This is a genomic window from Frigidibacter sp. MR17.14 (assembly GCF_037095735.1).
Taxonomy (GTDB): Bacteria; Pseudomonadota; Alphaproteobacteria; order Rhodobacterales; family Rhodobacteraceae; genus Frigidibacter.
The window spans coordinates 1,004,562-1,059,602 of record NZ_JBAWKD010000001.1 but is presented as its reverse complement, the minus strand read 5'-3'; the positions used below and the strand labels follow the sequence as shown (position 1 = coordinate 1,059,602).

At 69.5% G+C, this 55,041-nt stretch carries 56 protein-coding genes (1 of these 56 cut by a window edge); 28 read left to right on the top strand and 28 right to left on the bottom strand.

Annotated features, from left to right (window positions below; all coding sequences use genetic code 11):
• Positions 1–1,894 carry the 5' portion of an AMP-binding protein gene (locus tag V8J36_RS05005; RefSeq protein ID WP_336466194.1) on the bottom strand. 80 nt of this gene lie to the left of the window's left edge, so the window shows 1,894 of its 1,974 coding nt (coding positions 1–1,894); its start codon is at positions 1,892–1,894; the stop codon falls past the left edge of the window.
• A 386-nt stretch (positions 1,895–2,280) separates the two neighbouring features.
• Here V8J36_RS05005 and V8J36_RS05000 point away from each other — a divergent pair, with 386 nt between their 5' ends.
• The 6 genes from V8J36_RS05000 to V8J36_RS04975 all read left to right on the top strand — a co-directional run bounded on the left by V8J36_RS05000 (position 2,281) and on the right by V8J36_RS04975 (position 8,840).
• The gene (locus V8J36_RS05000; RefSeq protein ID WP_336466139.1) at positions 2,281–4,221 is read left to right on the top strand and encodes a PAS-domain containing protein; all 1,941 of its coding nucleotides are present in this window, start codon (positions 2,281–2,283) and stop codon (positions 4,219–4,221) included.
• The gene (locus tag V8J36_RS04995; RefSeq protein ID WP_336466138.1) at positions 4,218–4,928 is read left to right on the top strand and encodes a response regulator transcription factor; all 711 of its coding nucleotides are present in this window, start codon (positions 4,218–4,220) and stop codon (positions 4,926–4,928) included. Before V8J36_RS05000 ends, V8J36_RS04995 begins: the two co-directional genes overlap by 4 nt.
• A gap of 60 nt (positions 4,929–4,988) precedes the next feature.
• Entirely contained in the window at positions 4,989–5,699 is a 711-nt protein-coding gene (locus tag V8J36_RS04990) for a helix-turn-helix domain-containing protein (protein WP_336466137.1), read from the top strand.
• A 284-nt stretch (positions 5,700–5,983) separates the two neighbouring features.
• Positions 5,984–6,703, top strand: a complete 720-nt coding sequence (locus tag V8J36_RS04985; RefSeq protein WP_336466136.1) for a hypothetical protein — start codon at positions 5,984–5,986, stop codon at positions 6,701–6,703.
• 150 nt (positions 6,704–6,853) lie between these two features.
• Positions 6,854–8,152 carry a flagellar hook-length control protein FliK gene (locus V8J36_RS04980; protein WP_336466135.1) on the top strand — a complete coding sequence of 433 codons (1,299 nt, stop codon included), beginning with the start codon at positions 6,854–6,856 and terminating at the stop codon, positions 8,150–8,152.
• Positions 8,153–8,162: 10 nt separating this feature from the next.
• Positions 8,163–8,840, top strand: a complete 678-nt coding sequence (locus V8J36_RS04975; RefSeq protein ID WP_336466134.1) for a flagellar hook assembly protein FlgD — start codon at positions 8,163–8,165, stop codon at positions 8,838–8,840.
• A 28-nt stretch (positions 8,841–8,868) separates the two neighbouring features.
• Here the strand turns inward: V8J36_RS04975 and V8J36_RS04970 are convergent, their stop codons facing one another.
• Genes V8J36_RS04970 through V8J36_RS04950 form a run of 5 tightly spaced genes read right to left on the bottom strand, consistent with a single transcriptional unit; the run spans position 8,869 to position 12,338 of the window.
• Positions 8,869–9,393 (bottom strand): hypothetical protein, encoded by a 525-nt coding sequence (locus tag V8J36_RS04970; protein ID WP_336466133.1) that lies wholly within the window; start codon positions 9,391–9,393, stop codon positions 8,869–8,871.
• Positions 9,394–9,400: 7 nt separating this feature from the next.
• Positions 9,401–10,132 carry a flagellar basal body L-ring protein FlgH gene (gene flgH, locus V8J36_RS04965; RefSeq protein WP_442902463.1) on the bottom strand — a complete coding sequence of 244 codons (732 nt, stop codon included), beginning with the start codon at positions 10,130–10,132 and terminating at the stop codon, positions 9,401–9,403.
• Positions 10,123–10,788: a flagellar basal body P-ring formation chaperone FlgA gene (gene flgA / locus V8J36_RS04960; protein WP_336466131.1), complete on the bottom strand. Its 666-nt coding sequence runs from the start codon at positions 10,786–10,788 to the stop codon at positions 10,123–10,125. The genes flgH and flgA overlap by 10 nt, the downstream gene beginning before the upstream one ends.
• A 5-nt stretch (positions 10,789–10,793) precedes the next feature.
• Complete coding sequence (gene flgG, locus V8J36_RS04955) at positions 10,794–11,579, bottom strand: flagellar basal-body rod protein FlgG (RefSeq protein ID WP_336466130.1); 786 nt, start codon at positions 11,577–11,579, stop codon at positions 10,794–10,796.
• Positions 11,580–11,594: 15 nt separating this feature from the next.
• Complete coding sequence (locus tag V8J36_RS04950) at positions 11,595–12,338, bottom strand: flagellar hook basal-body protein (RefSeq protein WP_336466129.1); 744 nt, start codon at positions 12,336–12,338, stop codon at positions 11,595–11,597.
• 220 nt (positions 12,339–12,558) lie between these two features.
• Between V8J36_RS04950 and V8J36_RS04945 the strand changes: the two genes are divergently transcribed.
• The 4 genes from V8J36_RS04945 (at position 12,559) to V8J36_RS04930 (ending at position 18,787) form a co-directional block, all read left to right on the top strand.
• Positions 12,559–14,808, top strand: a complete 2,250-nt coding sequence (locus tag V8J36_RS04945; RefSeq protein ID WP_336466128.1) for a hypothetical protein — start codon at positions 12,559–12,561, stop codon at positions 14,806–14,808.
• Between the two features lie 185 nt (positions 14,809–14,993).
• Positions 14,994–16,292, top strand: a complete 1,299-nt coding sequence (locus tag V8J36_RS04940) for a flagellar hook protein FlgE (RefSeq protein WP_336466127.1) — start codon at positions 14,994–14,996, stop codon at positions 16,290–16,292.
• Positions 16,293–16,314: 22 nt separating this feature from the next.
• Positions 16,315–17,706 (top strand): flagellar hook-associated protein FlgK, encoded by a 1,392-nt coding sequence (gene flgK, locus V8J36_RS04935; protein ID WP_336466126.1) that lies wholly within the window; start codon positions 16,315–16,317, stop codon positions 17,704–17,706.
• 10 nt (positions 17,707–17,716) lie between these two features.
• On the top strand, positions 17,717–18,787 hold the full coding sequence (locus tag V8J36_RS04930) for a flagellin (protein ID WP_336466125.1): 1,071 nt from the start codon (positions 17,717–17,719) through the stop codon (positions 18,785–18,787).
• A 17-nt stretch (positions 18,788–18,804) separates the two neighbouring features.
• On the opposite strand, the gene V8J36_RS04925 is transcribed toward V8J36_RS04930, so the two are convergent.
• Entirely contained in the window at positions 18,805–19,524 is a 720-nt protein-coding gene (locus V8J36_RS04925; protein WP_336466124.1) for a response regulator transcription factor, read from the bottom strand.
• A 166-nt stretch (positions 19,525–19,690) separates the two neighbouring features.
• Between V8J36_RS04925 and V8J36_RS04920 the strand changes: the two genes are divergently transcribed.
• The 7 genes from V8J36_RS04920 to V8J36_RS04890 all read left to right on the top strand — a co-directional run bounded on the left by V8J36_RS04920 (position 19,691) and on the right by V8J36_RS04890 (position 24,532).
• Positions 19,691–20,809 carry a flagellar basal body P-ring protein FlgI gene (locus V8J36_RS04920; protein ID WP_336466123.1) on the top strand — a complete coding sequence of 373 codons (1,119 nt, stop codon included), beginning with the start codon at positions 19,691–19,693 and terminating at the stop codon, positions 20,807–20,809.
• On the top strand, positions 20,809–21,093 hold the full coding sequence (locus V8J36_RS04915; protein ID WP_336466122.1) for a rod-binding protein: 285 nt from the start codon (positions 20,809–20,811) through the stop codon (positions 21,091–21,093). Before V8J36_RS04920 ends, V8J36_RS04915 begins: the two co-directional genes overlap by 1 nt.
• Positions 21,090–21,587, top strand: coding sequence for a hypothetical protein (locus V8J36_RS04910; protein ID WP_336466121.1), 498 nt, complete (start codon positions 21,090–21,092; stop codon positions 21,585–21,587). Before V8J36_RS04915 ends, V8J36_RS04910 begins: the two co-directional genes overlap by 4 nt.
• 224 nt (positions 21,588–21,811) lie before the next feature.
• Positions 21,812–22,723: a flagellin gene (locus V8J36_RS04905; RefSeq protein ID WP_442902457.1), complete on the top strand. Its 912-nt coding sequence runs from the start codon at positions 21,812–21,814 to the stop codon at positions 22,721–22,723.
• 133 nt (positions 22,724–22,856) lie between these two features.
• Entirely contained in the window at positions 22,857–23,273 is a 417-nt protein-coding gene (flaF, locus tag V8J36_RS04900; protein ID WP_336466119.1) for a flagellar biosynthesis regulator FlaF, read from the top strand.
• A gap of 10 nt (positions 23,274–23,283) precedes the next feature.
• Complete coding sequence (locus tag V8J36_RS04895) at positions 23,284–23,715, top strand: flagellar biosynthesis repressor FlbT (RefSeq protein WP_336466118.1); 432 nt, start codon at positions 23,284–23,286, stop codon at positions 23,713–23,715.
• Between the two features lies 1 nt (position 23,716).
• A complete protein-coding gene (locus V8J36_RS04890) occupies positions 23,717–24,532 on the top strand; it encodes a DUF1217 domain-containing protein (protein WP_336466117.1) in 816 nt (271 codons plus the stop codon).
• Here the strand turns inward: V8J36_RS04890 and V8J36_RS04885 are convergent.
• From V8J36_RS04885 to fliF, 5 genes are read right to left on the bottom strand one after another with little or no spacing between them, the layout of a single operon-like run.
• Positions 24,529–25,545 (bottom strand): flagellar motor switch protein FliG, encoded by a 1,017-nt coding sequence (locus V8J36_RS04885; RefSeq protein ID WP_336466116.1) that lies wholly within the window; start codon positions 25,543–25,545, stop codon positions 24,529–24,531. The two genes, V8J36_RS04890 and V8J36_RS04885, sit on opposite strands and share 4 nt — an antisense overlap.
• Positions 25,546–25,575: 30 nt before the next feature.
• Positions 25,576–26,406: a flagellar type III secretion system pore protein FliP gene (fliP, locus tag V8J36_RS04880; RefSeq protein WP_336466115.1), complete on the bottom strand. Its 831-nt coding sequence runs from the start codon at positions 26,404–26,406 to the stop codon at positions 25,576–25,578.
• Positions 26,406–26,783 (bottom strand): flagellar motor switch protein FliN, encoded by a 378-nt coding sequence (gene fliN / locus V8J36_RS04875; RefSeq protein WP_442902456.1) that lies wholly within the window; start codon positions 26,781–26,783, stop codon positions 26,406–26,408. Before fliN ends, fliP begins: the two co-directional genes overlap by 1 nt.
• On the bottom strand, positions 26,776–27,450 hold the full coding sequence (locus V8J36_RS04870; RefSeq protein ID WP_336466114.1) for a FliH/SctL family protein: 675 nt from the start codon (positions 27,448–27,450) through the stop codon (positions 26,776–26,778). The genes fliN and V8J36_RS04870 overlap by 8 nt, the downstream gene beginning before the upstream one ends.
• A 14-nt stretch (positions 27,451–27,464) precedes the next feature.
• On the bottom strand, positions 27,465–29,177 hold the full coding sequence (fliF, locus tag V8J36_RS04865; protein WP_336466113.1) for a flagellar basal-body MS-ring/collar protein FliF: 1,713 nt from the start codon (positions 29,175–29,177) through the stop codon (positions 27,465–27,467).
• A 132-nt stretch (positions 29,178–29,309) separates the two neighbouring features.
• On the opposite strand from fliF, the gene V8J36_RS04860 reads away from it, so the two are divergent.
• Genes V8J36_RS04860 through V8J36_RS04845 form a run of 4 tightly spaced genes read left to right on the top strand, consistent with a single transcriptional unit; the run spans position 29,310 to position 31,945 of the window.
• Positions 29,310–29,990 carry a flagellar basal body-associated FliL family protein gene (locus V8J36_RS04860; RefSeq protein ID WP_336466112.1) on the top strand — a complete coding sequence of 227 codons (681 nt, stop codon included), beginning with the start codon at positions 29,310–29,312 and terminating at the stop codon, positions 29,988–29,990.
• Positions 29,991–30,001: 11 nt separating this feature from the next.
• On the top strand, positions 30,002–30,931 hold the full coding sequence (locus tag V8J36_RS04855; RefSeq protein WP_336466111.1) for a flagellar motor switch protein FliM: 930 nt from the start codon (positions 30,002–30,004) through the stop codon (positions 30,929–30,931).
• On the top strand, positions 30,912–31,331 hold the full coding sequence (locus V8J36_RS04850) for a hypothetical protein (RefSeq protein ID WP_336466110.1): 420 nt from the start codon (positions 30,912–30,914) through the stop codon (positions 31,329–31,331). The genes V8J36_RS04855 and V8J36_RS04850 overlap by 20 nt, the downstream gene beginning before the upstream one ends.
• Positions 31,331–31,945 (top strand): MotE family protein, encoded by a 615-nt coding sequence (locus V8J36_RS04845; RefSeq protein WP_336466109.1) that lies wholly within the window; start codon positions 31,331–31,333, stop codon positions 31,943–31,945. Before V8J36_RS04850 ends, V8J36_RS04845 begins: the two co-directional genes overlap by 1 nt.
• A 4-nt stretch (positions 31,946–31,949) precedes the next feature.
• On the opposite strand, the gene V8J36_RS04840 is transcribed toward V8J36_RS04845, so the two are convergent.
• The 8 genes from V8J36_RS04840 to V8J36_RS04805 are packed head-to-tail and all read right to left on the bottom strand — an operon-like array spanning position 31,950 to position 38,578.
• Positions 31,950–33,077, bottom strand: coding sequence for an EscU/YscU/HrcU family type III secretion system export apparatus switch protein (locus tag V8J36_RS04840; RefSeq protein WP_336466108.1), 1,128 nt, complete (start codon positions 33,075–33,077; stop codon positions 31,950–31,952).
• Between the two features lie 15 nt (positions 33,078–33,092).
• Positions 33,093–33,848 (bottom strand): flagellar biosynthetic protein FliR, encoded by a 756-nt coding sequence (locus tag V8J36_RS04835; protein ID WP_336466107.1) that lies wholly within the window; start codon positions 33,846–33,848, stop codon positions 33,093–33,095.
• Between the two features lies 1 nt (position 33,849).
• Positions 33,850–35,973: a flagellar biosynthesis protein FlhA gene (flhA, locus tag V8J36_RS04830; RefSeq protein ID WP_336466106.1), complete on the bottom strand. Its 2,124-nt coding sequence runs from the start codon at positions 35,971–35,973 to the stop codon at positions 33,850–33,852.
• A gap of 13 nt (positions 35,974–35,986) precedes the next feature.
• Entirely contained in the window at positions 35,987–37,129 is a 1,143-nt protein-coding gene (locus V8J36_RS04825; protein ID WP_336466105.1) for a transglycosylase SLT domain-containing protein, read from the bottom strand.
• Positions 37,126–37,395 (bottom strand): flagellar biosynthetic protein FliQ, encoded by a 270-nt coding sequence (locus V8J36_RS04820; protein ID WP_336466104.1) that lies wholly within the window; start codon positions 37,393–37,395, stop codon positions 37,126–37,128. Before V8J36_RS04820 ends, V8J36_RS04825 begins: the two co-directional genes overlap by 4 nt.
• A 10-nt stretch (positions 37,396–37,405) precedes the next feature.
• Entirely contained in the window at positions 37,406–37,744 is a 339-nt protein-coding gene (locus V8J36_RS04815; RefSeq protein ID WP_336466103.1) for a flagellar hook-basal body complex protein FliE, read from the bottom strand.
• A 7-nt stretch (positions 37,745–37,751) separates the two neighbouring features.
• Positions 37,752–38,162, bottom strand: a complete 411-nt coding sequence (gene flgC / locus V8J36_RS04810; protein WP_336466102.1) for a flagellar basal body rod protein FlgC — start codon at positions 38,160–38,162, stop codon at positions 37,752–37,754.
• A 17-nt stretch (positions 38,163–38,179) separates the two neighbouring features.
• Positions 38,180–38,578: a flagellar basal body rod protein FlgB gene (locus V8J36_RS04805; RefSeq protein ID WP_336466101.1), complete on the bottom strand. Its 399-nt coding sequence runs from the start codon at positions 38,576–38,578 to the stop codon at positions 38,180–38,182.
• A 65-nt stretch (positions 38,579–38,643) separates the two neighbouring features.
• Between V8J36_RS04805 and V8J36_RS04800 the strand changes: the two genes are divergently transcribed.
• Positions 38,644–40,005 carry a FliI/YscN family ATPase gene (locus V8J36_RS04800; protein ID WP_336466100.1) on the top strand — a complete coding sequence of 454 codons (1,362 nt, stop codon included), beginning with the start codon at positions 38,644–38,646 and terminating at the stop codon, positions 40,003–40,005.
• A 16-nt stretch (positions 40,006–40,021) separates the two neighbouring features.
• On the opposite strand, the gene V8J36_RS04795 is transcribed toward V8J36_RS04800, so the two are convergent.
• From V8J36_RS04795 to V8J36_RS04760, 8 genes are all read right to left on the bottom strand, one after another.
• Positions 40,022–41,476, bottom strand: coding sequence for an ArnT family glycosyltransferase (locus tag V8J36_RS04795; RefSeq protein WP_336466099.1), 1,455 nt, complete (start codon positions 41,474–41,476; stop codon positions 40,022–40,024).
• On the bottom strand, positions 41,466–41,762 hold the full coding sequence (locus V8J36_RS04790) for a lipid-A-disaccharide synthase N-terminal domain-containing protein (RefSeq protein ID WP_442902462.1): 297 nt from the start codon (positions 41,760–41,762) through the stop codon (positions 41,466–41,468). The genes V8J36_RS04795 and V8J36_RS04790 overlap by 11 nt, the downstream gene beginning before the upstream one ends.
• 12 nt (positions 41,763–41,774) lie before the next feature.
• Positions 41,775–42,527 (bottom strand): glycosyltransferase family 2 protein, encoded by a 753-nt coding sequence (locus V8J36_RS04785; protein WP_336466097.1) that lies wholly within the window; start codon positions 42,525–42,527, stop codon positions 41,775–41,777.
• A gap of 92 nt (positions 42,528–42,619) precedes the next feature.
• Positions 42,620–43,657, bottom strand: a complete 1,038-nt coding sequence (locus V8J36_RS04780; protein WP_336466096.1) for a LacI family DNA-binding transcriptional regulator — start codon at positions 43,655–43,657, stop codon at positions 42,620–42,622.
• 228 nt (positions 43,658–43,885) lie between these two features.
• On the bottom strand, positions 43,886–45,802 hold the full coding sequence (gene uvrC / locus V8J36_RS04775) for an excinuclease ABC subunit UvrC (protein ID WP_336466095.1): 1,917 nt from the start codon (positions 45,800–45,802) through the stop codon (positions 43,886–43,888).
• A gap of 322 nt (positions 45,803–46,124) precedes the next feature.
• Positions 46,125–46,907, bottom strand: coding sequence for an SDR family oxidoreductase (locus V8J36_RS04770; RefSeq protein WP_336466094.1), 783 nt, complete (start codon positions 46,905–46,907; stop codon positions 46,125–46,127).
• Entirely contained in the window at positions 46,904–47,056 is a 153-nt protein-coding gene (locus V8J36_RS04765; RefSeq protein ID WP_336466093.1) for a hypothetical protein, read from the bottom strand. The genes V8J36_RS04770 and V8J36_RS04765 overlap by 4 nt, the downstream gene beginning before the upstream one ends.
• Before the next feature lie 18 nt (positions 47,057–47,074).
• The gene (locus tag V8J36_RS04760) at positions 47,075–47,878 is read right to left on the bottom strand and encodes a S49 family peptidase (RefSeq protein WP_336466092.1); all 804 of its coding nucleotides are present in this window, start codon (positions 47,876–47,878) and stop codon (positions 47,075–47,077) included.
• A gap of 136 nt (positions 47,879–48,014) precedes the next feature.
• Between V8J36_RS04760 and V8J36_RS04755 the strand changes: the two genes are divergently transcribed.
• The 6 genes from V8J36_RS04755 (at position 48,015) to V8J36_RS04730 (ending at position 54,997) form a co-directional block, all read left to right on the top strand.
• On the top strand, positions 48,015–48,899 hold the full coding sequence (locus V8J36_RS04755; protein WP_336466091.1) for a LysR family transcriptional regulator: 885 nt from the start codon (positions 48,015–48,017) through the stop codon (positions 48,897–48,899).
• Positions 48,900–48,994: 95 nt separating this feature from the next.
• A complete protein-coding gene (locus V8J36_RS04750; protein WP_336466090.1) occupies positions 48,995–49,468 on the top strand; it encodes a formate dehydrogenase subunit gamma in 474 nt (157 codons plus the stop codon).
• Between the two features lie 2 nt (positions 49,469–49,470).
• A complete protein-coding gene (locus tag V8J36_RS04745; RefSeq protein ID WP_336466192.1) occupies positions 49,471–51,000 on the top strand; it encodes a formate dehydrogenase beta subunit in 1,530 nt (509 codons plus the stop codon).
• 97 nt (positions 51,001–51,097) lie between these two features.
• Positions 51,098–53,992: a formate dehydrogenase subunit alpha gene (gene fdhF / locus V8J36_RS04740; RefSeq protein WP_336466089.1), complete on the top strand. Its 2,895-nt coding sequence runs from the start codon at positions 51,098–51,100 to the stop codon at positions 53,990–53,992.
• Positions 53,989–54,786, top strand: a complete 798-nt coding sequence (gene fdhD / locus V8J36_RS04735) for a formate dehydrogenase accessory sulfurtransferase FdhD (protein WP_336466088.1) — start codon at positions 53,989–53,991, stop codon at positions 54,784–54,786. The genes fdhF and fdhD overlap by 4 nt, the downstream gene beginning before the upstream one ends.
• The gene (locus V8J36_RS04730) at positions 54,779–54,997 is read left to right on the top strand and encodes a formate dehydrogenase subunit delta (protein ID WP_336466087.1); all 219 of its coding nucleotides are present in this window, start codon (positions 54,779–54,781) and stop codon (positions 54,995–54,997) included. Before fdhD ends, V8J36_RS04730 begins: the two co-directional genes overlap by 8 nt.
• The last annotated feature ends 44 nt before the right edge of the window (positions 54,998–55,041 follow it).

Here is a 55,041-nt window from a genome sequence, read left to right as displayed (position 1 = left end):
TCACCCCCTTGCGCCCGTCCTCGTAGGTCACCTCGGTCGCGGTCGCGACGCTGTCCGACCCGTCGTAAAGCGCCGCGATCAGGTCGGCGTATTTCTCGGCGATCACGCCGCGGCGCACCTTGCGCGTCCGCGTCAGCTCCCCGTCGTCGGCATCCAGCTCCTTGTGCAGCACGAGGAAGCGGTGGATCTGGCAGCCCGACAGCATCGGGTCGGCCGCGACCGAGGCGTTCACCTCTTCGACATGGCCGCGCAGCATCTCGTAGACCCGCGGATGGCCGGCCAGTTCCTGATAGCTGGCATAGGCGATGCCGTGCCGCTCGGCCCAGTTGCCGACCGCGGTCAGGTCGATGTTCAGGAAGGCGGTGCAGAAACCGCGCCCGCCGCCGAAGACCACCGCCTCGAGGATGTTGGGATAGAACTTCAGCTTGTTCTCGACGTATTTCGGCGCGAACAGGCTGCCGTCGGCCATCTTTCCCACGTCCTTCGCGCGGTCGATGATCCGCAGGTGCCCGGTCTCGGGCTCGATGAAGCCCGCGTCGCCGGTCGCCACCCAGCCCTCGGGATCCTTGGTCGAGGCGGTGCTGTCGGGGTTGTTGTAATATTCCACGAAAGTGCCGGGCGAGCGGTAGAAGACCTCGCCCGTCTCGGCGATGCGCAGCTCGACGCCGGGCGAGGCCACGCCCACGGTGTCGGACCGCACCTGCCCGTCCGGCTGCTGGGTGATGAAGACCGAGGCCTCGGTCTGCCCGTAAAGCTGCTTCAGGTTGATGCCCAGCGCCCGGTAGAAATCGAAGATCTCGGGCCCGATCGCCTCGCCCGCGGTATAGCCGACGCGGATTCGGGAATAGCCCAGCGTATTCTTCAGCGGCCCGTAGACCAGCAGGTTTCCCAGCGCATAGTGCAGCCGGTCCCGGGTCCCCACCGGCGCGCCATCAAGGATCGCGGGCCCCACCCGCCGCGCCAAGTCCATGAAATGCCGGAACATCCGCCGCTTCAGGGCCGAGGCATCCTCCATCCGGATCATCACCTGCGTCAGCTGTCCCTCGAACACCCGCGGGGGCGCGAAGAAATACGACGGCCCGATCTCGCGCAGGTCGGTCATCATCGTCTCGGGGCTCTCGGGGCACGAGATGCAGAACCCCGTCCACATCGCCTGCCCGACCGAAAAGATGAAATCCCCCACCCACGCGATCGGCAGATAGGCCAGGATCTCGTCGCCGGCCTGCAGGTGATCGAACTCCGAGGTGTTGCGCGCCGTCTCGATGATGTTGCGCATCGACAGCACCACGCCCTTCGGCCGCCCCGTGGTCCCCGAGGTGTAGAGCATCACGCAGGTCGTGTCGGGCCCCAGCGCCGCGATCCGGCGATCAAGCTCGCCCTCCAGCCGGTGATGCGCCGCGCGCCCCTCGGCCATCACGTCCTCCAGCGCGTTCATCCGCGCATGGTCGTATTTCCGCATGCCGCGCTTGTCGGTGTAGATCACATGCGCAAGCTCGCCACCCGCCGGCGCGCCGACCTCGATGACCTTGTCGACCTGCTCCTGGTCGCCGCACAGCACGAAGCGCGCCCCGCAATGGCCCAGCACATAGGCCATCTCCTCGGCCACCGCGTCCTGATACAGCGGCACCGGCACCGCCCCGCACATCTGCGCGGCGATCATCGCCCAGTAATGCTGCGGCCGGTTGCGCCCGATGATCGCGATATGGTCGCCCGGCGCCAGCCCCAGCGCGAGGAAGCCCAGCGCCATCGCCCGCACCTCGGCCGCGGCCTCGGCCCAGGTCCATTGCTGCCAGATGCCGAATTCCTTCTCGCGATACGCGGGCCGTGCCCCGTAGCGTTCGGCGTTGCGCGCCAGCAATGCAGGAATGCTTCCGGGCACGCCCGAAGCCGCGATCTCACTCACCAGCCGTCTCCTCCCTGCCCCCTCTCCGGGGGGATCGGCGGCGCGCGGCTCCTCTTCCGCACGCTGCCTCTGGCCTCAGCCTTGAGGCGAATGATTACCCGAGTTTTTCCCAATCCCAACGAATTGTTGCACCCCGCCCCCGCTTTCGGCTTCGCCGAAAACTCCCGGGGGAGCCCCGCAGGGGCGGGGGCAGCGCCCCCCTCTTCGCGCTTTCGCACTGGTCCAAATATCCCGGGGGAGTCGCGGCCCCCGGGCCGCGGCGGGGGCAGCGCCCCCCTGCCCCTGTGTCGGCCGCCGCCCCACCGCCCCCTTGGCGACGCAGCGGCCCGCTTGACCCCCTGCGGCCCCGCCCGCCAGATGCGGCAGGGAGGACGGCGATGACGGGCGAGCGTGACAAGCTGGTGCAGGCGGGGCTGAACCTGATCGGCCAGGCGCTGTCGATCTTCGACCGCGACCTGCGGCTCGCGGTGTCGAACCGCCAGTACCAGCTGATGTTCGACCTGCCCGACACGCTGACCCGCACCGGCACCCCCTTCGACGAGACGATCCGCTTCCTCGTCCGGCGCGGCGAATACGGCCCCGTCGAAGACATCGAAGAGGCGGTGCGCGCCCGCGTCGAGCAGGCCCGCGCCTTCGTGCCCCATTACATGGAGCGCCGCCGCGCCGACGGTCGCTGGGTCGCGGTCGAGGGCAGCCCGCTGCCGCAGGGCGGCTGGGTCACGGTCTACACCGACATCACCGCGATCAAGCGCCAGGAAGAGCTGCTGCGCGCCCGCTCGGAAGAACTGTCGGGGCAGCTGCTGACCCATGCCGAACAGCTCGCCGCCACCAACCGCGAACTGGCCGCAACCAATGCCGCCCTCACCGAAGCCCGCCACGAAAGCGCCGAGGCCGAGGCGCGGATCCGGCTGGTGACCGAAATGACGCCGGCCCATATCGCCCATGTGAACCGCGACCGGGTCTACACCTTCTCGAACCGCAGGCTCTCGGCGGTGATGCCCGGCAGCCTCTCCGACATCGTCGGGCGGCCGATGGAAGTCTGCCTCGGGGCGGAAGCGGCGGCCCGGATCCTTCCGGGCATCGACCGCGCCCTGGCGGGCGAGGCGCATGTCTTCGAGATCACCCATGCCCCCTCGGGCCGGCGGATCCGCATCGCCCTGACCCCGGACCGCGACGCGACCGGCCGCGTCGGCGGGGTCTACATCCTTTCGACCGACGTCACCGCCGAGGCGCAGGCCCGCGCCGCGCTGACCCATGGCGCCAAGCGCGAGCTGGCGGCCCAGCTGACCTCGGGCCTTGCCCATGATTTCGCGAACCTGCTGACGATCATCCTCGGGCTGCAGGGGCGGCTTGAACGGATGGCTGCGTTGCCAGAGGGCGCGGGCGAGCTTGTGGCCGCGACGCTGGCCGCCGCCCGCCGCGGCGGCACGCTGCTCGACCGGATCGCGGCGATCAGCGGCCCGCGTGAGCTGCGCCCGCATCCGGTGACCCTCGGGCCGTTCCTCGCGGACCTGGTGACGCTGGCGGGGCCCGCGCTCGGCCCGCGCCTGACCCTGACCGCCGAGATCGCGGGCCTTGCGGCGCCGGTGCTGCTCGATGCGGGCTCGCTGCAGGACGCGCTTCTGAACCTGATCCTGAACGCCCGCGACGCGATGGCGGGCGGGCCCGGGCGGATCACGGTCCGCGCCGCCGCACTGCGCGACACCTGGATCGAGATCACCGTCGAGGACGAGGGTCCGGGCTTCTCTCCCGCGGCGCTCGACCACGGGCTCGACCCGTTCTTCACCACCAAGGGCGGCGAGGGATCGGGCCTTGGCCTGTCGATGGTCTTCGACCACACCCGGCTTGCCGGGGGCACGGTGCGGCTGTCGAACCGGGCCGAGGGGGGCGCCCGGGTCGTGTTGCGCCTGCCGCTGCGCCCGGCCCCCGCGCCGGGCCAGCCGCGGCTGGTGCTGCTGGTCGAGGACAACGAGACGATCCGCGCCGAGATGCGCCGCCTGATCAACGACTTCGGCCATGCGGTGATCGAGGCCGAGACCGCGGACGAGGCGCTGGAACTCGCCAGGCTCGACGAACTCGGGTTCGTGCTGTCGGACATCGGCCTGCCCGGCGGGCTGACCGGCGTCGCGCTTGCCGAAAGCCTCGCGACCGCCCGCCCGGGCCTGCCGGTCTGCCTGATGACCTCGCTGCCGCCCGGCGACCGGCTGCGCGCCGCCGCCCGTTGCCCGGTGCTGTCGAAGCCGGTCGGTGCCCCGGCGCTGGCCGCCTGGCTGCCGCCGGTCCTGCCCCTGACCGCACAGGAGGCCGGCGCCGCATGACCCTGCCGCTGCCCCATGTCGCGATCCTCGACGACGAGCCCGAGATCCGCCGGATGCTGGCCGATGCGCTGGAAGAGGCGGGCTTCCGCACCACCCAATACGGCCGCGCGACCGAGTTCGAGGCCGCGCTGCGCCGTGCCTCGCCCGATGTCTGCCTGGTGGACCTCGGGCTGCCCGACCGCGACGGGCTGGCGCTGGTCCACCGGCTGGCGCTCGAATCCGGGGCGGCGATCATCATCATCTCGGGCCGGGCGCAGGTGCAGGACCGGGTGACCGGGCTCGAACTGGGCGCGGACGACTACATCATCAAGCCCTTCGACCCGGCCGAGGTCGTGGCCCGGATCCGCGCCCGCCTGCGCCGTCCCCGCGCCGAGGCCGGGCGCGAGGCCGAGATCGCGCATTTCCCCGGCTGGACCGCCGATTTCGCCCGGTTCGCGCTGATCGACGCAACGGGGCAGGAGACCGCCTTCAGCCAGGCCGAGGGCGAGGTGCTGCGCCTGTTCCTCGACAGCCCGCGCCGGCTGCTGACCCGCGCGCACATGCAGGAGGCGCTGGGGGGCACGGCATCCGAAGGCTTCGACCGGGCGATGGACGTGCGCATCTCGCGGCTGCGCACCAAGCTGGGCGAGGATCCGAAGAACCCGCGGCTGATCAAGACCATCTACGGCGCGGGCTACATCTTCCTCGGCGACGTGCGCTGGGGCTGAGCCGGGCTTGACCTGCGCCCCCCGCGCGGCCATTCCGGGATCATGGCGCGAGGAAGGATCATGCACGCGGACCCGCCCGACCGACGAGAGCCCCCGGGGGGCGAGGTGCCGCGCATCTCGTCCGCCGTCGTGCTGACCGGCGACGACGGCGCGGCGCGACTTCTCGAGACGCTGTTCACCGGCAGCTTCGGCTGGTGGACCCGCCGCTGCGCCCGCATCGACGAGGCCCGCGCCGCCTGCGACGGGGCGACCTTGCTGGCGGCAGAGGTCGGCGGCAGTGCCGCCGCGGCGGCGCTGGCGGTGATCCCGGCCGGGCTGCGGCTGGCGGTCGACCCCGGTCTTGACGGCGCGGGGCTGGCGGCGGCGCTGGCCGCGGGCTTCGACGAGGCGGTGCGCACCCCCCTGCTGCGCGCCGAGATCGAGGCCCGCCTGCGCCGCATCCCGGTGATCGCCGGGCGCGGGGACCCGCTTCTGTACCGGCTGGCGGCGACCCCTGCCGGCGAGCCGGTCGAGATCGCCGGGACCGAGGACGGCAGCCTGCTGAAACTGACCCCGATCGAGGCCGACATCCTGCGCGTGCTGGCGCGCGAGGCCGGCCGCACCGTCACCCGCGACGACCTTTCGCGCCTGATCGACCGCTGCGACTGGGACTATGGCGACCGCAAGTTCGACGTCCATGTCACCCGCATCCGCCGCAAGCTGACCGCGGGTTTCGGCGACCGCTATCAGGTCGCGGCGGTGCGCAGCGTGGGCTACCGGCTGGAGGCCTGACCGCCGGGGGTCAAGCGCGAGAATTGTTAAGGGATCCTTAATCCCGGGCGTGAAAGTCCCCACCTCTGGCTGTGGGAAACCATATCCAAGAATACCATATATAGTGCGAAAGCCGGCATATCGCGAGATATGGCCCGACATCCCGTCATCAACAGATACAACCTGTGGATAAGTCCACAGCCGCGACCTGAGTCGCCCGCCGCGAACCTTAACACTCGCACCCTTCGGCCTGCGGGAACTTGCCGGTATATGTGGTGTCACACTGACGTGAGGCCACTACCGGTATGCAACCTGCAGCACTTCTCGAGGAGATCTGGACCGGCCGCATCCGGCCCGCCCGCGCCTCGGGCGTCGCGGATCTCGAGACGCTGCTCGAGGCGATGCTGCCCGTCCGGCTGATCTCGCTGACCCGCGCCGGGGGCGCGGACCGGCCGCTGCTGATGCCCGATTCGACCGAGATGATGCCCGACCTGCCGCTGGGCGACGTGCTGGCCGAAGAGCTGGACCTGATCGTTGCGCCGGGCACGCTGGTGCTGATCGCCGACACCCGGGCCGCGGCGTCGATGTCGGAGGTTTCGGCCCGCGCCGGCGCGGCGATGGGCGACCTGCTGCACCGGCTGGTGGCCCGCGCCGACTTGCCGCTGAGCCAGGAGACCGAGGCGCTGGTCCGGCTGGTGCGCGCCTGCCAGGCCCGGGCGGCGCGGCTGGGAACCCGCGTCGCGGGCTTCGATGCCGCCGCCTTCGGCGATGGCCTCGCCGTCGCGCTGGGGCTGTTCTGGGCCGGCGATGCCGCCGCCCCGATCCGCGGCGCCGACTTCCTCGACCGCGACGAGGTGCTGAGCTACCTGCGCGCGCTCGACCCCGCCTTCTCGGGCAAGGCGAGCCCTTCGGTGCCCGACCTGCTGGCCGGCCCGAGCGGCCTGTCGCGGCGGTTCGAGGACTGGGCCTCGCCCGTGCTTTCGGCCCTGCGCGCCCATCTTGGCCCGGCGCAGACCGTCGCCTGACGCGGCCGGGACATTTCCGCACCATCGCCGCGGAAAGCCGCCGGTTTAACCCTTCTTTAACGACGTTTTCCTTTAGGCGGCGCGGTGGCTCCGGCATACTGCGCCCAACCGGGCCGATGCTTGATGCGGGCCCAGGCGGGGAGCTTTCCGGTGATTGGTATCGCGGTCGGGTCAGTGCTGGGGACGGGTCAGGCGAGCGTGGGGGCGACGCTGGCGGGCCTCGGGCGCGGGGGCGCCGCGGCCGCGGAGGGCAAGAGCCGCAGCTTCGCCGACCTGCTGTCGGGCAGGCCCGCAGGCGATGATGCCGACAGCACCGCGGATCAAGGCCTTGTCGAAGACCCCGGGACACCTGCCGAGGCGCTGGACGCTGCCACCGCGCGCCTGCAGGCCATCGCCAAGGGCGAAGGCGGCGACGACAGTGTCGGGGCGGTGCTTTCGGACCTGAAGCTGGCCCTGGACGAGGCCGCGCCGGGCGATCCGGCGCAGGATGCCGCGGCCGGGCAGAGTTTCCTCGACACCTTGTCCGACGTCACCGGGGACACGGACGACACCGGGGACGACAGCGCCCTGATGGACGAGATCGCGGCGCTGATCGGGGGCATGGTTCAGGGCCAGCCGCTGGCGCAGGTCGCGCAGGCGCTGCTGGGGCTGTCGCAGGCGCCCGGCCTCACCGCCGCCGACGACGCCACCGCGGACCCGACGACCGGCGACGCCACCGGCGCGACAGCGACGACGACGGCGACGGCGACGACAGGGTCTGCCGGCACCGCGTCCGGCGCTTCCGCGATGCCTGCGCCGCACGGCACGCAACCGGCCGGCGGTCCCGCGGACCGTGCCGGGTTCGAGGTGCTGATCGCGCAGGGCGATGCGGCGCAGGCGGCCGATCCCGCCGATGCCGGCCAGCCGCACGAGGGGATCGACGCCGCGGCGGCCGATCTTCCGGCGCCACAGGCCAGCCTGCCCGCCGGCGCGACACCGGCCCAGACCCAACCCGCCGCCGCCAGCACGACGGCGGCCACGGCCCAGCCCGAACCGACGCGCGCCCAGCAGCGGCTGGCCTCGACCGTGGCCGAGCAGATCCGCAGCGTCGAGCTGGACCCGGGCCAGACCCGGATCGAGCTGAAGCCGCACGGGCTGGGGCAGATCGAGATCGACATCGCGCAGGGCAGCGACGGCAGCCTGAAGGTGACCGTACGGGCCGAGAACCCGATGGTGCTGGACGCGCTGCGCGCCGACCGGGTGGCGATGTCCCAAATGATGCAGGACCGCGGCTTCTCGATGCAGGGCGGCGGGCCGGACTTCGAACAGTTCGGCGGCAATCGCCAGGGCCGCGACCGCAGCGCTGCGGCCGGCGCCGGCACCGATGCGATCGGCGACATTTCCGAGACCGAAGCCGAGGCCGCGCCGCGCCGCGTGACCGGCGACGGGCTTCTCGACCTTCTGACCTGAGGAGCCAGCCTTGGCCGTCGACACCACCACCGCCACCAGCAGCACCGCCAGCACGAGCAGCACGAGCAACGCGGCCTCAAGCCTGACCGCGCTGGGCGAGGACTATACCGCGTTCCTGCAGCTGCTGACCGCGCAGATCTCGAACCAGGACCCGCTGGAACCGATGGATTCGACCGAGTTCGTCAGCCAGCTGGCGCAGCTGAGCCAGGTCGAGCAGACCGTGCAGACCAACAGCCAGCTCGAAACGATCTCGGCCAGCCTCTCGGCCGCGGCGGCGATGAGCGGGGTGAACCTGATCGGGCACAACGTCACCGTTGAGACGGCGCAGCTGGGCCTGCTCGATGGCACCTCGTCGTTCAGCTATTCGCTGGACAGTTCCGCGGCCAGCGCCAAGGCGGTGATCACCGACGGCACCGGCAAGGTGGTGCGCACGATCTCTGGCCTGTCCACCACCGGCAGCACCTTGACCGACGTGACCTGGGACGGGCTCGACGACAGCGGGCAGGCGGTCGCGGACGGGGCCTACAATGTGTCGATCGTCGCGGCGGATTCCAGCGGGACCGCGATCGGGGCCAGCACCTATGCCGGCACCTCGGTGCAGAGCGTGGTGATGAACGACGGCAGCCCGCTGCTGCAGCTGGGCAATGGCGAGGCGGTGGCGCTGTCTTCGGTGCTGGCGATCAACTGAGCGCGCCGCGCCACCTGCGCCCGGCCGGTCAGCTGTCGGGCGCGATCCCCGCAAGCTGGACCGCCACGCCCTCGGCATCGACGACCTTCAGCGCGCTGACCCGGACCCCGGCCACGTCGACCCGGCGCTGGCGCAGCGCCTGGGCGAGGAATTCGGTCAGCCGGGTGCTGTCATCGAGATGCGCGCGGATGCCGGGCACCTGCATCGCGTCGGCCAGCGCAAGGATCATCGCGTCCTTGATCGAGGTCCGGTTCGCGCCGCGGCGGGTGAAATAAGCGGTGTCGTCGCTGGCCATCGCCACGTCGACCGTCGCGGTCAGCGTCATCCCCAGCAGCCCCGCGTCCAGCGGCAGGGCCAGCCGGCCCAGCGGCACGATCCGCGGCTGGGCGAAGATGTCGCCCTCGGCGGCACTGCCCGCAGGCGGGCGCGGCGGCTCGCGCAGCTGTTCCCCGGCGATGTAGCCGACCAGGGCGCAGAGAACCGGCGGCAGCAGCAGGAACAGCCTGAGCCACTTGCGTTGGTCCTCGTCCTTGCCCTTTGCCGGCCCCGCCATCGGCGCCTCAGTAGGGCAGGATGACGTCGAGCGCGTCGCTGCCGTAACGCGGCTGCTGCACTTTCGAAAGCTGGCCGCGGCCACCGTAGGTGATCCGCGCCTCGGCGATCTTGTCGTAGGGGACGGTGTTGTCCATCTCGATGTCGACGGGGCGGATGATCCCGGCCACGCGCAGTTCGCGCAGCTCGTGGTTCACCTTCACCTCCTGACGGCCGGCGATGACGAAGTTGCCGTTCGGCAGCTTCTGCGTCACCAGCGCGGCGATCTTCAGGCTGATCGTCTCGTTGCGCTGGATCGAACCCTTGCCGTTGTCGGAGCTGTCCGAATTCAGGTCGACCAGCTTGCCGTCGGTGACAAGCCCGCCCACGTTCAGCCCCAATACGGAAGGCGTGTCGACGCTGGTCGAAGAACTGCGCGAACGGTCGCTTTCGTTTTCGAGCTGCGCCTCGTCCTTGATCTCGATGGTGACGGTCAGCAGGTCGCCGACGCGGCTGGCGCGCTGGTCGCCGAAGAACCCGCGCGAGCCGCGCTGCCACAGCGAGGCCGCCTCGGCCCGGGTGGGGGCGCGGTAGGGCTCGGGGTCGGGCATCGGCACCTGAACGCGGCCGGCCTCGGCCATGGTCATGTCGTTCAGGGTCAGGTCGGACACCTGCGGGTCACGCTGGAAGGCGTTCTTGTCGCAGCTCGTCAGCGCGATCAGCGCGAACGAGACGACGGCGGCGGTGCGCTTCACGGGGATACCTCCACGACACCGTCGCCGCGGGCGATGCCGACGACGGTCTTGTTGCTGGCCAGATTGACGACGCGGATCTGCTCGCCCTCGAGCCCGTCGGTCAGGGCCTTGCCGGGGGCGGTCAGATCGAGCCCGCCATGGGTATAGGTGATGGTCACGCGCTCGCCCTTCGGCACCACGATCGGGTCGCCGACCGATTGCACCATGACCGGGCGGCCGGCGGTCAGGACGCGGCGGACCTGCTTGCCCTCGAGCGCCTCGGCGCGGGTGATCGCATAGGTGCCGACGGCGGCGACCGGCACCGGGACCTCTTCGATGTCGGCGGCGGTCAGCATCTCGCCCGGCATCAGGCGGCGCACCGGCACCGGCACCGGCACGGTCAGCGTCGCCAGCCCCCAGATCCGGTCGTTGCCGCCGACCGAGGTCACGACATTGGCCACGAACTGCCCCGTCGCCTGGTCCAGATACCAGTCCGAGATCAGCACCGGCTCGCCCCCCGGCGCGGGCGACTGCAGCGAGATGTCGAAGCGGCCGTTCTCTGGCAGCTGGTATCCCCAGGTCTCGGACGCCTTTTCCTCGACCAGCTGCTCGACGGGCACGGCCCATGCCACGCCGCCCCCAAGGGCGATCGCGAGGCCGAGAAGGATCGGGGCAAGACGCATGAGGCTCACCGCACCTGGTTGGCAGACGACAGCATCTCGTCCGCGGTCTGGATCGCCTTCGAGTTCATCTCGTAGGCGCGCTGGGCGGTGATGAGGTCGGTGATCTGCTGGATGATGTTGACGTTCGAGTTTTCGAGATAGCCCTGGCGCAGCACGCCCACGCCCTCGTCGCCGGGGTTCGCCGCCACCGCCTCGCCCGAGGCCGTGGTCTCGCGCAGAAGGTTGTCGCCCTCGGCCTTCATCCCGGCCTCGTTGATGAAGGTGGCCATGCTCAGCTGGCCCAGTTCGACCGGCGTCGCGCTGCTGCCGACATAGGCCGAGACGATGCCCTGCTCCGAGATCGCGACCGAGGTCGAGTTGTCGGGGATGGTGATGCCGGGGTCGATCTCGTAGCCCTGCTTGGTGACCAGCGTGCCTTCGGCCGACATCTGGAAGTTGCCGTCGCGGGTATAGGCGGTGCTGCCGTCGGGCATGTTCACGACGAAGAAGCCCTTGCCGTCGATGGCGACGTCCAGCTGGTTCTCGGTCGCGGTCAGGCCGCCCTGGGTGTTCAGGCGGATCACGCCCGCGGTCTGCACGCCCATGCCGATGTCGACGCCGACGGGGCGGGCGGTGCCGGCCTCGTTGGTCAGCGCACCCTCGCGGACCTGGCTCTGGTAGACCAGATCCTGGAAGGCGGCGCGCATCGACTTGAAGCCCGTGGTGTTGGCGTTCGCGATGTTGTTCGCGATCACGTCGACGTTGGTCTGCTGCGCCATCATGCCGGTGGCGGCGGTGGCCATCGCTCTCATCGCGGTCTCTCCTTATCAGCCGGTCGGGCCAAGGCGCTGCAGAGTGTCGCGCCTGAGGGAATTCTCGTCGTCGAGAAGGGTCATCGCCCGCTCGTAGGCGCGCTGGATGCCCATCATCCGGGTCATCTCGATCACCGGCTCGACGTTGCTCTGTTCGAGGTGGCCCTGCGCCAGACGCGGGGCCTGCACCGGCTGCAGCGGCGGGGCGCTGCCGTCGGCGGGGGTGAACATGCCGCCCGGCAGGCGGGCATAGCTCTGGATGTCGGGGGCCTCGAACACGCCGATCGTCGCCACCGCCTCGCCCGCGGCGTTGGAAATCGTGCCGTCCGAGCCGATCGTGACCGCGCCCTGATCCTCGGGGACCTGGATCGGGGCGCCGCCGGCGTCGAGAACCTGCGCCCCGCCGGCGGTGACCAGCATGCCGTCCGCGTCCAGCACGAACTGGCCGTTGCGACCGAGCCCGGTGCGCCCGTCGGGGGTCTGGTAGCCGAACCAGCCCTCGCCCAGAACGGCCGCGTCCAGCGGGTTGCCGGTGGCCAGCAGCGCGCCCTGCGCCGGGTCCATGTAGCTGCCGGAATCGAGCGAGAAGAACACGTCGTCCTTGCCGATCTCGGAGGGGCGCAGAAGATAGCTTTCGAACAGGGTCTTCTCGCCCTTGAACCCGGCGGTGTTCACGTTGGCGAGGTTGTTGGCGGTGATGTCGAGGCTGCGCTCGAGCGACGAGGCGAGCGTCAGCGAGATATAGCTGGAATTGTCCATTCCGGTGCCCGCCTCCCGGCTGCCAAGCGACGACGACCCGGAACGCGCCGGGCCTTTATCCATGTATAGTGTGACCAAGCATGAAAAGAAAGCATTTACCGGAAGCACTGTTCATAATAATCCTTAGGAAAGCGGGGGACCGCGCAGAAGAAGTGCCATGAAGCGAGATGGATTGAGCCCGGGCCTCCGCGGCGCGCGACTTCCGGTTCGCGCGGCGCTGATGCTTGCGCTTCTCGCCGGAACGGCGCTGCCGGGGCTGGCGCAGGTGATCGCGGTGGATCCGCCGCGGCCCAGCGACCGGCCAGAGGACCTTCGGCTGATCTTCCCCGATGCGACCCCGCGCGCGGTGGCCCGCACCCCGCGCCCGCGCACCCGCCCCGAGAACCCGCTGGAACTGCAGCTGCCGGTCGCCGAGGTGAACGGCCCGGCCGGCGGCACCGGCCTCGACGCGCTGCCCGAGGCCGGCGGTTTCGCCCTGCCCCCGCCCTGGAGCTTCAGCGGCGCCGACGGCGCCCCCGCGCAACCCGCCGCGCCGGGAGAGCGCAGCGAGCCGCCCCCGCCCACCCGAAGGCAGGCCGGCGCGGACCATGACGGCCCGACGACCCGCCCGGCCCCCGGGCTTCCGGCCGTGACCGCCGAAAGCGCGCCCGCCGCGGACATGCCCGCGCCGCATGTCGCGCCGCCCCCGCCCAAGGTGCCGCCGCCGCATCTCGACCTCGCGCAGTTCGGCCGCGACGATTTCCTGAAGGACCGCGCCCGGCTCGCCTCGGCCTATGTCGAGGCGGCCGCCAGCGGCGAGCCCGCGCGCCGCGCCGGGGCGGCGATGGATTTCGCGACCTTCTACCTCGCGCACCAGCTGCTGCCCGAAGGCCGCTCGATCATCGCCGCGGTCGACCCCGCCGGACTGTCGGAGGACGACGCCGCGCGCCGTGACGCGCTCGACCTCGCGCTGCGGCTGGCGGCGGGCGAGACGGTGCCGCTGGACGCGGCGCCGCTGGTCGCCTTCGGCCCTGGCGTCTGGCAGGACCGTCCGCTCTGGGCGGCGCTGGCGGGCTATCGGGCCGGGAACGCCGACATGATCACGGCGACGCTTCCCGACGCGCTCGAGATGCTGGACCACACCCCGCCGCAGTTCTCCGAGCCGTTGCTGCTGCCGCTGCTCGATGCCGCGATCATCGCCGGGCAGTGGAACCTGTCGGGGGCGATCGCAGAACGGATCGCCGCACGACCGGCGCTGAAGGACTCGCCCGGCTACGACTTCCTGCTGGGCAAGGCCTCGGCCGCCAGCGGCCAGCCCGAGGCCGCTTTCGACGCCTATGCCCGCGCCGCGGCGGGAGAGGGCGAGGCCGCACAGCGCGCCCGGTTGGCGCTGGCCGATCTGGGGATCGCGGCGGGCGGCGCGAGCCTGCGCCAGACCGCCGACATGCTGACCTCGGTGCGCTACGACTGGCGCGGCGGGCCGCTGGAGTTGGGCCTGCTGGACCGGCTGGCGCGGACCGAAGAGCGCATCGGCAACGCCCCCTCGGCGCTGCGCTGGTACGGGCAGATCCTCAGCCTCTTCGCCGGCACGTCCGAAGCGCAGCATGCCGAAGAGCGCAGCCACGATTTGCTACGCGCGGTCTATGACGACGGCGCCGCCGGCCGGATCGAGATCGGCACCTTCCTGCGCCTGCACCGCAACATTGCCCCCGACTTCCGCCGGATCGACGGTTTCGACCGCGAGGCAGAGAAGCTGGGCGACCGGCTGCTGGCTCTGGGCGCGAGCGCCGCCGCGTCCGAGGAATATGCCGGCATCCGCAAGGCGCTGGAGGATGCGCGCGACGCGGGACTGTGGGAGGTGACGACCGACCGGATGACGGCGATCAAGCTGAAGGAGGCCGATGCGCTGCTGCGCGGTGGGCAGGTGCCCGAGGCGCTGGCGCTGCTGAGCCCGGTCGGCCCCGGCCTGCTGGCACCCGAGACCGAGCGGCGGCTGGCCGAGTTGCGGGCCGAGACGCTCTGGGCCGCGGGGCAGATCGCCGAACTGGCCGCGCAGCCGCTGGGCAGCAGCCCTGCCGCCGGTGCGCTGCGCCGGATCGCCGACGCGCGGTTCCAGACCAGCGACTGGCACGACGCGGTCGAGGCCTATCGCGCACTGTGGCACGACCATCCGCGCGATTTCGCCTTTGCCGATGCGGCGCGGCTGTTCCTGTCGGCGCATCGCGCCGGCGAGACCGAGGTCGCCACCGCCGTCGCCGCCGCCTTCCCCGACCTTGAGGCCGGTGACGACTGGCGGGTGGTCGCGGAATCGATCCTGGCCGAACCGGCGCCGCTTTCACCGCTGCGGGATGCCGCGATCGACCGGCGCATGCAGCGCAGCGAAGAGACCGTCACCCGGCTGAAGGCCCTGCAGGACGTCTCAGCTCAGGCCGATCCGGGCAGCGCCGCCGGCGCCCCCGCAGGCGGCCCGGCGACCTCGCCCGGAGGTTGATCTGTTGCAGGACCGACACGCGGTCCGGCGAACCCGCTGTTTGATTAGTGAAAATTTAACGCTCCTTAAATCGGGAGCTGGTATGATCTTGTTTGGGTCACCATGTCCGACGGATCCGGGACCCCAATCACTCGAGGCAGGCGCCCCCCAAACGGGCCGGCGGCAGGACACGAAGGACAGGCGGAATGGGCATCTCCAATGCGATGCAGACGGGCGTCAGCGGCCTTTACGCGAATTCGCTCGCGATCGAGCAGGTGTCCAGCAACATCGCCAACTCTGCCACCACCGGCTACAAGCGCAGCTTCGCGCAGATGGTGACGACGACGGCCGGCACCGCGGTCAGCAGCCGCGGCGTAAGCGCCGTGACCACCGCCACCGTCAGCCAGGCCGGCGCCATCACCTCGACCAGCTCGGTCACCGACCTTGCGATTTCGGGCAACGGCTTCTTCGTCGTCTCGCGCAACCCCAACGAGACGGTGCTGTCGAACTACATGCTGACCCGCGCCGGCTCGTTCAGCGTCGATGACGAGGGCTATCTGGTGAACGCCGGCGGCTACTACCTGTCGGGCTACGCCTACAACGACGACGGCACCCTGCCCGCCTTCGACGCCAACGGCTTCGGGTCGATGGAGACCATCAACCTGACGAACAGCACGCTGGACGCCAAGGCCACCACCGCGATCTCGATCGCCGGCAACCTGCCCTCGCAGGAAACCGGGGCGACCAGCACCGGCACCTCGTTCATCTCCTCGACGAATTTCTACACCGAGCTTGGCGCGACCGACGGGCTGAGCCTGGAATGGACGCCCAGCACCACGGCGAACACCTGGGACATCGTGTTCTCGCTGGCCGACGGCACCCAGATGGGCAGCGTCACCGTGACCTTCGCGGATTCGGGCACCACCGCCGGCACGCCGCTGAGCTACAGCAATGTCACCAACCTTGCGACGGCGCCGGCGTCGTTCGGCTTCGACACCGCCACGGGCACCGCGACGCTGACCATCGACAACGGCACCACGCCGCAGGTCGTGGACTTCACGCTGGGCGCGCCGGGCAGCACGACCGGCGTCACCCAGTTCGCCGGCGATTTCGCCGCGCAGGACTTCGACGTGGACGGCTGGCCGGTTTCGCAGCTGTCGCGCACCGAGATCACCGAGGACGGCACCGTCTGGGGCGTCTATGAAAGCGGCGTGCGCAAGGCGCTGTTCATGATCCCGGTCGCCACCGTCACCAATCCCGACGCGCTGGTCGAAGTCAGCGCCAACGCCTACCGGCTGTCGCGCGACGCGGGCACGCTCACCATCCAGCAGGCCGGCACCGCCGGGGCCGGGACGATCACCTCGGGCGCGCTCGAAAGCTCGAACGTCGAGATCGCGCAGGAACTGACCGACCTGATCCGCATCCAGCGCGCCTATTCGTCGAATGCCAAGGTCATCACCACGGCCGATGACATGCTGGCCGAGACCACGCAGATCAAGCGCTGATCCATAAGGCAGGAGACAGGCCATGGGGCTTGGCACCGGACTGACCATCGCGGCGACAGGCCTGCGCGCGACCCAGACCTGGGCCGACACCATCGCGCGCAACATCGCCAACGCCACCACCGAAGGCTACACCCGCAAGGATGTCGAGCTGTCGACGCTTTCGGGCGGCGTGACCGTCAGCGCCTTCAACCGCGACGTCTCGAGCTCGCTCGACCGGATGACCCGCGCCTCGACCGCGAAGATCGCCACGCAGGACACCATCGCCTCGACGCTCGAGGGCTACACCTCGCTGCTGGGTCAGCCCGATGACGAGACCTCGCCCGTCGCCTACCTGACCGCCTTCCAGACCGGGCTCGAGACGCTGGCCGCCGACCCGTCCAGCGCCGTCGCCCAGCGCAGCGCGATCGAGACCGCCGGCCAGCTGGTCAGCGCGATCAACGCCGCCAGCTCGGCCCTGTCGAGCGTCAGCACCGACACCGAAAAGCAGATCCAGTCGCAGGTCACCGAGGTGAACGACCTGCTGACGAAGATCGGCGAGATGAACACCAAGCTGACCCACACCACCGAGGGATCGCTCGACAACGGCGACCTGCAGGACGAGATGGGCAAGCTTCTGGACAAGCTGTCGGGCTATGTCGATTTCTCGGTCAGCCAGACCACGGCCGGGCTGACCACCGTCTATGCGCCGAATGGCCTCGTGCTGGTCGACAGCCAGACGACGCTGCAGCTTGGCTATGACGGTTCGCGGCTGACGGCCGGCGGCACCGACATCACCCCCGCCGACAGCACCGTGCGCGGCTTCAACGAGGGCAGCCTCAGCGGCCTGTTCGAACTGAAGCGCGACATCCTGCCGGAATTCGCCGCGCAGCTGAATTCGCTGGCCGCCGGGCTGATCACCGGCTTTTCGTCGGCCGATGCCTCGCTGACCAGCGGGCAGGCCGGGCTCTTCACCGACAACGGCGCCGCATGGGACGGTGTCAGCCTTGACGGGCTGGCCGCACGGCTGACGCTGAACCCGGATGCCAGCAGCAACGTCACGCTGATCCGCGACGGCTTCGGCGCGACGGTCGAGGGCGAGGCCAGCGACACCACGCAGATCAACGCCTTCCTCGCGGTCTTCGACAGCGACCTGAGCTTCGATGCCTCGGCCGGGCTCGGCAGCTCGATGACGCTGTCGGAATTCACCGCGCAGATGGTCGCGACCCAGCAGAGCACCCGGTCGGACGCCGAAAGCTCGAGCGCGACCCTCGCCGTTACGGCCGAGACGATCTCGGCCTCGCGCGAGAACCTGCGCGGGGTGAACATCGACGACGAAATGCAGAAGCTGCTGATGGTGCAGCAGGGCTATGCCGCAAACTCGAAGGTGCTGACCTCTCTGATCGAGATGATGGACACCCTTCTGGAAGCCGTGTGAGGACTGAACCATGGTCAACGTGACGACGGTGTCGAGCTTCCAGATGACGCTCAACAACCGCCTGAAGCTCGCCAGCCTGAACGGCCAGCTTCTGCAGGCCAACGACGAGGTGGCGAGCGGGCTGAAGAGCGATGTCTATTCCTCGCTGGGCAGCGGGGCGGCGCAGACGCTGATCCTGCGCCAGCAGATGGACGTGGCCGACAGCTTCCTGGTGACCAACGAACTCGTCGCCGGCCGGATGAGCGCGATGGACGAGGCGCTTGGCGCTGCCCGCGACGCGGCGCAAAGCTTCCTGAGCCTCGCGCTGCCCAACGCATCGGGCGCCACCCAGACCGCCAGCCAGCTGCAGTCGAGCGCGCTGTCCGCGATCAGTTCGATCGTCAGCGCCCTGAACACCACCTACGGCGGCAGCGCCCTGTTCGCGGGCACCCGCACCGACGGCTCTGCGCTGCAGGAATGGTCGAAGGCCAGCGCCACCACCGGGACCAGCCCCGAGGATGCGGTCGCGGCCCTTGTCGGCGGCACGATCACCGACAGCAACGATGCCGCGGCGAAGATCGCGGCGCTCGAGGCCGCCTTCGCCTCGACCAGCGGGACCACCTCGGATTTCGAGGGGACCTTCTACAACGGCACCCCGGCGCAGACCGGCGGCACCGACAACGCCCGGCTGACCGCGCGCATCGCGCAGGGCGTGACGCTGGATTACGGCATTCAGGCCAATGACAGCGCGATCCTCGACACGCTGCGCGGCCTCGCGATGTTCGCGACGATGGACGTGACCACGATCACCGACAGCGATGCCTATGCCGCCTGGGTCGGCGACGCGATCAACACGCTGTCCTCGGGGATCTCGGGGGTCGACCAGTCGCGCGCGACGCTGGGCAACCAGCAGAACCTGGTGGAGACGCAGACCGCGCGCCACCAGCAGCTGTCGGACCTCTACAACAACCGGATCCTCGATCTGGAAGGCGTCGACCCCTACGAGGCGGCGACCCGCGTCTCGGCGCTGCAGACGCAGATCGAGGCGACCTATGCGGTCACCGCCCAGCTGCAGCAGCTGAGCATCCTGAACTACCTGTAAGGGTCAGACCGCCGCGCTCAGGCCGAAACCGCGGCCGGCCCGGCATCGAGCCCGAACTTGTAGCCGCGGCCATAGACCGTCTCGATATACTGCTGGCCGCTTGCGGCGGCATCGCCGATCTTCTTGCGCAGCTTGCAGATATAGACGTCGATGACCTTGTCGAACGGCTGGTCGGTGCTCATCCCGTAGACGGCGTCGTAGATCGCGCCCTTCGAGATCACCCGGTTCGAATTCAGGATCAGGTGCTGGAAGATCGCATGCTCGCGCCGCGACAGCTTCAGCCGCTCGCCCGAGACCTCGGGATCGCGACCGTCGAAATAGGCGGTGATCTCGCCCACCGTCACGCTTTCAGAGGCGAAGCCATGGGCGCGGCGCAGGATCGAATGCACGCGGCTGATCAGCTCGACCCCCTTCAGCGGCGCCACCACCACGTCGTCGGCGCCGGCGTCCAGCACCTCGGCCGCCTCGCGCGCGTTGCGGGTGTCGCGCAGCACGATCACCGGGTTCTGCACCCCGCGCGACCGGATCCGGCGGATCAGCTCGCTTGGCGGGGCCGGCATCACCGGACTGACCGCGATCAGGATCGGCCGGGTGTCCCCGCCCTTGCGCGTCAGCGATCCGAGATCGCCGGCGAAGAAGCCCGCCTCGACCAGCACGGGGTCCAGCCCCACGCCCGCGAGTTCGGCCGTGAGGGGCGCGTGGCGCTCCTGGCGCAGCTCGTAGACGTAGATGTGCATCGGACCTCCCGCAAAAGCGGAAAAGCAAGTATTGACAAGAATTACCATCAGTAAATTCGCCGAACCTGTCAAGCAATTCATGGTGAGATCCTACCGCACCCGAGCAGTTTATCCTTTGAGCCGTCGCCAATTCATGGTTAGACTTCCGCAGGCTTCTGAGGTGACCATGGGCAGGTTTCGGATCGATCGCGTGATGCGCGGGCTGGCGGGCGCTGCCTGCTCGGCCCTGCTGCTGCTCTCGCCGGCCCAGGCCGATGTGCGGATCAAGGACATCGTCCAGTTCGAGGGCGTGCGCGAGAACCAGCTGGTCGGCTACGGGCTTGTCGTCGGCCTCGACGGCACCGGGGACTCGCTGAAGAACTCGCCCTTCACCCGCAAGTCGATCGAGGGGATGCTGGCCCGGCTGGGCGTCGGCAACCTGTCGAACGACACGATCAAGACCAAGAACACCGCCGCGGTCATGGTCACCGCCCGCCTGCCGCCCTTCGCGCGGCGCGGTGCCGACATCGACGTCATGGTCTCGTCCCTTGGGGACGCCAGCTCGTTGCGTGGCGGCACGCTGATCGTCACCCCGCTCGCCGGGGCGGACGGCGAGATCTACGCCGTGGCCGAAGGGCCGATCTCGTCCTCGGGCTATTCGGCCGAGGGCGCTGCCTCGAGCGTGGTGAACGGCGTGCCCACCGTGGCGCGGATCCCGAACGGCGCCATCGTCGAGCGCGAAATCGCCTTCGAGATGAACGACCTGAACTCTGTCCGCCTTGCGCTGCGGGTGCCCGATTTCACCACCGCCCAGCGCATCGCGCAGGCGATCAACGACGAAAGCATGGGCCGGGCCCGCGCGCTCGACAACGGCACGGTCGAGGTGGCGATCCGCGACAAGACCGACATCCCGGGCCTGATGGCGGATATCGAGAACCTGCGCGTGCAGCCCGACAGCCCGGCCAAGGTGGTGATCGACGCCAAGACCGGCACGATCGTCATCGGGTCGAACGTGCGCATCGACGAGGTGGCGGTGTCGCAGGGCGGGCTGACGGTGATGGTGCGCGAGACCGCGAGCGTGAGCCAGCCGAACCCGATCACCATCGGCGAGACCGTGGTGATCCCGGAAACCGAGATCAACGTGCAGCAGAAGAACTCGGGCTTCGCGGTGCTGCAGGGCGACGTGAGCCTGCAGGACCTGGTGGACGGGCTGAACGCCATCGGCATCGGCGCGCAAGAGACGATCTCGATCCTGCAGGCGATCAAGGCCGCAGGCGCGCTGCACGCCGATCTGGAGATCATCTGATGATCGACCCCACCGACCCGCGCGCCGCGCTGGCGATGACCAAGACCGACACCAAGGCGCGCGCCGCCGAGGCCGGCAAGCAGTTCGAGACGGTGTTCCTGACCCAGACCATGCAGGAGATGCTGAAGAACGCCGGCAAGGGCGCGATCGGGTCCAGCAATGCCGAGCAGACCTGGAACAGCTTCCTGGCCGAGGCGATCGCGAAGAAGGTGGCCGACAGCGGCACCACCGGCATCGCGCAAAGCGTCGAGCGGATGCTGACCGCCTACGGAGGCAAGCCATGAGCACCGGCGAGGCCCCGCGCGAGCTGATCGCGCGCCTTGGCCAGAAGATGGTCGACCGCCTGCGCGAAGGGCTGGCCGAGCCCGAGACCGACCCGCGGGTGACCGAGGCCGAGCAGGCGATCGACTGGCTTTCCGCCCTGCTCGCGGTCGAGACCGAGGCCGCGATCGAGGGGCGAATCTCCGAACTGGCCGAAACCGGGCCACAGAAGGCCGAGGGACTGGCCCGGGTCGAGGCCGCGCTGGCCGCGATCCCGGAACTTGCCGAGGGGCTCGAGGGTTTCCCCACGTTGCGTCCCCGGCTCGAGGCGCTGCGCACCACCGCCGCGCAGAATGCCGAGACCCTGGCCGGTGCCGCCGAGGCCGCCCGGATGATTTCCGTCGAGATTCAACGGATCAGGGACCGACATTCATCCGCCGGCGTCTACGGCCGCAACGGCCAGACCCGCGAACGCCCCGCCCCCCCGGGCGCAGAGCACATCGACCGCGAGCTCTGAAAACGGGCGGCTGACTCTCCGTGAAGTTGCGAAACGGCAACAGGTGGGCCGCATTCTGTGCGGCCTTCAACCTGTTCCGAGTCAGCCACAATTGCGCCCGAAAGTTTTAACTTATTCATGTGCGTGAGTGACGCACCGCAGAACGCGGGCGGCTCACCCCGGGACAGAAAGCCTCGGGCCACAGAAGCAGAAAGCACGAAGGGTAACGACCAATGTCGTCGATCATGACCAACTCCTCCGCAATGAACGCGCTCTCGACGCTGCGGGGCATCAACTCGAGCCTGGACACCACCCAGAGCCGCATCTCCACCGGCCTGAAGATCAACTCGGGCAAGGACAACGCGGCGTACTTCAACATCTCCGAAACCATGAAGGGCGACTCGTCGGCCTATTCGGCGATCAACGAAGGCCTGACGCTGACCAACAACTCGGTCGCGACCGCGCGTCTCGGCACCGAGACCTTCCAAGAGCAGGCCCAGCGCTTCCAAGAGCGTGTCGCCTTCGCCCAGGGCGCGACCGGCGGCCTCGATGACATCCAGACGGAACTGGATGCCATCCTGAAAGAGATGACCAACACCATCCAGTCCTCGACCTTCAACGGCGATGACATGGTGAACGCGGCCAACGCCGGCACCGTCGCGGGCGCCTCGGTCGACGCCACCACCGGTGCGCTGACCTCGGCCACCGAGACCACCTCGACCCGCAGCGTCGTCACCGGCATCACCCGCGACTCGACCGGCATCAGCACCACCACGCTCGATGTCGACACCGTCGACCTTTCGGCCATGCTCGCGGACTTCACCGCGATCGCCGCCGGCTTCTCGACCAACGGTGCCGATGCGACCAACGGTGCGGCCTACCTGGCCGGCGTGCTGAGCGCCTCGGAAAGCGTTCTGGCCCGCGCGACCTCGGCCGCGACCCAGCTCGGCGTCTCGGAAGAGTCGATCGACAACCAGCAGGAATTCCTGACCAACCTCACCGACAACCTCGACACCGGCGTCGGTGCGATGGTGGACGCGGACATGGAAGAAGAAGCCGCCCGTCTGCAGGCCCTGCAGGTGCAGCAGCAGCTGGCCACGCAATCGCTGTCGATCGCGAACCAGGCGCCGCAGAACCTGCTCAGCCTGTTCCAGTAACAGTGGCACGCGCTTTCCGGCGGGGGCTTCGGCCTCCGCTCTCCAGGCCCGCCGGGGAGCGCGCGTTTCCGAACCGAACGAAGTCCGCCCCAAAGACGGACCGTGACCGAGGCACGAGACGGAAGAGACAGGCATGAGCATCCTTGCGTACAAGCGGACCATCCGCGAGACGGAAAGCCCCCGCCAGATCGAGCGGCGGATCCTTCTGGCCGCGAACGTCAAACTCGAATCCTTCGCCGCAGCTTTCGACGCAGCCAGCACCGGCTCCGACAAGCTGGGCGTGCTGGCCGGCGGCCTGCGCGAGGCGCTGGCCGAGAACCAGAAAGTCTGGAACGCCTTCCGCACCGACCTGACCGGCCCGGGCAACAGCCTGCCGCAGGGCCTGCGCGCCGCGCTCCTGTCGATCTCGCACTGGGTCGACAAGCAGACCAGCGCGATCCTGTCGGGCAAGTCCCGCGTCCGCCCGCTGATCGAGATCAACCGCAACATCATCGCCGGCCTTGCGGGCGATGCTGGCGAGCATCCCGTCAAGTCGGCCGGCGCTCTCTGAGGCCGCGGCGATGGCGCTCAAGCTCACCCTCAAGCCCAACGAACGGGTGGTGATCAACGGCTGCGTCATCCGCAACGCGGATCGCCGGCAGGTTTTCGTCATCGAGAACCGCGCCGATGTCATCCGCGAGAACGAGCTGATCGACGAGCCGCCCGTCACCCGACCGGCGGCCCGCGCCTATTTCCTGATCCAGTGCGCCGTCATGCAGTCGGACCTGCGCGACCGGCTGGGCCCCGAGATCCGCGACCTGCTTGCGCGGCTCGTGCCGGTCTACCGGCCCGAGATCGCGCAGAAGGTGTTCGAGGCAGCCTCGAACGTCTCGATCGGCAATCACTACATGGCGCTGCGCGCGATGCGCCCGGTGATGCAGCACGAGGACAAGGTGCTGGCCCATATCGCCGCGATGAACGACGCCCCGCCCCCTGCCGCGGCGGAGGGCTGACATGGTCGTTCTCACCTCGGGTCTGTCCGGTTCGGTCGCCTACTCGCTGATCTCGCGCACGCGCGAGAAGCAGCTCGAGATCACCGCCAAGGAGCCGATGGCGGCGCGCGAGATCGAGACCTTCCGCGAAAAGGCATCCTCGATCACCTCGATCGACGACCTGATGGGCAATTACGAGGTCTACAGCTTCGTGATGAAGGCCTACGATCTGGAAGACCAGACCTACGCCAAGGCGATGATGCGCAAGATCCTCGAAAGCGACATCGAGGATACCAAGTCGCTGGTCAACAAGCTGACCGACAGCCGGTTCAAGACGCTCTACAACGGGCTAGACTTCGCCTCGGGCACCGAGGACACCTTCCAGTCCTCGAGCTGGGTCGAGGACATGGTGGCCAAGTACACCGAGCAGGTGTTCATCAACAACACCTCCGACGACAGCGAGACGCTGGGCGCGGCGCTGGAATTCCAGCAGAAGGCCTCGACCCTGACCAGCTGGTACAAGGTGCTGGCCGACGAGACGATGGGGGACTTCATGCGCACCGCGCTGGGGCTTCCCGACTCGCTCGCCACCGCAGATGTCGACCAGCAGGCCAAGCTCTTCGCCAAGAAGATGGACATCGAGGACCTGCAGGACCCGGACGTTCAGGAAAAGCTGATCCGCACCTACCTGGCGATCAGCGATGCGCAGACCGCGGCGGACAACATGTCGTCGAACCCGATCATCCAGCTGATGACCTCGGCCACCAGCGGATCGTTCGTTCCGGTCACGATCGACATCGAGGCGGTCGCGACCTTCACGGCCTCGCGCTACCGTTAATCGACCAGCATGTCGTCCTCGGCGCTCGGCAGGGTGATGACCTCCTGCCGCGCCAGTTCCAGCGCCGCATCCACCAGCGTGACCTGCGCCGCCTGAACCTCCTTGGCGCGCACCGCGCCCATGGTATTCATCTCGTCCAGCAGCATCTCGCGCGACCGGGCCGGCAGCGCGCCCAGGAAGACGTCGCGGACCTCTTTCTTCGCGCCGCGCAGCGCCAGCGGCAGGGCGTTGCCCTCGGCCGCGCGCATGACGCGGGCCAGCGAGTTCTGGTCGAGCCGGGCGAGATCGTCGAAGGTGAACATCTTCTGCTTGATCGCCACGAAGCTCTCCGGCGCCCGCTTTTCCAGGTGCTGCGACAGCTCCTCGAAGACGGTGCTGTCCATCTTGTTGAACAGATCCGCCATCCGCTGCTGCGGGTCGGGGCCGGTGCGATGCGTGGCCGAGGCGAGGAAGTCCTTCTCCAGCACCGATTCCAGATCCTCGAGCACGTGGCGCGGCAGCGTGTCGATGTCCAGCATCCGCCCCGCGACCTCTGCCATCCGCTCGGGCCCCAGCAGCGGCAGCACCTTGGCGGCCACGTCGGCCTTCACCTTCGACAGGATCGCGGCAGCGGTCTGGTCGTGCTCGCCCTTCAGGAAGTTGGCGATCACCGCCTCGTTCAGCGAGTTGAAATTGTCCCAGACGTTGCGGCCGGTCAGCGGCGCGCGGATGTCGCGCATGATGTCCGAGACCTTGTCCTCGGGCAGGAAGCCCGCCAGCATCCGCTCGGCCGCGCTTTGCGAACCGAAGAGCCCACCGCCCTCGGCCATACCGCCGACGAACTCGCCCAGAACCTCTTCGGCGAGATCGGGCGAGACCGGCCCCAGCGCCGCCATCGACAGCGAGATCTGCTGGATCTCGGCCTCGTCCAGCATCTGCATCAGCTTCGACCCCTTCGACTGCCCAAGGCAGAGGAAGACGATGGCAGCCTTTTCGCGACCGGAGAGCGCGGCGAGGGAGGTGGGCGTGGCCATGGCTGTCTCTCCAGGTTCAGGTTGCGGGGGTCAGGTTGCGGCGGCGTAGGATTGCATCAGCGACCCGGCCAGCATGTACCAGCCGTCGATCAGAACGAAGAAGATAACCTTCAGCGGCAGCGAGATCATCACCGGCGGCAGCATCATCATCCCCGCGCTCATCAGCACCGAGGCGACGATCAGGTCGATGGCGATGAACGGCAGGTAGATCAGGAAGCCGATGGTGAAGGCGCGGCGCATTTCCGAGATCATGAAGGCCGGCACCAGCACCGACCAGCGCACCTCGGCCAGGCTTTCGGGAAGGGCCTCGTCGGGCGTGGTCAGGTTCAGGAACAGCCGCATGTCGACCTCGCGGGTGTTCGCGGCCATGAAGGCGTGGAACGGCGCGGCGATGGCGGGCAGCGCCTGCTGCTCGTTCTGGCTGCCGTCCAGCAGCGGCTGCAGCCCGTTGGCCCAGGCGTCGTCGAAGACCGGCTGCATCACATACAGCGTCATGAACAGCGCCAGCGACGACAGCACCATGTTCGGCGGGGTCTGGTTCAGCCCCAGCGCCGAGCGCAGCATGGAAAAGACGATGACGAAGCGGGTGAAGCTGGTCATCACCACCAGCAGGCCCGGCGCGATCGACAGCACCGTCATCACCGCGATCAGCTGCAGGATCCGGCCCGACAGCGATTGCGTCCCCGCCCCCAGCCCGGTGCCCTGCGACAGCCCCTCGAGCGTCTGCGACAGGCTGTTCAGCAACTCGCCCCCGGCGGGCGGCACCGGTGCCTGCTGGGCCAGCGCCATGCCCGCGCCCAGCGCGACACCGGCCCCGGCAAGGGCCAGCAGAACGGCGATACGGGCGCGGTGGGCGGTCATCACAGCTCTGACACGTAGTCCTTGACGATCTCGGTCAGCGTCACGCCGATCCGGTTCTCGCCGACCTTCACCAGGTCGCCGCGCGCCACGAGCCGGTCGTTGATCATCACGTCCACCGGCTCGCCGATGCGCTTGTCCAGCTCGATGACCGAGCCGCGCGACAGCGTCAGAAGCTGCGCGATCGGCATCCGCGACTGGCCCAGCACGATCTGCACGTTCAGGCTGACGTTCAGCATCGCGTTGATGTTGTGGCCCGCCTCGGCGGTGGGCGAGCGCGGCGCGATCGCGTTCGGCTCGTCGCCGATCATAGTTTCCAGAACGCCGGGACCCTCGGTCTCGGGCTTCGGCGCGCCGCCGGGCGGGGCAGGATCAGTCATCGCTATCGGTCCCGATCTTCGGTTGCGGTTGGCCGCCCGCGACCTGGCGCAGGGCGGTGAGGATGCGCGCGCAGACCTGCGCGTAGCCATAGCTCATGAAGCCGTCTTCCCAGGCGACCTCGACATCGCCGTCGCCCAGCCGGGCGTCGGGGGCAAGGTCAAGGTGCTGCTCGCCCGGCGCGCCCTCGACAAGGCTGCGGATCTCGGCGGCCAGGATCGCGTGGCTGGTGGGCGACAGCCGCACCTTCACCGCGGGCTTGCCCAGCGCGAGGCCCAGCGCGCGCCGCACCTCGGCCCGCGCGGCGGCGACCGAACGGGTGGCGAGGAACTCGGGGAAGACCTTCTCGCAGACCGAGAGCGCGAAATCCGTGACCTGCGCCTCGAGCGCGGCGTGATGCTCGCCCGTGCGCTCGGCGATCTCGCGCAGGGGCCCGATCATCTGGGCCAGCACCTCGACCTGGCGGGCGGCCAGCGTCGCCTGCGTCTCTTCGATCCCGTCCAGCTTGCCGACCGCGCGCCCCTCGGCGAAGGCCTCGGCCCGCGCCTCGGCGATCGCCTGCGCGACCTCGTCCTCGGTGAAGCGCTGCGCCAGCGCAAGGTCGGCCGCGCGCCGCTCGGCCTCGATCTCGTCGTCGAAATTGCGCAGGAAAACGCTGTTCGCGCCCATGGCCTAATCCCGCCTCATGCTCGTTGCGCCAGCCAGCCGCGCAGCATGCGCAGGGCGGCCTCGGGCTCGTCATCGACGATCTGCGCCATGGCCGACAGCCGGTCCTTCAGCCCGCCGGGCTTCACGCCGCCGGGGCCGAGATGGATGAAGTCCGCATCCTCGGCCTCGATCTGCACCGGGTCAACCCGGCCGAGACCCGGCGCGCCGCGCTGGCCCGGGATCTGGCCGGGGCGGAAGCCGCCGGCGATCTGGCCCATGTCCTCGGCCCCGGCCAGCATCGGGTCCTCGACCGTGCCCGAAACCCCGGCACCGGCGGCGCCCTCGGGGCCCGGCAGCGCCGGCGCGTCCTCGGCGTTGATCCGCTTCAGCGCCGGGCGGACGCCGAAGAACAGCACCGCCGCCACGATCGTCAGCGCGAAGAACCAGCGCAGCGCCGAGGGCAGCGCCGCCAGCAGCTGCTGGCCCAGCGTCAGCCGCTCGGGCTCGCCCAGACCCATCGAATAGTCCATGAACCGCAGGCTATCGACCGAGACCCTGTCGCCGCGCGCCTCGTCGAAGCCCACGGCCGAGCGGACCAGCTCGCCCAGCCGCTGCAGCTCTTCGGGGCTGCGCTCCTGATACTGGCTGTCGCCCGAGGTCTGCACCTCGAAGATGCCGTTGACCAGCACCGCCACCGTGATCCGCTTGATGCCGCCGGCTTCGGTCACCGTCTCGCGGCGGGTCGAGCCGATCTCGTAATTGGTGGTTTCCTCGTTGCGCGCCCGGCTGTTCGAATTGGTGGGCTGGGCGTTCTGCGGCTGCAGCGCCGGGGGCAGGTTGCCCTGCACGCCCACGGCGCCGTTCGCCTCTTGCCCTTGGCTCTGATCCTCCTGCGTGGTGGTCGAACGGACCACCTGCTGGTCGGGATCGTAGGTCTGCGCCACCAGCACCTCGCGCTGCGGGTTCAGCTCGACCGAGACCTGCACCCGCGCGTTCCCGGCGCCGACGCGGGCGGTCAGGATCTGCTCGATGTTGCGCGCCATCCGGTCTTCCAGCTGCGCGCGCTTGCTTTCCATCCCGGCTTCCGAGCCGTCGGCGCCGTCCTCGGCCAGGATCGTCTCGCCGGTGGCCGACAGAACCGTGACCCGCCGCCCCGACAGGCCCGGCACCGCCGAGGCCACGAGGTTGCGGATCGCCAGCGCCTGCCGGCGGGTCATGTCCGCCCCACGCGCCGTACGGATCACCACCGAGGCCGAGGGTTCGGGCAGGTCGCGCGAGAAGGCCTCGCGCTCGGGCAGCACCAGATGCACCCGCGCGCTTTCCACCCCGTCCAGCGTCTGGATCGAGCGGGCAAGCTCGCCCTCCATCGCGCGCAGCCGGTTCACGTTCTGCAGGAAGCTGTTCATGCCCAGGCCCGAGGTCTGGTCGAAAAGCTCCCACCCCGGCATGCCCTGATCCGGCAGCCCGGTTTCGGCCACCGCCATCCGCGCCCGCGGCAGGTCGCCTTCGGGGACGCTGACGACCGAGCCGTCCTCGGACACCCGCACCGTGAACCCCGCCTGCTCCAGCGTCGTCACCATCCGCGAGGCGTCGGTCGCCGACAGCCCGGTGTAGAGCGCGCGGTATTCCGGCGTCATCACCGTCGACAGGCCGAAGAGCGCGGTGAAGACCACGCCAAGACCCACCGCGCCCAGCGCGATGAGCCGCCCCCGGCCGAGCGCCCGAAGATTGCGGAGAAGCTGGTTCACGCGGTCCTCTGTCAATGCTTCCGCTTCATGAACAATTCTTACGGCATGCGCCCCGCGCAAGCAAAGAAAATCTTGCTATACTTGGGCCAATCCCGGATAACTGTTCTTGCAATCCTCACCATGGACCAGACGATGTCGAAAGCCCCCGCCTCTGCCCGCAAGGGTGCCGCCGCCCCGGCGGCCGAAGGCGCTGCCAAGGCGGGCGGTGGACGCCGGAAGATCATGCTGATCGGCGTGATCGTGGTCTCGCTGCTGGCCGGCGGCGCCGGGCTCTATTTCGCGATGTTCGCGGGCGACAAGGCCGAGACGGCGGCGGAAGACGGCCATGGCGAGGCCGCGCCCGAAACCGGCGCCGAACCCGCCGCCGGCGGGCACGGCACGACCGAGGCCGCGGCAGAAAGCCATCCGCCCGGGGCCGAGGGGCTTTACGAGCTGAAGGACATGACGCTGAACATCCGCGGCTTCAACAGCGCGGGGGCGCCGATCGAACGGCTGATCCGGGTCAGCATGACCATCGTCTACGACGCCGACGCGCTGGGCCGCGCCAAGGAACAGGCCCCGGGCGGCGGCGGCGAGGAAAGCGGCGGCGGCCACGGCGGCGGCGAGGCCGCGCCCGGCCCGCAGGGCGTCGACGCGATGATCCCGCACCTGCGCGACGTGTTCCTCGACTACCTGCGCCAGATCACCACCCGCGACCTTGACGGCAGCCTCGGCTTCGCCACGGTGAAGGCGGAACTGCTGAAGCGCGCCAAGGCGGTGATGGGCCCGGATGTCCCGCGCGAGATCCTGATCCGCGATCTCGTGGTGCAGTGAGGGTGGGGGCGATGCGCGATCCGCACAGCGAGGCCATCGAGGAACAGATCATCGCGCAGTCGATGACCAACTTCGAGCGTCTGCCGATGCTCGACGTGATCTTCGAACGCTTCGGTCTGGCCTTCGCGGCGGCGCTGAAATCCTTCACCTCGACCGTGGCCGATGTCGAGCTGTCGAAGCTGATCTCGACCACCTATGCAGGCGCGCTGCGCGAGCTGCCGGAAAACTGCCTGCTGGCCATCGCCCGCGAACAGGGCTGGGACGCAAGCTTCGCGGTCGGCATGGACGGCGACTTCCTCTATGCGGCGCTCGACCTGATGCTGGGCGGCCGCGGCGGCCCGACCGCGCCGAAGACCACCCGCGGCTTCACCGCGATCGAGCGGCGCATCGGCCAGACCCTGGCCGAGCTGATGCTGCGCGAACTGGCATCCAGCTTCCGGCAGGTGGCAGAGGTGCAGTTCGAGGTCGAACGGATGGAGGGCTCGGTGCAGCTCGCCTCGATCTCGAAGCCGATCAGCCCCTGCGTGCTGGCGAACTTCCGGGTGAAGCTGGGCGATACGCAGGGCCGGATCTCGATCCTGCTGCCGCATCTGGCGGTGGAGCCGATCCGCCCGCTGCTGGCCAAGGTGTTCTTCGGCGACCGTCTGGGCGCCGATCAGGGCTGGCGCGACCACCTGCAGGAACGCATCACCCAGTCGAACGTGAAGCTGACCGCGGTCCTGCACGAAGTCGAGGTGCCGCTGGCCGACGTGCTGGGCTGGACGATCGGCAGCACGCTCGACCTGCATGTCGGCCTCGACCACGAGGCCACCGTCTTCTGCTCGGGCGAGCCCGTGTTCCGCGGCGCCACCGGCCGGCGCCAGAACGGCGCCGTCGCCCTGCGCATCACCAAAGACCTCACCCCGTCGAAGGAGGCTCTCCATGATCTCGCTCGTGATTGACGCCGTCATCGTCGCGCTGCTTGGCGCAGCCCTCGGCTATGGCTGGATCATCTCGCGCCGCGTCACCCGGCTGATGTCGCTGCTGACCGAGCTGGAACCAATGGTCCGCGCCTTCTCGGAAGCCGTCGACAAGTCCGAAGAGTCGGTCAAGGACCTGAAGGCCGCGGCCGAGGTCGCGAACCAGCGCATCGAGCCGCGCCTGACCGCCGCCCATCCCGACAGCGACGCGACCTTCGCCACCCGCCGCCGCGCCGCCGCCGCCGCGGCAGCCGCCGCCCCCACGCCGGCCGCGCCGGAGCCCGCGGCCCCCGCCGCGCCGGTCGGCCTGATGCAGCTGGGCGCCAGCAAGGCCGACCTCGTGCGCAGCTTCTTCGAAACCTCGCGTAGCCGGGCGGTCTGATGGCGCGCCTGCCCGCGATCCTCGGCGGCGGTCTCGCGGTGCTCTGCGCCGTCAAGCTCGGCATGGGCCTTCTGCAGACCGACACCGACTTCGCGGCCTTCGCCGCCTCGGAGCCCGCGACCGCGCAGCCCGCCCCGACGCCGCTGCCGGAAATCCCGCTGCCGCCGGTGGTGATGGGCTGCGACGCCCCGGCCGAACTGCTGGCCGCCATCGACCGCGAGCGCAAGCTTCTGGACCAGCAGAAGGCCGATCTCGACAAGCGCGCCGCCGAGGCGGAGCTGACGCGCGAGACGATCCGCACCGAGACCGCCCAGCTCGAAGAGCTGCGCACCACCGTCCAGTCGCTGATCGACCGCACCGAAAAGCAGCATGTCGAGGATCTCGACAAGCTGGTGTCGCTCTACAAGGGCATGAAGCCGCAGGACGCGGCGACGATCATGAACGAGATGGACCTCGAGACCTCGGTGATGACGCTGGCCACGATGCCGGAACGCAACGCCGCGCCGATCCTTGCCAAGATGAAGCCGGAGCGCGTGCGCGCGATCTCGAAGATCATCATGGAACGCTCGAAGATGCCGGGCGACCAGCGGCCGATCCAGGTGAAGGCGCCCTGACCGCTCAGTCGTCGCGCAGGCTTGACCCTTCGGGCGGCTTGCGGCGGATGCGGCGGCGCAGGTCGATCACGAAGCCCACGATCTCGGCCACGGCCTGCCAGTGCTGTTCGGGGATCACGTCGTCGACCTCGACCGTGGCATGCAGCGCGCGGGCCAGCTCGCGGTTCTCGATCACCGGCACCTCGTTGTCATGGGCGATCTTGCGGATCCGCTGCGCCACCAGATCGGTGCCCTTCGCGATGCAGACCGGCGCCAGATCGACGCCGCGGTCATAGCGCAGCGCCACGGCGTAGTGGGTCGGGTTGGTCAGCACCAGCGTGGCCTTCGGCACCGCGGTGACGATGCTCTGCTGGGCGCGGCGGCGGCGGATCTGCATCCGCTTGGCCTTGACCTCGGGGTTGCCGTCCTGGTCCTTGCGCTCGTCCTTGACCTCCTGCAGCGTCATCCGCAGCTTGCGCATCCACTGGATCCGCTTCCAGATGATGTCGCCGATCGCCACCGGCACCAGGAAGATCGAGCAGCCGATCAGCATCTGACCGGCATAGTCCGACAGATAGGCCGGCAGCGCCTCGGGCAGAAGCTCGGTCCCCGGCAGCAGCCGGTCCACCGCCGTCCAGGCGATCCAGATCGCGATGACGCCCACGACCAGCACCTTGACCATGCTCTTCAGGAACTCGATCAGCGTGTTCCAGGAAAACAGCCGCCCGAAGCCCGCCATCGGCGACAGCCGGCTGGCCTGCGGGCGGATCCGCTCGGCCGCCACCACCACCTCGCCTTGGATCATCACCGCGACGATCGCCGCCAGGATCAGCACCCCCAGCACCGGCGCCGCCGCCAGCGCGATCGTCACCAGATAGCCGCTCATCAGGTCGCGCAGGTCGGCCATCCCGGCGGTGCCGGTCGAGATCTGCGCCCGCCCCGCGGCCTCGAGCAGACCGGCAAGGCCGCCGGTGATCCGGGGTGCGGTCTGCGGCAGCACGAAGACCATCATCACGAACATGCCGAAGGCGGTCATCATCGCGCCCGCCTCGCGCGAGCTGGGCACGTCGCCCTTCTCGCGCGCGTCGCGCATCCGCTTCTCTGTCGGAAGCTCCGACTTCTGGTCCTTGTCCTGCTCGTCGCCCTCGGCCATTCCAGCCCGTCCCCGTCAGAACCTGTAGGTGCCCAGCCATTCGGCGAAGCGCACAAGGAAGCCATGAAGCATCGCTGGGGCCGCAAAGGCAAGGATCAGGAAACCCGCCCCGGTCAGGACCGAGCCCGCGACGAAGAACACCGGCAGGCTGGCCATCATCCGGTTGGCAAGCCCGAGGCCGAGGTTGATCAGAAGCCCCATCGCGAAGAAGGGCGCGGCCAGCGTCACCCCGATGTAGAGGCTGCCCGACAGCGTCTTCGCGGCCTCGTGCGCCATGTCGCCCAGCATCAGGCTGCCGAAGGGGAAGACCTCGTAGGAATACATCAGCGAGCGCAGGATCAGGTGGTGCAGGTCGGTGACGAAGATCAGCGCCGCCGCCCCGATCAGCAGGAACGAGGCGACCGAGGTCGCGCCCTCGAAACTGCCGAGCGAGGGCGAGAAGGCGTTGGCAAGCCCGGTCGCGTAGCCCGCCTGATAGCCTGCGAAATCCAGCGCCGACAGGATCGAGCGCGCGACGACCCCGATCCACAGCCCGGTGAGCGACTCGGTCGCCAGCAGCCGGATCATGCCCAGCGCGTCATCGGGGACCAGCGCCGGCACGGGCGAGGCCGGGTAGAGCACCAGCGTCATCAGCACCGCGAAGACCAGCCGGGCGCGGACGGTGATCTGCGTCTCGCCGAAGCCCGGCATGAACATCAGCGCGCCAGCCATCCGTGCGAAGACCAGCATCAGCCCGAAGACCTGCGCGCTGACGACGCCCGCGGGGTCCACCTTACGGCCCGATCGTGGCGACGGTGCGCAGCGAGGCCTTCCGGTGCACCTCGGAATGCGAGATCACCTGCGTCATCGGCGAGACCCGCTCCAGCATCGAGCGCACGAAGTTGCGCGTCTCGGGGCTGACCATAAGCGCGGGCCATTCGTCCTTCTGGGCGAACTTCTGGATCTCCTGCCGCGCGGCGAGGATGAATTCCTGCACCCGCTGCGGCGACATCAGGAAGGTGCGGTCGTCGCCGGTGCCCTTCACCGCGGCGGTGAACTCGCTTTCCCAGGACGAGCTCAGCACGATCACCGGCACATAGCCCGCCTTGTCGGCCAGCGCCCGGCAGATCTGGTTCGACAGGCGGCGGCGCACATGCTCGGTGATGGTGGTGACGTTCTTCGAACTGGCCGCGGCCTCGGCCACCGCCTCGACGATCAGCGGCAGGTTCCGGATCGAGACCTTCTCGGCCAGCAGGTTCTGCAGCACGTGCTGCAGCAGGATCGGCGGCGAGGGGTTCTGGATGTCGCCGACGAGCTTGCGGTAATCGGCATCGAGCCCCTTCACAAGCTCCTGCACCGCGCCATAGGTCAGCAGGTCCGGCAGGTGATCCTTCACCACCTCGGTCAGATGGGTGGTGATGACGCTTTCCGGGTCGACGACGGTATAGCCGCGCTGCTCGGCCTCCTGCGCATGCTGGCGGTCGACCCAGATCGCGGCCAGCCCGAAGGTCGGCTCGCGTGTCTTCTCGCCGGGCAGATCGGTGATCGTGCCCTGCGGGTCGATGACCAGCAGCGAATGCGGGCGGATCTCGCCGCGGCCGACCTCGACCCCGTGGACGAGGATCGCATAGGTGGTCACCGGCAGGCTCGCATCGTCCTTGATGCGGACAGAGGGCATCATGAAGCCGTATTCGCGCACGAAGAGATTGCGCAGGCTCTGCACCTTGCCGGGCAGCGCCGCCTCCTTGCTGGCGATCAGCGGCACCAGCGTCGCGCCCAGATCCAGCCGGATGTCGTCGACCCGCATCAGATCCTTCGGCGTCTCGGGCGCGGGCTTCTCCTTGGCGGCGGTCTCGGCGGCCTCGGCCTTCTCGCGCGCGGCGGCCTGCCCCTCGACCATGCGCCCCAGCCCCGCCATCAGCGCCGCCAGCAGCAGGAAGACGAGGAACGGGAACCCCGGCAGCAGGCCGATGCCCAGCAGCAGCGCCGCCGCCATGTAGAGCGCCTTGGGGAAATGGCTCAGCTGCGCCAGCAGCGCCTCGTTGGTGGCGCCCTCGGTGCCGCCCTTGGTCACGATCATGCCCGCGGCCAGCGACACGATCAGCGCCGGCACCTGCGTCACCAGACCGTCGCCGATGGTCAGCACCGTGTAGTTGTTCGCGGCCTGGCTCAGCGACAGGCCGTGCTGGAACAGCCCGATCAGGATCCCGCCCACCACGTTGATCAGCGTGATGATGATCCCCGCCACCGCGTCGCCGCGCACGAATTTCGACGCACCGTCCATCGAGCCGAAGAAGGCGCTTTCGTCCGACAGTTCGCGCCGGCGCTTCTTGGCCTCTTCGTCGTCGATCAGCCCCGCGCCCAGATCGGCGTCGATCGCCATCTGCTTGCCCGGCATCGCGTCCAGGCTGAAGCGCGCCGAAACCTCGGCGATCCGGGTCGAGCCCTTGGTGATGACGATGAAGTTGATCACGACGAGGATCGCGAAGATCACCACCCCGATCAGGAAGTCGCCGCCCACGACGAAGCGCGAGAAGCCCTGAATGACATGGCCCGCGGCATCGGTGCCGGTATGGCCCTCGCTCAGGATCAGCCGGGTCGACGACACGTTCAGCGCCAGCCGCAGCATGGTCACGACCAGCAGAAGGGTCGGGAAGCTGTTGAAGTCCAGCGGCCGCGGGATCCACAGCGCCACCATCAGCACCAGCACCGACAGCGCCAGCGAAATCGCCAGCCCGAAGTCCAGAAGCGCCGTCGGCAGCGGCACGAACAGCATGCCGAGGATGAGGCAGAGACCGGCGGCGAAGGCCACGTCGCGGTTCGCGAAGCCAAGGCTCAGCCCGCGCTGCAGCTGCCCAAGCCCGGCTGCCGCGGCGGTCGGGCGACCCGAGGAAAGGCGCTTCGGTGCGGCTGCCATCAGAACCGCCCCATCAGAACACCGGCGTGAAGTTCGGCAGGATCGGCTCGAGATCCTGCGAGGAATAGATCGACCGGCGAAGCGAGGCGGTGACCGCGGTGCCGTCCGCCCCCGCGGCCTCGGCCACCTGCGCGGCGTCCGCGGCGCTCAGCCCGGCCGACCAGAACGGGCCCGAGGGCGGCACGAAGGGCTCTTCGCTCTCGGCGACCACCACCGGTGCCCGGCCCGGCCGATCGGGCAGCGGCTTGAACACCGCGATCGGCGGCGCGTCGGGATTGGGGCGATAGCTGCCGATCGGCCCGCGCGCGATCGGCGCGCCACGCCCACCCGCGCCGGCGATCGGCGCGTCCCAGTCGGCACTGCCATTCGCGGCCGAAGCCAGCATCATCTGCGTAAGGCCCGCGCCCTCGGCCTTTGCATAGAACTGCTCGATCCGGGCGTTCGCGACACTCAGGTTCTTGTTGAGCGAGGCGAGGTAAACAGAGCGCGGCCCGGGGTTAAACGAATGATAGGAACCTGCCGCCTGCATCCAGTCGCCGGTCCGCTCGTGGAGCGACAGCAGGAAGCGCGCGGCGTAATCGATATTGCGGCCGGGGTCGAACCCTTCCTCGAGCGTGCTGAACGCCTCGGGGTGCCATTTCTGGTTGATCTGCATGCAGCCGATGTCGATCGAGGTGACGCCGGCCGCCTGCCGGGCGCGCACCCAGCTCAGCGCTGCCTCGCGGCTGCGGAACACCCGGCCCTCGCCGGCGGCATTGACGCTCCAGGGCCAGACGGTCAGGCCAGAGCGGCGCGCGAAGCCCGCCTCCTGCAGGCCGAGCGCCAGCAGCAGGTTGTTCGGGATGCCATAGCGCGCCTGCGCCTTGAAGATCTCGCGCAGGCAGACGCCGTCCTCGCCCGCGACCTCGGTCTCGAAGTCGAAATCCGGGGTGCCGGACACGCCGTTGCCGGGCTCTGGCGCGCGCCCTGCCGCGCCGAAGGCCGAGGCGGGGGCATCGGTCGCGGGCAGGGCCGTGGCGGGCAGATCGGGCACCGCGCCGGGCACCTGCGCGGCCTCTGCCGGAAACGCGAAGAGCCCGCCACCCCATCCCTGGGCCGCGGCGGGCAGCGGGGCGGCGAGGGCCGCCGCGACCAGGAGCGCGCGCGCGCCGCTCATGGCCCGCCCCTCCCGATCAGGTCGAAGACCTTGTCCGACAGCCCGGTCAGCGTCGCGTAGATGAAGGGCAGCGAGGCGATGGTGCCCAGGAAGATCGCGACGATCTTCGGCACGAAGGTCAGCGTCATCTCCTGGATCTGGGTCAGCGCCTGGAAGAACGCGATGACAAGGCCGACCAGAAGCGCCAGCGCAAGCACGGGGCCGGAAGCGATGAGCACCGCCAGCATCGTGTCGCGCAGCATCTGGAAGACATCGGCCTCGTTCATCCCCGGCCCGTCACATCTGCATGTTCAGAACGTCGCGATAGGCCTCGACCAGCTTGTCGCGCATCGCGACCGTGGTGCGCACGGTCGATTCCAGCGCCATCGTCGCCTCGATCACCTGCTGCGTCGGCATCGTGCCGGTCAGGCCCGCCTGCGCCGCCGCGTCGCCTTCCTGCACGGTGCGCACCGCCTGCTCGGCGGTCTGGCGCACCATGTCGGCGAAGCTTTGCGGCGCGGTCGCGGCCTGCGGCTGCGCGGCGGTGGTCGCCCCCTGCGCGCCCAGCGTCTGGCTGGACTTGTAGGCGCGGGCCGCCGACGAGGCGAGGATCGTGGTCGAAGAGATGTCGGCCATGGGTCCCTCAGCTCAGCAGGTCGATGATCTGGGCCCGCATCTCGCGCGCGGTCTCCAGCATGTTCAGATTGGCCTCGTAGCTGCGCGAGGCCTCGCGCATGTCGCCCATCTCCATCAGCGGGTTCACGTTGGGCATCTTCACATAGCCCTCTTCGTTCGCCGCCGGGTGGTTCGGGTCATAGCGCAGCGTGAAGTCGCTGCGGTCGCGGCCGATGTCCGAAATCTCGACCCGGCTGTCGCCGGTATCGCCGTCGACCATCTCCTCGAAGCTGATCGTCTTGCGCCGGTAGGGATCGACGCCCGGCGCGTCCCCGGTCGAATCCGCGTTGGCGACGTTCTCGGCCACCACGCGCAGCCGCTCGCTCTGGGCGCGGATGCCGCTCGAGGCGATCTTCGAGATGGAGCTGAGGGGATCCATGAACGCGCCTCCTGCGATCAGTTGCCGGACACGGCAAGGTTCAAGAGCTCGTAGCCCTTCTTGTAGAGCCGGGCGGCCAGCCGGTACTGGCCCGCCGTCTCCATCGCCTGCAGCGACTGCTGTTCCAGCGTGACGTTGTTGTCGTCGAAGCTCTCGCCCCACTCGCCGTCGCCGCGGGTCTGCTCGACCTCGCGGCGCGGCAGCAGCGCGCTCGACGGGTCATAGCCCTGCTCGGTCAGGCGCGCGCGGTCGGCACTGGCGTCCGAGACATAGCTCTCGAAGCTCTGCACGTCCTTGGCGCGGTAGTCGGGGGTATCGGCATTGGCGATGTTCTCGGCCAAGACGCGCTGGCGTCCGCCAAGCCAGTCCAGCCGCTGGGACGCGAGCCGGAAAAACGACATCTCATCCAGTTTCATCTTGTTCCGCCGCTCCTATCCTTGCAATACATACCATGGGCACCAAGGATTGGTAGCTTTAATTCATGCACACGGCGTTTTCCGGGCTCAACTCGCAAGTCCGTTCGATCCAGCGATCAAGGATAGAAGGCCGCGTCAGCGCGGTCGGGGGCCTTGCGCTGTCCGCCACCGGGCTCGACCGCGCGGCGGGCCTCGGCGACCGGGTGCGCGTGCATGGCAGGCGGGGCCCCGTCGAAGGGGAGGTGGTCGCGATCGATGCCGCGCGCCTCTCGATCCTGCCCTTCGGCGACTGGGACGGCGTCGCGATCGGCGACGGGGTCGAAGTGCTCGGCCCCGCGGTCCTCACGCCCGACGACAGCTGGATCGGTCATGTGCTCGACGCGCTCGGCCGCCCCTACGGGCCCCAGTCGCGCTTCTTCGAAGGGGCGGAACCGCGCCCGGTCCGCGCCGCCCCGCCGCCCGCCTTCGGGCGCCGCCGGGTGGGCGCGCGGCTGGAAACAGGGATCCGCGCGCTCGACATCTTCGCGCCGATCTGCCGCGGGCAGCGGATGGGGGTCTTCGCGGGCTCGGGCGTCGGCAAGTCGACGCTGATGGCGATGCTCGCGCGGCAGACCGATGCCGAGGTGATCGTGATCGGCCTCGTCGGCGAACGCGGCCGCGAATTGCAGGACTTCATCGAGGAAGACCTCGGTCCCGAAGGCATGGCCCGCGCCGTGGTCATCGCCGCCACCGGCGACGAAAGCCCGCTGATGCGCCGGCAGGCGGCCTGGACCGCCACCGCCGTGGCCGAGCATTTCCGCGACCGCGGCAAGCAGGTGCTGCTGATGCTCGACAGCGTCACCCGCTTCGCCATGGCGCAGCGCGAGATCGGCCTGTCGGCGGGCGAGCCGCCCACCGCCAAGGGCTATCCGCCCACGGTCTTTGCCGAACTGCCGCGCCTTCTGGAACGCGCCGGCCCCGGCCCGCGCGGCGCGGGCGACATCACCGCGCTCTTCACCGTGCTGGTCGACGGCGACGACCACAACGAGCCGATCTCGGACGCGGTGCGCGGCATCACCGACGGCCATGTGGTGCTGGAACGCCGCATCGCCGAGCGCGGGCGCTACCCGGCGGTCAACCTGCAGCGCTCGCTGTCGCGGATGCTGCCCGGCTGCCATTCCGAGATCGACTACGCGATCATGGACGCCGCCCGCCGCGCGATGGCGCGCTATGCCGACATGGAGGATCTGATCCGCATCGGCGCCTACCGCCATGGCTCGGACCCCGAAACCGATCAGGCGCTGGCCTTCGCCGAACCGGCGGAACGGTTCCTGTCGCAGCGCAAGGGCGAGGCCACCGGCTCGGCCGAGGCCTTCGCGGCGCTCTACGGACTTCTGCACGCGGCCGGCGTCCCGGTCGAGCTGCCACCCGCCGCACCACCTGCCTGAGTGCCGGCCTGAAGCCTCAGCCCGTCACCGGCCCCGCCGCCAGACAGGCGGCCGGCAGCCGCCACAGATGGATGTCGCGCCCCGCCCAGGCCCCGATCCGGGGCTGCAGCACGGTCAGCTCGACCGGGGCGGTGCCGCAGGCGGGCGGATCGTCCGAGCGGTCGGCATAGAGCACATCGCCCTCGATCGCCGGCTCCAGCGGATAGGTCAGCGCGTAATGGCTCGACGGACGGCCGGCCTCGGGCCGGGCGCGCAGCAGCAGCCCGCTGTCGCGGCCGGTGTAGAACAGGTCCGCGAGGATCGCCCGGTCCTGCGCCACCACGGTCTGCAGGTGCTGCTCACCGGCCACGCGCAGGATCTCGCGCGACAGCTCGGCCCGGCCGAGATAGCGGGCATAGGCGCCGGGGAAATGACCCGCGAAGATCGTGGTCACCGCCAGCGCCACCGACAGCGCGAGGTTGATCCCCAGCGAGATCACCAGCCAGACCCGCGCCCGCGCCAGCAGCCAGGGCACCAGCGCCACCGTCGCCGCCAGATAGGCCGAGGCCGCCCAGTTCGCATAGGCGCCGGAAATCAGCGCCTGCACCGTCACCACGAGGATCGCGGGCAGGCAGAACAGCAGAAGCCAGGCCTGCGGCGCGCCGGTCCGCCGCAGCGCGACCGATCCGACCAGCGCCATGAGCGCCCCGAACATCACCGGCCCGAAGACCCCGAACTGCGCCGCCAGGAATCCCAGCGCGCGGGCGGGCGACAGGGCGATGCGGTCGGCGGGGTCGCGCACCCAGTCGGCATTGTCGAGCGTGTGCTCGAAGGTCGAGAAGCCGTGGCCCGCGTTCCAGATCAGGTTCGGCGCGACCATCACCAGCGCCGCCAGCCCGAAGGCCAGCAACTGCCGTCCGCCCAGCCGCTGCGAGGGCACCATGAGCTGCAGCGCCACGAAGCCGCCCAGCGCGTAGATCGCGGCATATTTCGCCATGAAGGCCAGGCCCAGCGCCGCCCCGGCCCACAGCGCCGGGCCCGCCCGCCCGCTGCCGGCCGCCGCCAGCCAGCCCCAGAGCGCGAGGCCGAGGAAGGGGAACATCACCGTGTCGGTCGAGATCAGCACCGAAGACAGCGCCACCATCGGCAGCGTCGCATAGGCCAGAACGGCAAACAGCGCCGCCCGCGGCCCGGCCAGCCGCGCGGTGACGGCGCCCAGGATCAGCGCGGTCCCCGCGTGCAGCAGCGGTGCCGCCAGCCGCACCCAGAAGGTGCCCTCGCCGCCCAGCGCCGTGGTGGCACGGATCACCCAGCCGACCAGCGGCGGCTTCGAATAATAGCCGAAGGCCAGATCCTGCCCCCAGAGCCAGTACTGCGCCTCGTCCACGAACAGGTCGATCGGCGTCAGCGCCAGCGTCAGCAGGCGCAGCGCGGTCAGGGCAAGCAGGAAGGCTATCGCAGGCCCGACCCAAGCCCTGCGGTCAGCCTGCACGGCGCTCGGCCCGGATCAGCCAGAGATTGCGAAGATAGATGAACAGGCCCGTCGCCTGTCCGATCACGAAGACCGGGTCATGGCGATACAGCGCGTAAAGCAGCAGGATCAGCCCGCCGCCGATCGAGAACCACCAGAAGGCGACAGGCACCACCGACTTGCGGGCCTTTTCCGAGGCGAGCCACTGCACGAGGAACCGCCCCGTGAACATCGCCTGCCCCAGAAGGCCGACGACGATCCACCAGAACTCGCCCCAGTGGTCGATCTTCAGCGCCTCGAACACCATCTCCTTCACGGCTCAGGCCCCCGCATCCGACCGGGCGCCCGGCAGCTTCACCTCGGTCGCCCGCGCGACCTTCTTGCGCCGGATCAGCCAGGCCACGCCGATCAGGTCATAGACCCCCACCAGCGCGCGCTGCAGGTTGGAATAGTTCGACCGGCCCGACTGCCGCTCGCGGTGGCTGACATCGACATGGGCCACGTCCCAGCCGTCGCGGTAGAACAGCGCCGGCAGGTAGCGGTGCATGTGGTTGAAGAACGGCAGCGCCAAGAAGGCCTCGCGCCGGAACGCCTTCAGCCCGCAGCCGGTGTCGCGGGTGTCGTCGTTCAGCATCCAGGCCCGCAGCGCATTCGCCGCCTTCGAGGCATAGCGCTTCGAGGCGGTGTCCTGCCGGCCGACCCGCTGGCCCGCGACCAGCCCGATGCGGCCCGAGCCGTCGGCCAGCAGCGGCGCCATCAGCGCCGGCAGCTCGGACGGCGGGTTCTGCCCGTCGCCGTCCAGCGTCGCGCAGATCCGCCCGCGCGCGGCGATGACGCCGGAATGCACCGCCGCCGACTGGCCGCCGGAATTGGGGTGCCGCAGCAGCCGCAGGTTCGGCATGGTCTTCGACAGCTCGGCCACGATCGCGCCCGTGCGGTCGGTCGAGCCGTCATCGACCACGATGATCTCGAACGAAGGGCCGGGCGCGCAGGCCTGCTGGATCTCGCCCAGCAGGTTGGCGACATTGCCTTCCTCGTTCTTCATCGGGATCACGATGGATACGTCGGTCATCCCGTCGCCCCCTGTTTCTCTGGCTGCGCAGCCCGCCCTGGATCGCGGCGGTTATTGCCCGAAGCGCGGGCCGATGTCCATCTGCCCGCCGATCACGGGCGGCGGATCGTGTCGCCCATGTCGATCGTCGGCTCCAGCTCGATCCGCTCGCCGCCGACCAGCCCGGCCTCGCTCTGCCCCGCGACCAGCTTCGCCGCGCGCCGCCCGATCTCGTGCCGGCAGGCATCCATCGTCGCCAGCCGCCGCGGCAGGCCTTCCAGCAGGTCGACGCCGTTGAACCCGGCCAGACCCAGCCGCCCCGGCACGTCGATGCCCTGTTCCAGACACCACAGCAGGCCGCCCGCGCCGATCATGTCGTTCGAATAATACAGGAAATCCAGATCCGGGCTGCGCGCCAGCATCGCCGCCGTCATCTCGCGCCCCTTGGCCAGGGCCGAGCCGCCCTCGTAGAATTCGCGATCCTCCAGCTTCAAACCGGCCTCGGCCAGCCCGCGCTCGAACCCTTCCATCCGCTTCCGCGCCCGGTGGTCGAGCGGCATCTTGGTGCCCAGGAAGCCGATCCGGCGATAGCCCGCCGCAAGGATCGCCTTCGCCATCTCGTGCCCAGCCCGGAAATGCGAGATGCCGACGACGCTGTCGATCGCCTCGCCGTCGACATCCATAATCTCGACGATCGGGATGCCGGCGTTCATCATCATCGCCCGCGCGGCCTCGGAATGTTCGAGCCCGGCGATGATCACGCCCGTGGGCCGCCAGCTCAGCATTTCGTACAGGACCGCCTCCTCGCGCTCGGGGCGGTAGTTGGTGACGCCGAAGACCGGCTGCAGCCCGGTGTCCTCGAGCGTGCGCGAGATGCCGGTCAGCACGTCGGGGAACACGAGGTTCGACAGCGAGGGCACGATCACCGCCACCAGATTGACCCGCTGACTGGCCAGCGCGCCGGCGATCTTGTTCGGGACGTAGCCCAGCGATTTCGCCGCGGCCAGCACCCGCTCGCGCGTGGCCTCCGACACGTCGCCGCGGTTGCGCAGCACCCGGCTCACGGTCATTTCGGACACGCCCGACGCCTCGGAGACGTCGCGCAGCGTCAGGGGTCGGCGGTTGTCGGTCGGGAAGGGCGGAGTGCTCACGCTGTGGTCCTCGATCCTGCGATGTCCTTGATTACTGCGAAAGGAAATCCTTGCGCAAGCAATCGACACCCGCTATGTTAACGCTAACGGCGCGAAAGCGCCACAGCCTCGCAGCACCGGCACGCAAGCTCCGGATCTCCGGAAGTCGGTGGGGCGAATGGGGGAGCGGTGGGCCAAAATTCGCTCCCCCCCACCCTTTCCAGCAGACCAGACCCATCCCAAGCGACCCTAGCCCTTCGCGTTGAAGTGGTCGTGGATCGCCTGCGCCATCGCCTCGGAAATCCCCGGCGCGGCCTTCAGGTCCGACAGCCCCGCCCGAGCCACCGCCTTGGCAGAGCCGAAATGCGCCAGCAGCGCCCGCTTGCGCGACGCCCCCACGCCCGGGATCTCGTCCAGCGGCGTCGCACCGATGTGCTTGGCCCGCTTCGTGCGATGCGCGCCGATCGCCCAACGGTGCGCCTCGTCGCGCAGCCGCTGCACGAAATACAGCACCGGGTCGTTGTGGCGCAGCGCGAAGGGCTGGCGGCCGGTGCGGTGGAACTCCTCCTTGCCGTGGTCGCGGTCGATGCCCTTGGCGACGCCGATCATCGCCACGTCCTCGACCCCCAGATCCTCGAGCACCTTCTGCACCGCCGAGACCTGCCCTGCCCCGCCGTCGATCAGCAGCAGGTCCGGCCAGGCCTCGGTCTGCCGGTCGGGGTCCTCCTTCAGCAGGCGCTGGAAGCGGCGGGTCAGCACCTCCTTCATCATCCCGAAGTCGTCGCCCGGAGTGATGTCGGTGCCCTTGATGTTGAACTTGCGATACTGCGACTTCAGGAAGCCGTCGGCCCCGGCCACGATCATCCCGCCCACGGCATCGGTGCCCTGGTTGTGCGAGTTGTCGTAGACCTCGATCCGCGCCGGCGGCCCCTCCAGCCCGAAGGCCTCGGCCAGCCCCTCCAGCAGCCGGATCTGGGTCGCACTCTCGCTCATCCGTCGCGCAAGGCTCTCGCGGGCGTTGCGCGCCGCGTTCTCGACCAGCTCGGCCTTCTCGCCCCGCTGCGGCACCGCCAGCTCGACCCGCCGGCCGGCGCGTTCCGACAGCAGCTCGACCGTCAGGTCCTCGTCCTCGATCGGATGGCTCAGCAGGATCAGCCGCGGCGGCGGCTTGTCGTCGTAGAACTGGCCAAGGAACGCCTCCAGCACCTCGGCCTCGCCGGCGCCTGACCCGGTGCGCGGATAGAAGTCGTGGTTGCCCCAGTTCTGGTTGGCGCGGATGAAGAACACCTGCACGCAGGCCTGCCCGCCCTCCATGTGCAGCGCGACCACGTCCGCCTCGGCCACGCCGCGCGGGTTGATGCCCTGCGACGACTGCACGTTGGTCAGCGCCCGGATCCGGTCGCGCAGCGCCGCCGCGCGCTCGAACTCCATCTCGGCCGAGGCTTTCGCCATCTCGGCCGCCAGCTCTTCCTGCACGGTCGTCGACTTGCCTTGCAGGAACCGCTCGGCATCCAGGACCAGCGCGCCGTAGCCCGCCTCGTCGATCAGACCGGTGCAGGGGGCAGAGCAGCGCTTGATCTGGTAGAGCAGGCAGGGCCGGGTGCGGCTGTCGAACATCGCGTCCGAGCAGTTGCGCAGCAGGAACACCTTCTGCAGCTGGTTCAGCGTCCGGTTCACCGCGCCCGCAGAGGCGAAGGGGCCGTAATACTCGCCCTTCTCCTTCTTCGCGCCGCGGTGCTTCTTGATCTGCGGGAACCTCGTCTCGTGGCTGACGAGGATGTTCGGGAAGCTCTTGTCGTCGCGCAGAAGCACGTTGTAGCGCGGCTTCAGCTGCTTGATCAGGTTCTGCTCCAGAAGCAGCGCCTCGGTCTCGGTGCGCGTGGTCAGGAACATCATCGCCGCGGTCTCGCGGATCATCCGCGCGATGCGTCCCGAATGCCCCGAGGGCCGCGCGTAGTTCGACACCCGCGCCTTCAGGTTCCGCGCCTTGCCGACGTAGAGCACCTCGTTCTTCGCGTTCAGCATCCGGTAGACGCCGGGCGAGCCGTCCAGCCTGCGGACCTCGCGCGCGATCACCGCGTGGCCGGTCTCGACCGGCCCCTCTGCGGCCGGTGCGGAAGCCGGATCAATCTCCGGATGTGCGTCGTCATTCGCTGTGTCAGCCATGATTGTCCCACCCAACGATTCTGTCCCGCGCTGCAATGCCGGGTCCCGTGGAGCAAGAGGGAAGATCTCCACCGTTTCGGTGGATAACTCTGGAGACAACTTTCCGGCTCACGGCAAATCCCCTTGTTTTTGGCCCCTCGGATCGGTTCGCCCATAAATTGAGCGAAAATATAACCACCTGAAATCAAACAAAAGATTTTTACGTTAACGCCAAATTATTGATTTCATTAAGGTTCCATCACGCTTGTGTGACGCCCGGCGCCGTGGTGGACAACTTGCCGTCCCGTCACTCTGGCGGGGGCCCCGGACGGGCCGGAACGCCTTATTCCACGCCCATCACATCGGGTGTCCGCCAGGCCAGATGCTGCCCGCCGTCGACGCAGATCAGCTGGCCGGTGACCGACCGGGCGGCCAGCAGGTAGTCGAGCGCGGCGCAGATGTCGACAGGATCGGCTCCCCGTTCCAGCAGCACCGCGGCGCGCTGCGCGGCGAACTGCTCGGGCGTCTGCCGCGCGCCCTTCAGCGTCGGACCCGGGCCGATCGCGTTCACCCGGATCCGCGGCGCAAGCCCCTGCGCGGCGGTCTGCGTCAGCCACCAGAGCCCGGCCTTGGCGATCGAATAGGTGACGAACTCGGGCGTCGGCTTCAGCACCCGCTGATCGACCATGTTGACGACCAGCCCCGTCGCCAGCGGCTCGCCCTCCAGCACGCCTGCCGCAGGGGCCTGCGCCGCGAAGGCCTGGATCAGCTGGAACGGCGCCCGCAGGTTCGAGCCGATGTGGCGCTCCCAGCTGTCGGGGGTGGCCGAAGCGATGTCGTCCGGCTCGAAGATCGAGGCATTGTTGACCAGCACCGTCAGCGGCCCGCCCAGCGCCTCGGCCGCGCGCCCGACCAGCGCGCCCGCCGCGGCCTCGTCCAGCAGGTCCGCCTGCAGCGCGCAGGCCTGCACGCCCAAGGCCCGCGCCTCGGCCGCGACCGCGCCGGCCGCCTCGGCCGAGCCCGCATAATGCACTGCCACGTCGAAGCCGCGGCCCGCCAGATGCAGCGCCATCGCCCGGCCCAGCCGCGCGCCCGCGCCGGTCACCAGCGCCTTGCCCTTGGTCATGTCTTCCTCACCTTGCAGCGGCAGGCCTCGCCGTGCCGGGCCACGAAGGGCCGGCCGCAGCGCCTGCAGCGCTGGCCGCGGAACCGGAAGGCCCCGAACAGGCCGATCACCATCATGGCGATCAGGAACAGCGTGACGATCTTCACCATGGCGCCGCCGTCACCCTCTCACAGCCCGAAGCGCGCCCAATGCGCCCGCTCGTCGACCGCGCCCAGCGCCTCGGCCGCCAGCTCGGCCCCGAAGCGCTTCCAGATCGGTTTCTTCGCGCCCAGCGGCCGGATCTGCACCTTGTCGCCGAAGCGCGCCTTCAGCACCGGCACCAGATGGCCGATCCCGTCGGCCAGCCCCGCTTCGACCGCCTGACGGCCGACGAAGATCTCGCCGGTGTAAAGGTCGCGGCTCTCGTCCAGCTTGCCCGCCCGGCGGGCGCGGACATGGGCGATGAAGGTCTGGTGGATCTGCTCCTGCAGCGCCTTCAGCCGGACCACGTCCTCGTCCTTCTCGGGGCGGAACGGGTCGAGGAAGCTTTTCGAGCCGCCGGCTGTGTGCACCCGGCGCTCGATCCCGTGGCGGGCAAGGAATTCGGGGAAGCCGAAACTGGCCGAAATCACCCCGATCGAGCCGAGGATCGAGGTCTCGTCGGCGAAGATCTCGTCGGCGGCGCAGGCCAGCCAATAGCCGCCAGAGGCCGCGACATCCTCGGTGAAGGCCAGCACCGGCAGCTTCAGCTCATCGCCAAGCCGGCGGATGCGGGCGCCGATCAGCGAGCTTTGCGCCGGCGAGCCCCCGGGCGAGTTGATCGCCAGCGCCACGGCGGCGGGCTTGCCCTTGCGGAAGGCGCGCTCGATCAGTGGCGCGAGGCCCGCATCGGTGAGACCCGGCGACAGCCGGCCGCCGCCGCCGATCACGCCCGACAGGCGCAGGACCGGGACCACGGGCGGGCGGGAACGGAAGGGGACCCTGAGTTTCATGCCCTCCATCTAGGCAGCGCCCCGCGATGCGGCAAGCGGAAAGGCCGAAGGCAGAAGCGGGGGGCCTGCGAGGCCCCCCGCACCCCCCGCGCTCTGGGCGCTTGCCCCGCGGGGCCGCGGGGTGGCAGATGGGGGCATGATCGACCGGCTCGAGATGTTCATCGCCCTTGCCAAGCACCGCCATTTCGGGCGGGCGGCGGAAGCCTTGGGCGTCACCCAGCCCACGCTCAGCTCGGCGATCCGCCAGCTCGAGGAAACTCTCGGCGTGCAGCTGGTTTTCCGCGGCTCGCGCTTTCAGGGCCTGACGCCCGAGGGCGAGCGGGCGCTGGCCCGCGCGCAGGGCATCGTCGCCGACACCCGCGCCCTGCGCGAGGAAATGCGCGCCGCCCGCCATGGCCTCACCGGCACGCTGCGGCTGGGCGTGATCCCGACCGCGCTGCCGCGGGTGGCCGAGTTGACCGAGCCGTTCCTCGCCCGCAACCCGGGCCTGCGGCTGGCGGTCTATTCCCGCCCCTCGGCCGAGATCCTTGACGGGATCGAGGCGCTCGACCTCGACGCGGGCCTGTCCTACCTCGACAACGAGCCGCTGGGCCGGGTCGCGCAGGTGCCGCTCTGGCGCGAGGAGTACCGGCTGCTCTGCGCCGAGACGTCCCCCCTCGCCACACTGCCCGAAGTCGGCTGGGCCGAGATCGCGGGCCAGCCTTTGTGCCTGCTGACGGCCGAGATGCAGAACCGCCGGATCATAGACCGGCTGCTGCGGCAGGCGGGCGTCGCCGCCGCACCGCAGGTGGAATCGAACTCGACCATCGCGCTCGCGTCCCATGTCGCCACCGGCGCCTGGGTCTCGATCGTGCCGGCGGCGCTGGCGGCGATGTTCGCCCGCGGCGCGGGGCTGGTCTCGCGCCGGATCGCCGGGCCCGGCGCCAGCCATTCCGTCGGCCTCGTCGCCCCGCATCGCGAGCCGCATCCGCCGATGATCGCCGCGCTGATCACGGCAGCGCAGGCAATCGCCGAGACCTGAATCGATAGAAAAATCAAATCGACTGACGGCTCTTCGATATTGATCTGCGGCCCAACACGCCTAGAGTCGGCCCCGCAACCGAAGGGGGGAGTCCCGTGGCAGCTACAGACATCGGCACCGAGGGCCGCATCGGCGAGATCATCGCCGCGCATCTGCATCTGGAAGGGCCGATGCTGCCGATCCTGCACGCCGTGCAGGAGGAATTCGGCCATGTGCCGCAGGCCGCCCTGCCGCAGATTGCCGAGGCGCTGAACATCTCGCGCGCCGAAGCCCATGGCGTGATGTCCTTCTACCACGACTTCCGCGAGACCCCCGCCGGAACCCACACCCTGAAGCTCTGCCGGGCAGAGGCCTGCCAGTCGATGGGCTGCGACGATCTGGCGGCGAAGGTCCGCGCGCGGCTCGGCCTCGACTGGAACGAGACCTCGGCCAATGGCGCGCTGACGCTGGAGCCGGTGTTCTGCCTTGGCCTCTGCGCCTGCGGCCCCTCGGCGCTCTACGACGGCGAGGTGATCGGCCGGATGGACATGGACAAGCTGGAAGCCATCGCCACGGAGGCCGGACTGTGAGCCTGCGCATCTACGTTCCCGCCGATGCCGCCGCCAAGGGCCTTGGGGCCGAGGCCGTCGCCCGTGCCGTCAGCGACGAGGCGGCGAAGCGCGGCCTGCAGGTGGCGCTGGTGCGCAACGGATCGCGCGGGATGGTCTGGCTGGAACCGCTGCTGGAGGTCGAGACGCCCGAGGGACGCATCGCCTTCGGCCCGGTCAGCGCCGCCGACGTCCCCGGCCTTTTCGACGCGGCCTTCGGCGAGCATCCGAAGGCGCTCGGCCTGACCGAGGACATTCCCTGGCTGAAGCGCCAGACCCGGATCACCTTCGCCCGCTGCGGGATCACCGACCCGCTGAGCCTGCCCGACTACGAGGCGCACGGCGGGCTGAAGGGCCTGCACCGCGCCGTGGCGATGACCGGGGGCGAGATCGTGGCCGAGGTCACCGCGTCGGGCCTGCGCGGCCGCGGCGGCGCGGGCTTCCCGACCGGGCTGAAGTGGAAGACCGTCCATGACGCGGTCGGCGCGCAGAAATACGTGGTCTGCAACGCCGACGAGGGCGACAGCGGCACCTTCGCCGACCGGATGCTGATGGAGGGCGACCCCTTCTGCCTGATCGAGGGCATGGCCATCGCCGCCCTCGCGGTGGGGGCGACGCGGGGCTACATCTATTCGCGTTCGGAATATCCCGATGCGAACCGGGTGATGCGCGCGGCGCTGGCCATCGCGCATTCGGCCGGCGTCCTCGGGCCGTCCGTGCTCGGCTCGGGCCGGGCCTTCGAGCTTGAGCTGCGCGTCGGCGCCGGCGCCTATGTCTGCGGCGAGGAAACCTCGCTGCTGAACTCGCTGGAAGGCAAGCGCGGCACGGTCCGCGCCAAGCCGCCGATCCCGGCGCTGGAAGGCCTGTTCGGCAAGCCGACCGTGGTCAACAACGTCCTGTCGCTCGCCACCGTGCCCGCGATCCTCGCCCATGGCGGGGCGTGGTATCACGAGTTCGGCCACGGCCGCTCGCGCGGCACCATGCCCCTGCAGATCGCCGGCAACGTGAAGCGCGGCGGGCTGTTCGAGGCCGCCTTCGGCATGGCCCTTGGCGAGATCATCGAGGATATCGGCGGCGGCACCGCCTCGGGCCGTCCTGTGAAGGCCGTGCAGGTCGGCGGGCCGCTCGGCGCCTATTTCCCGCCCGCGCTCTTCGACACGCCCTTCGGCTACGAGGAATATGCAGGCAAGGGCGGGCTGATCGGCCATGCCGGGATCGTGGTCTTCGACGACACGGCCGACATGCTGTCGCAGGCGCGCTTCGCGCTCGAGTTCTGCGCGATCGAGAGCTGCGGGAAATGCACGCCCTGCCGCCTCGGCGCCACCCGCGGGGTCGAGACGGTGGACCGCATCGCCCGCGGCGACGCGGCGGCGATCCCGCTGCTGGAAGATCTCTGCAACACGATGAAGCTCGGCTCGCTCTGCGCGCTGGGCGGCTTCACGCCCTATCCGGTGATGTCGGCGCTGACCCACTTCCCGGACGATTTCAACACCGCCCGCGAGGCCGCCGAATGACCCCGCGCGCCGCCCTTTTCCGCAATCCCCGCCCCTGCCGCCAACCCGTTGAAGACGCACGGGGGGTGTACAGGGGGTGTACGCGAGGTGCACGCCCATGAAGGACTTCATCCTGCCCTCGAAGACCCCCGACGGGCGCGACTTCGGAACCCCCGCCGTCACCTCTGACGTGACGGTCACCCTGACCGTCGACGGCTTCCCGGTGAGCGTCCCGGCGGGCACCTCGGTGATGCGCGCCGCCTCCATCGCCGGGATCCAGATCCCGAAGCTCTGCGCCAGCGACAACATGGCCGCCTTCGGCTCCTGCCGGCTCTGCCTCGTGCAGATCGAAGGGCGCAACGGCACCCCCGCCTCCTGCACCACCCCGGTGGCCGAAGGCATGGTCGTCCACACGCAAACCCCTGAAATCAAGAAGTTGCGCAAGGGGGTGATGGAGCTTTACATCTCCGACCACCCGCTCGACTGCCTGACCTGCGCGGCCAACGGCGATTGCGAGCTTCAGGACATGGCCGGCGCCGTCGGCCTGCGCGACGTGCGCTATGAACCGAAGGCCGACCACTTCCGCGCGCGGAACACCTCCGGCGAGGCGAACCCGGACTGGCTGCCCAAGGACGACAGCAACCCCTATTTCACCTACGACCCGTCGAAATGCATCGTCTGCTCGCGCTGCGTGCGGGCCTGCGAAGAGGTTCAGGGGACATTTGCCCTGACGATTCAAGGCCGTGGCTTCGACAGCCGCGTTTCTGCCGGGTTGTCGTCCGACAACTTCCTGGGCTCGGAATGCGTCTCCTGCGGCGCCTGCGTGCAGGCCTGCCCGACCGCGACCCTGCAGGAAAAGTCGGTGATCGAGATTGGCACCCCCGACCGCTCGATCGTCACCACCTGCGCCTACTGCGGCGTCGGCTGCTCGTTCGAGGCGCAGATGCGCGGCGATGAGCTTGTCCGCATGGTGCCCTGGAAGCACGGCAAGGCGAACCGCGGGCATTCCTGCGTGAAGGGCCGCTTCGCCTATGGCTATGCCAGCCATCAGGACCGGATCCTGAAGCCGATGATCCGTGACAGCATCAACGACCCCTGGAAGGAAGTCAGCTGGGACGAGGCGCTGGGTTTCGCCGCGAACCGCATGCGCAACATTCAGGAAATGCACGGGAAAAACGCGATCGGCGGCATCACCTCGTCGCGTTGCACGAATGAAGAGACCTATCTGGTGCAGAAGCTGGTGCGCCAGGTCTTCGGCACCAACAACGTCGACACCTGCGCCCGCGTCTGCCACTCGCCCACCGGCTACGGGCTCGGCCGCGCCTTCGGCACCTCAGCCGGCACGCAGGATTTCGACTCGGTCGAGCACACGGATGTCGTCATCGTCATCGGCGCCAACCCGACCGACGGCCACCCGGTCTTCGGCTCGCGCCTGAAGAAGCGCCTGCGCGAGGGCGCGAAGCTGATCGTCATCGATCCGCGCCGCATCGACCTGGTGAAATCGCCGCATGTCGAGGCCGCTCACCATCTGGCCCTGCGCCCCGGCACCAATGTGGCCGTGGTCTCGGCGTTGGCCCATGTGATCGTGACCGAAGGACTTTTCGACGAAGAGTTCATCCGCACCCGCTGCGACTGGGACGAGTTCCAGGACTACGCCGCCTTCATCGCCGAGCCGCGCCACGCGCCAGAGGCGACGGAACTGCTGACCGGCGTGCCCTCGGCCGAGTTGCGCGCCGCGGCCCGCACCTTCGCCCGCGGGGGCAATGGCTCGATCTATTACGGGCTCGGCGTGACCGAACATTCGCAGGGCTCGACCACCGTCATGGGCATCGCCAACCTCGCGATGCTCACCGGCAACATCGGCCGCCCCGGCGTCGGCGTGAACCCGCTGCGCGGCCAGAACAACGTGCAGGGCTCTTGCGACATGGGCTCGTTCCCGCACGAGCTGCCGGGTTACCGCCATGTCTCGGGCGACGAGGTGCGCGCGATCTTCGACAAGCTCTGGGGGACGGAACTGAACCCCGAGCCCGGCCTGCGCATCCCCAACATGCTCGACGCCGCGGTGGATGGCACGTTCCGCGGCCTCTACATCCAGGGCGAGGACATCCTGCAATCCGACCCCGACACGCATCACGTCTCGGCCGGCCTTGCCGCGATGGACTGCGTGATCGTGCATGACCTGTTCCTGAACGAGACCGCGAACTACGCCCATGTCTTCCTGCCGGGCTCGTCCTTCCTGGAAAAGGACGGCACCTTCACCAATGCCGAACGCCGCATCAACCGCGTGCGCAAGGTGATGGCGCCGAAGAACGGGCTGGCGGACTGGGAGGTGACGCTGCGCCTTGCCAATGCGATGGGCGCGGGCTGGACCTACACCCACCCGGCGCAGATCATGGAAGAGATCGCGATGACCACGCCGTCCTTCGCCGGCGTCAGCTACGAACGGCTGGAAGAGATGGGCTCGGTCCAGTGGCCCTGCAACGAGGCCTCGCCCGAGGGCACGCCGGTGATGCATGTCGACGGTTTCGTGCGCGGCAAGGGCCGGTTCATCCACACCGAATACGTGGCGACGGATGAAAAGACCGGCCCGCGCTTCCCGCTGCTGCTGACGACCGGGCGGATCCTCAGCCACTACAACGTCGGCGCGCAGACCCGGCGCACGGCGAACGTGGCCTGGCACCCCGAGGACGTGCTCGAGATGCATCCCCACGATGCCGAGAACCGCGGCGTGAAAGAGGGCGACTGGGTGCGGCTCGCCAGCCGCGCGGGCGAGACAACCTTGCGCACGAAGATCACCGAACGCGTCAGCCCCGGCGTCGTCTACACCACCTTCCACCACCCGGCGACGCAGGCGAACGTGATCACCACCGACTATTCCGACTGGGCGACGAACTGCCCGGAATACAAGGTGACCGCGGTGCAGGTGACGCCCTCGAACGGGCCCACGGACTGGCAGGAAAGCTACGAGGCGCTGTCGGAACGCGCACGCCGCATCCTGCCCGCCGCGGAATGACCGCCGTCCGTCCTGCCCGGGCGCATCGCGAGGGCCGCTGGGGCGCGGTCGACCGGCCACTGGCCGAAGAGCGTCCCGTTGCCATCACCGTCAACGGCTCGACCGTGGCGGTGATGATGGCGACGCCCGCCGATCTCGAGGATTTCGCCCTGGGTTTTCTCAGGACCGAGGGCATCGCCGCGCCCGACGAGGTGACCAGCGTCGAGATCCTGCCGGAGGGCCGCGGGATCGAGGCCCGGGTCTGGCTGGTGGAGCCGGCTGCCGACCGCGTGGCGCGGCGCCGGCGCGACCGCGCCGGGCCGGTGGGCTGCGGGCTCTGCGGCATCGACAGCCTGGCCGAGGCTCTGCGCCCCCTGCCCGCCGTCGCCGCGGGCCAGACCTTCAGCACGGCCCAGATCCTCGCCGCCGTGGCGGCCCTGCCGCAGGCGCAGCCGCTGCATGACGCGACCCGCGCCGTGCATGCCGCGGGCTTCTGGCGCGAGGGCCATCCGATCCTCGCGCGCGAGGACGTGGGCCGGCACAACGCGCTCGACAAACTCGCCGGCGCGATGACGCGCGCAGGGCTCGACCCGGCCGCGGGCGCGCTGGTCCTCACAAGCCGGATCTCGGTCGACATGGTCCAGAAGGCCGCGACCCTTGGCGCACCGGTGCTGATCGCCGCCTCGGCCCCCACCACGCTCGCGGTGGCCGAGGCCGAGGCCGCCGGCCTCACCCTCGTCGCCCGTGCCCGCGGGCAGGGGTTCGAGGTCCATACCCATCCCAGCCGCATCGCCGGAGCCACAGCCGATGTCTGACACCGACGCCAAACTGGTGCGCATGGCGAACCAGATCGCCACCTTCTTCGAAACCCAGCCCGAACGGGCCGAGGGCGTGGCGAAGCACCTGAACGATTTCTGGGATCCCCGGATGCGCACGGCCTTTGGCCGGCTGCTGGCCGCCGGCGGCAGCGGCCTGCACCCGCTGGTGCTGGAAGCCGCCCCTGCCATCCGCATCCCCGCCGCCTGACAGACGCGCCCGAGCCGGGGGGGCGCGGGGGGGCTCGCAGCCCC

Coding starts and splice junctions, on each gene's coding strand:
- V8J36_RS05000 (WP_336466139.1), top strand. CDS start 2,281: ATGACGGGCGAGCGTGACAAGCTGGTGCAGGCGGGGCTGAACCTGATC.
- V8J36_RS04995 (WP_336466138.1), top strand. CDS start 4,218: ATGACCCTGCCGCTGCCCCATGTCGCGATCCTCGACGACGAGCCCGAG.
- V8J36_RS04990 (WP_336466137.1), top strand. CDS start 4,989: ATGCACGCGGACCCGCCCGACCGACGAGAGCCCCCGGGGGGCGAGGTG.
- V8J36_RS04985 (WP_336466136.1), top strand. CDS start 5,984: ATGCAACCTGCAGCACTTCTCGAGGAGATCTGGACCGGCCGCATCCGG.
- V8J36_RS04970 (WP_336466133.1), bottom strand. CDS start 9,393: ATGGCGGGGCCGGCAAAGGGCAAGGACGAGGACCAACGCAAGTGGCTC.
- flgA (WP_336466131.1), bottom strand. CDS start 10,788: ATGCGTCTTGCCCCGATCCTTCTCGGCCTCGCGATCGCCCTTGGGGGC.
- flgG (WP_336466130.1), bottom strand. CDS start 11,579: ATGAGAGCGATGGCCACCGCCGCCACCGGCATGATGGCGCAGCAGACC.
- V8J36_RS04950 (WP_336466129.1), bottom strand. CDS start 12,338: ATGGACAATTCCAGCTATATCTCGCTGACGCTCGCCTCGTCGCTCGAG.
- V8J36_RS04945 (WP_336466128.1), top strand. CDS start 12,559: ATGCTTGCGCTTCTCGCCGGAACGGCGCTGCCGGGGCTGGCGCAGGTG.
- V8J36_RS04940 (WP_336466127.1), top strand. CDS start 14,994: ATGGGCATCTCCAATGCGATGCAGACGGGCGTCAGCGGCCTTTACGCG.
- flgK (WP_336466126.1), top strand. CDS start 16,315: ATGGGGCTTGGCACCGGACTGACCATCGCGGCGACAGGCCTGCGCGCG.
- V8J36_RS04930 (WP_336466125.1), top strand. CDS start 17,717: ATGGTCAACGTGACGACGGTGTCGAGCTTCCAGATGACGCTCAACAAC.
- V8J36_RS04925 (WP_336466124.1), bottom strand. CDS start 19,524: ATGCACATCTACGTCTACGAGCTGCGCCAGGAGCGCCACGCGCCCCTC.
- V8J36_RS04920 (WP_336466123.1), top strand. CDS start 19,691: ATGGGCAGGTTTCGGATCGATCGCGTGATGCGCGGGCTGGCGGGCGCT.
- V8J36_RS04915 (WP_336466122.1), top strand. CDS start 20,809: ATGATCGACCCCACCGACCCGCGCGCCGCGCTGGCGATGACCAAGACC.
- V8J36_RS04910 (WP_336466121.1), top strand. CDS start 21,090: ATGAGCACCGGCGAGGCCCCGCGCGAGCTGATCGCGCGCCTTGGCCAG.
- V8J36_RS04905 (WP_442902457.1), top strand. CDS start 21,812: ATGACCAACTCCTCCGCAATGAACGCGCTCTCGACGCTGCGGGGCATC.
- flaF (WP_336466119.1), top strand. CDS start 22,857: ATGAGCATCCTTGCGTACAAGCGGACCATCCGCGAGACGGAAAGCCCC.
- V8J36_RS04895 (WP_336466118.1), top strand. CDS start 23,284: ATGGCGCTCAAGCTCACCCTCAAGCCCAACGAACGGGTGGTGATCAAC.
- V8J36_RS04890 (WP_336466117.1), top strand. CDS start 23,717: ATGGTCGTTCTCACCTCGGGTCTGTCCGGTTCGGTCGCCTACTCGCTG.
- V8J36_RS04885 (WP_336466116.1), bottom strand. CDS start 25,545: ATGGCCACGCCCACCTCCCTCGCCGCGCTCTCCGGTCGCGAAAAGGCT.
- fliP (WP_336466115.1), bottom strand. CDS start 26,406: ATGACCGCCCACCGCGCCCGTATCGCCGTTCTGCTGGCCCTTGCCGGG.
- fliN (WP_442902456.1), bottom strand. CDS start 26,783: ATGACTGATCCTGCCCCGCCCGGCGGCGCGCCGAAGCCCGAGACCGAG.
- V8J36_RS04870 (WP_336466114.1), bottom strand. CDS start 27,450: ATGGGCGCGAACAGCGTTTTCCTGCGCAATTTCGACGACGAGATCGAG.
- V8J36_RS04860 (WP_336466112.1), top strand. CDS start 29,310: ATGTCGAAAGCCCCCGCCTCTGCCCGCAAGGGTGCCGCCGCCCCGGCG.
- V8J36_RS04855 (WP_336466111.1), top strand. CDS start 30,002: ATGCGCGATCCGCACAGCGAGGCCATCGAGGAACAGATCATCGCGCAG.
- V8J36_RS04850 (WP_336466110.1), top strand. CDS start 30,912: ATGATCTCGCTCGTGATTGACGCCGTCATCGTCGCGCTGCTTGGCGCA.
- V8J36_RS04845 (WP_336466109.1), top strand. CDS start 31,331: ATGGCGCGCCTGCCCGCGATCCTCGGCGGCGGTCTCGCGGTGCTCTGC.
- V8J36_RS04840 (WP_336466108.1), bottom strand. CDS start 33,077: ATGGCCGAGGGCGACGAGCAGGACAAGGACCAGAAGTCGGAGCTTCCG.
- flhA (WP_336466106.1), bottom strand. CDS start 35,973: ATGGCAGCCGCACCGAAGCGCCTTTCCTCGGGTCGCCCGACCGCCGCG.
- V8J36_RS04825 (WP_336466105.1), bottom strand. CDS start 37,129: ATGAGCGGCGCGCGCGCGCTCCTGGTCGCGGCGGCCCTCGCCGCCCCG.
- V8J36_RS04820 (WP_336466104.1), bottom strand. CDS start 37,395: ATGAACGAGGCCGATGTCTTCCAGATGCTGCGCGACACGATGCTGGCG.
- V8J36_RS04815 (WP_336466103.1), bottom strand. CDS start 37,744: ATGGCCGACATCTCTTCGACCACGATCCTCGCCTCGTCGGCGGCCCGC.
- flgC (WP_336466102.1), bottom strand. CDS start 38,162: ATGGATCCCCTCAGCTCCATCTCGAAGATCGCCTCGAGCGGCATCCGC.
- V8J36_RS04805 (WP_336466101.1), bottom strand. CDS start 38,578: ATGAAACTGGATGAGATGTCGTTTTTCCGGCTCGCGTCCCAGCGGCTG.
- V8J36_RS04800 (WP_336466100.1), top strand. CDS start 38,644: ATGCACACGGCGTTTTCCGGGCTCAACTCGCAAGTCCGTTCGATCCAG.
- V8J36_RS04790 (WP_442902462.1), bottom strand. CDS start 41,762: ATGGTGTTCGAGGCGCTGAAGATCGACCACTGGGGCGAGTTCTGGTGG.
- V8J36_RS04785 (WP_336466097.1), bottom strand. CDS start 42,527: ATGACCGACGTATCCATCGTGATCCCGATGAAGAACGAGGAAGGCAAT.
- uvrC (WP_336466095.1), bottom strand. CDS start 45,802: ATGGCTGACACAGCGAATGACGACGCACATCCGGAGATTGATCCGGCT.
- V8J36_RS04770 (WP_336466094.1), bottom strand. CDS start 46,907: ATGACCAAGGGCAAGGCGCTGGTGACCGGCGCGGGCGCGCGGCTGGGC.
- V8J36_RS04765 (WP_336466093.1), bottom strand. CDS start 47,056: ATGGTGAAGATCGTCACGCTGTTCCTGATCGCCATGATGGTGATCGGC.
- V8J36_RS04760 (WP_336466092.1), bottom strand. CDS start 47,878: ATGAAACTCAGGGTCCCCTTCCGTTCCCGCCCGCCCGTGGTCCCGGTC.
- V8J36_RS04755 (WP_336466091.1), top strand. CDS start 48,015: ATGATCGACCGGCTCGAGATGTTCATCGCCCTTGCCAAGCACCGCCAT.
- fdhF (WP_336466089.1), top strand. CDS start 51,098: ATGAAGGACTTCATCCTGCCCTCGAAGACCCCCGACGGGCGCGACTTC.
- fdhD (WP_336466088.1), top strand. CDS start 53,989: ATGACCGCCGTCCGTCCTGCCCGGGCGCATCGCGAGGGCCGCTGGGGC.
- V8J36_RS04730 (WP_336466087.1), top strand. CDS start 54,779: ATGTCTGACACCGACGCCAAACTGGTGCGCATGGCGAACCAGATCGCC.